Raw genomic sequence first — 56420 nt, 5'->3', positions numbered from 1 at the left:
CCTCGACATCGATCCGCGAATCCCGGTCTCCCAGCTCAGCGTCGCCAAGATGCAGCTGGTGGAGATCGCCAAGGCGCTGTCGCTGAAGTCCCGCGTGCTGCTGCTGGACGAGCCGACGGCGGCCCTGACCCCGCACGAGACCGACATCCTGTTCGGCCTGCTGCGCCGGCTGCGCGACGAGGGCGTCAGCATGCTCTTCGTCAGCCACAAGCTGGAGGAGGTGCAGGCGATCTGCGACCGGGTGACGGTGCTGCGCGACGGCCGCAACGCCTGCGAGAGCCGGTCGATGGAAGGCCTCGGCCGGCAGGACCTGGTGCGGCTGATGATCGGCCGGGGCGAGCTGATCGCCGACTGGCCGGCGCGCGACCATTCCCAGGCCACAGCGGCGCTGCGGCTGCAGGGCGTGTCGACCGGCCTGGGCCACCGCGACGTCGACCTGACCCTGCGCCGCGGCGAGATCGTCGGCCTGTACGGGCTGGTCGGGGCCGGGCGGACCGAGCTGGCGAAATGCATCCTCGGCCAGTTCCCGGTGACCGCCGGCACGGTCGAGGTCGAGGGCCGTCCCGCGAAGATCCGCGACGTCGCCGACGCCATCCACCGCTTCGGCATCGGCTATGTCAGCGAGGACCGCAAGCAGGAAGGCCTGGTGCTGATGCATTCGGTGCTGGAGAATGCCGGCATCACCGTGTGGCGCCGGCTGGCCGGCCGCCTCGGCTTCCTGACCGACGGCATGGTGCGGGCGAAGACCGAGCCCTTCATCAAGCGGCTGGCGGTGCGCACCCCGTCGCTGGGCCAGCTGGTCGGCAACCTGTCGGGCGGCAACCAGCAGAAGATCAGCGTCGCCAAATGGCTGGCCGCCGGGGTCAAGGTGCTGATCGTCGACGAACCGTCGGTCGGCATCGACATCAAGACCAAGGCCGAGCTGCACCAGCTGCTGCGCGAGCTGTCGGAGACCGGCACGGCGATCCTGCTGATCACCAGCGATATGCCGGAGATGATCACGCTCGCCGACCGCATCGTGGTGATGAACGCCTATCGGATCGAAGGCGAGATCACCAACACCCGCGACTACCGGGCGATGAGCGAAGGGATCATGAACCTGATCCACCGGGTCGAGGCGGCTTGATGACGGGCGCAACCGTTGCGAGACGGCACGCCGCTTGACGGTCGGCGAGCGCCCGCGTCAGGCTGGCCCCTGCCCTTCTCACGACTCCGTTTGACAAACCCGGGTTGCATCGTCGATGAACCGCGACACCGCAGAGCTGCCCGGCAGCGCCGGTCTCGAGCCGGGGCAAGGCGCCGGGCTGGGCTGGGGATGGATCAGCTCCAACCGGCGCCGATGGCATCGTCTCCTGGCGCTCCTCCTGGGTTCGGCCGTCTTCGTCGTTGACACCTTCACCGACGTCACCGGGGCCATCGCCGTCCTCTATGTGCTGGTGATGCTGATCGCCTCGGACACCGTCTCGCGGCGTGGCCTTATCCTGCTGGCGCTGACCTGCGCCGGTCTCGCCCTGGTCGCCTTCGCGACCTCGCACGGGCTGGAGGCCGATGTCTCGGCCGCGGTGCGCTTCGGCATCTCGCTGGCCGCGATCCTGGTCACCACGGCCCTGCTGCTGCGCGACCAGGCGTCGAAGCAGTCCCTGGTAAAGGCCAACGCCGCCCTGGCCCGCAGCGAGGCGCGCTACCGCTCGATCTTCGAGCAGGCCCCGGTCGCGCTGTGGGAGCAGGACTACTCCGAGGTCCGGGCCATGCTCACGGCACTGCGGCAGCAGGGCGTGAGGGATCTCGCCGCCCATGCCCGCGCGCACCCGGCTTTCGCCCGCGACTGCATCCGCCGGATCCGTACCGTGCGCGTCAACGACGCGACGGCGGAGCTGCTGCGGCTGTCTTCGCCGGCCGAGGCGCTGGGCCCGCTCGAGCGCTTCCTGCCGGCCGACGATCCTGCCCTGCTGGCGGTCCTGATGGCGGTGACCGAGGGCAGCAGCCAGTTCGAGGGGAAGGGAAAGCTGGTCGCCGCGGACGGGCAGGTGCTGACCGTCCTTCTCGGCGTCGCCTTCCCGGACGAGGCGGACGAGTTCGACCGCGTGGTCGTCGCCACGGTGGATGTAACCCAGCGCGAGCAGATCCAGCAGACGCAGCTGGCCGTGCAGGCCGAGCTGGCGCGGGCCTCGCGTGCGGCGACGGTCGGTGCGCTGTCGGCCTCGATCGCGCATGAGCTCAACCAGCCGCTGGGCGCCGTGGTGATGAACGCCCAGACCTGTCTGCGCTGGCTCGGCAAGGATCCGCCCGATATCGAGGCGGCGGCACGGGCGGCGGAGCGGACGGTGCGCGACGGCCGGCGGGCCGCCGAGATCGTGCAGCGCACCCGCGGTCAGCTGGTCCGCGACCAGCGCAGGGACGAGGCGATCGACCTGCGCGAGCTGATCGAGGAGACGGTCGCGCTGCTGGAGACCGAGCTGACCGCCCACGCCGCGACCGTCGTCACCCGGTTCGCGCCGGCGGTGCCGCCGATCCGGGCCGACCGCGTGGCGCTGCAGCAGGTGCTGATCAACCTGGTGACCAACGGCGCCCACGCCATGGCCGAAACCCAGATCGCGGCGCGCGAGCTGACGATCAGCGTCGACGGTCCCGCCGACGCTGACGCGCCGGAGGTGCGCGTCGGCATCCGCGATCGCGGCAAGGGCATTCCCGATGAGGTCCAGGCCAAGCTGTTCGAGCCCTTCTTCACGACCAAGCGGGGCGGCATGGGAATGGGGCTTGCGATCTGCCGCTCGACGATCGAGACATATGGTGGACGGTTGACGGCCAGGACTCACGAGCAAGGGGGAGCGGTGTTCGAATTCGCGCTGCCGGCGGACACCGCGGAAGCGTCATGAAAGCACCAGCCGCGACGACATCCGCCGCCACGCCTCTCGTCCTCATCGTCGACGACGACGAGGCGATCCGCGAGGCGCTGTCCGATCTGCTGCGCTCGGTCGGCATCGAGGCGAAGAGCTTCGGCTCGACCCGGGAGCTGCTCGACGCCGCCCCGACCGACCGGCCCGGCTGCCTGATCCTCGATGTCCGCCTGCCGGGGCTCAGCGGGCTGGACCTGCAGGCCCAGCTGGCGCGCAGCGGCAACACCCGGCCGATCATCTTCATGACCGGCCACGGCGATATCCCGATGAGCGTCAGGGCGATGAAGGCCGGGGCCCTGGACTTCCTGACCAAGCCCTTCCGCGACCAGGACATGCTGGACGCGGTGACCGCCGCCATCGAGAAGGATCTGGCGCAGCGCCGGGAGGCCGCGGCGGCGAAGGAGGTTGCGGCTCTGGCCGCCACCCTGACCCCGCGCGAGGCCGAGGTCATGGCGGCGGTGGTGAAAGGCCTGATGAACAAGCAGATCGCCGGCCTGCTCGGCATCAGCGAGATCACGGTCAAGCTGCACCGCGGCAACGTCATGCGGAAGATGGAGGTCCGGTCGGTCGCCGACCTGGTGCGGAAGGCCGAGCTGCTGGGGCTGTGATGCCGGCCGGGCCGGCCAGCCGCTTCGTCCTGCACCTATGTATGGTATCCGGCCGGCGGCACCTCGCCTATCTAGGATAGGCGGGCCACAGTCCCGTTTTGCCGTCCGTAGAGGTATCGTGTCCCATTCCCCCGTCATCGCCATCGTCGACGACGACCAGGCCATCCGCGAGGCGCTGGAGGATCTCCTGTCCTCACTGGGCTACCGCGCCCTGCCTTTCGCGTCGGCGGAGGATTTCCTGGCGTTTCCGGGCCGGTCCGACGTGGCCTGCATGGTCGTCGACGTCCGGATGGGGGGCATGACCGGCCTCGATCTGCAGGCGCGGCTGAACGTGGAAGGCAGCCCGTCCCCGGTGATCTTCATGACCTCCTACACCGACGCGGCGACGCGGTCGAAGGCTCTGGCCGGCGGCGCCCACGGCTTCCTGGAGAAGCCGGTCGATGCCGAGGTGCTGATCGGATGCCTGGCGTCGGCGCTGCGGCGCGAGATCCGGCCGGACTGATCCCCGGCCCGTCGGCACCCTATACTTGGGTCCATCCCGCGCCACCGAAACGCCAGCCGGCGCAAACCACAGTGGAATGGGTCCGTCCCCGGCCGTCCGCCATCCTGTGACCGTCCTTCGACGATCACGGAATAGGAGGAGGCGATGTTCTGGAGCGGATCGGGCGCCTTCATTCGGCGCCATGTCGGTACCGGCGATGCCCAGTATTTCAGCTGGACCATCTCGTTCATGTCCCGCCTCGACCCGGCAGGCGCGCGCCGGCTGGACGTCCTGCATCTGTCCTGCTCGCGGCAGCCGCTCGGCCCGTCGGAGGAGAGGCGGACAGGTGGGTTCGAGATCCGGCTCGCGGCCCGCGATGGCGCCGGCGAAGACGGCGCGCAGCGGCTGCTCTGCCTCCGCCTCTCGGCGCAGGCCATCGACCTCTGGATTGCGGCCGCCGGGCCGGCCGCCCGGTCCGGGCGGAGGCTCCGGCGCCGGGCGCTTCAGCCGGCGATCGATGCCGGCGTCCCGGATGGCATGCCACTTCGCGACGGCGGCGTGATCGTCCTGGACGGCCATGGCGGCGCCGGCGGCGAGTGATCGTCGGGGACGCCGGTCGGCCCCGGCCGGAAAGCAGAACCGCGGAGCGAGGGATCGCTCCGCGGTTCGTCTGTCTGTCCGGCTGCCGTGACCGGGAGCGACGAAGTGCCGGTCGCTCAGCGACGCGCCGCAACGGTGGTGGTGCAGCTCGCCACGTCGAAGGGGATCGCGCCGATGGCGGCCACCTCCGCGGCGGGCGGGCGGATGATGAGGGTGACGGGCTCTCCGCCCGGCGCATCCCCGGCGCCGGAGGCGAGCGAGAAGCCGAGCACCGCGACCACGGCCAACGCCGCGAAGCCGCAGATGGCCATGGTGGAGCCCGTTGCCTTCGGGAAGTCGATCTTCCGCGCGTATCCCATGAGGTGCCTCCTCTCCTGGACCGGCGTCGGCATCGGACGGCGATGCGCGATCAAGCCCGTTGGTCCATCACAGGCTAGAGGCGAAGCGGCACGCCGCTCCATCGCACCAAGGGCGAGCGGGACCCTGCGTTCGTTGGGCGGACCTATACCTTGGTTTGGGACCGTCGGGCGGCGTCCCCGGGCCAACCTGCCCGGTCGCTGCCGGCCGGCCCGGCCCCTTCCCCTACCAAAGTCTCTGTCCGGCGACCGGAAGGCAGGATCCCGTCAGCCCCTCCGTCCGATGGAGGGCGGGCCGGGGCGGCCGTATCGTCGTTGCCGTGGTCCCGACGACGCCGCTTCCGGATCGCTCGGAGACCTCTCCCGCTACTCAACGATCGAGGTGGCTTCATGTCTCCGTTCCACAGCAAGCGCGTCCTCCTGCTGGCAACCCTGCTGGCCTCTGCCGCTCCGGCCATCGCTTCGGCCGCGCCCGCCGCGCCGATCAGGAACATCGTGCTGGTCCACGGCGCCTGGGTCGACGCCTCCGGCTGGAAGCCGGTCTACGACATCCTGACCCGGGACGGCTTCCACGTGACCATGGTGCAGCAGCCGCTGACCAGCCTGGCGGACGACGTCGCCGCCACCAGGCGCGTCCTCGACCAGCAGGACGGGCCCACCGTGCTGGTGGCCCACAGCTATGGCGGGTCGATCATCACCGAGGCCGGCGAGGACCCGCATGTCGCGGCCCTGGTCTATGTCGCGGCCCATGCGCCGGATGTCGGCGAGGACGAGGCCGCCCTCGGCAAGAACATGCCGAGCTTCACCTCGCAGCAGCCAGGCGCGATCGTGAAGACGGCGGACGGCTACACCCATCTGCGGCCCGACCTGTTCCCCGCCGATTTCGCGGCCGATCTGCCGCTCGACCAAGCGAGGTTCGAGGCGCAGTCCCAGGTCCCGACTGCAGCGGCAGTGTTCTCCGCGCCGATGACCGCAGCCGCCTGGAAGACCAAGCCGAGCTGGGGCATCGTCGCCGCCGCCGACAAGATCATCAATCCGGACCTCGAGCGCTTCTACTACGAGCGCGCCCACAGCCAGGTCACCGTGCTCGAGGGCGCCAGCCATTCGGTCTACGAGTCCCGCCCCAAGGAAGTCGCCGCCGTCATCGAGCAGGCCGCCCGGTCGGCCGCGACGGTTGCCGCCCGGTAAGCCACAGGCCCTCCGCCGGTTCCGGACCGCAAGACGCCGCCGCCAGCCCAAGGGCTGACGGCGGCATCGACCCGCCCCGGAAAGGCTACGGCCGCTCGCGCAGCCGGCGGACGGCGTTGAGCAGGCGCAGCGCGGCGCAGGCGGCGCCGTAGCCGTTGTCGATGTTGCAGACCGAGAGACCGGGGGCGCAGCTGGCCAGCATGGCGTCCAGCGCGGCGCGGCCGCCGGCGGCGACGCCGTAGCCGACCGAGGTCGGGACGCAGATCACCGGCCCCGCCACCAGCCCGCCGACCACGCTGGCCAGCGCCGCATCCATCCCGGCGACGACGATCACCACCGGATGGGCGCGGATCTCGTCCAGCCGGTCGGTCAGCCGCCACAGCCCGGCCACGCCGATATCGGTGAACAGGCTGGCCTGCTGGCCCGCATGGCGCAGGGTGCGCTCCGCCTCGCGCGCCACCGGCACGTCGGAGGTGCCGGCCGACAGGATCGCCACCTGGCCCGCGGCCTCGACCGGCCGCAGCGGGCCGAAGAAGCCGGTGCGCGACACCGGGCAGTAATCGATGCGGCCGCGCCGGCCCGCCGGCAGGGCGTCCAGCTTCGCCGCATCGAGGCGGGTCAGCAGCAGGCCGGCCCCGGCGCCCTCGGCCAGGTCCAGGATCGTCGCGATCTGGGCGGCGGATTTCTCTCCGCAGTAGATCGCCTCGTCCTGGCCGATCCGGCCGCCGCGGCCGAAGTCGAGCGTAACCTCTCCGTCCCGGCTCATCCCGGCACCCCGACGAAGGCGCTGCCGACCCGGTACGGGGCGAAGGCCAGCGGCCGCGACGCGGCGGCGTCCGGCAGCACGGCGCGGATCGACGCCTCCAGCTCCGCCGCCCCGCTCTCGCCCAGCCCGGCCAGGCTGCCGGGATCGAGCTCGATCACCAGCCCGGCGGCGCGGACCCGGCAGCGCACGGTGCGCGGCCGCAGGCGGCTGGCCACCAACTGCTCCACCACGTTGATGGTGCGCAGCATCTCCGGCTCGATCGGGATCAGGGTCTCGACCCGGCTCGACAGGCAGGGCGAGGCCGGCAGCTCGGCCAGGTCGCCGAGCCCGAGGGCGCGCGCCAGGGCCCGCAACCCGGCCTTGCCGATCCCGGCCTCGACATAGGGGTGGCGCACGCCGTGCTCGCGCGCCGCGTCGAGCCCCGGCCGGTACTCGCCCAGATCGTCGCGATTGGTGCCGGAGACGATGGTGCCGGCGACCCGCCCGGCGATCGCGCCGTACAAGTTGGTCTTGCAGAAGTAGCAGCGGTTCACCGGGTTCTCGCGGTAGCGCGGATCGGCGAACTCGCCGGCGTCGAGCACGGTCAGGGCCCAGCCCTCGCGTCCGGCCCAGTCGCGCACCCGCGCCGTCGCCAGCGGCGGCACCGCCGGCGACACGGCATGGACCATGGTCACGCCCGCGCCGCCGCTGTGGCGGTGCGCCAGCACGGCCAGGGTCATGCTGTCGACGCCGCCGCTGACCGCCACCGCGATGGGGCCGAGCCCGTCCAGCACGTCCTCGAGCCGGGTTCGATCCGCGCTCATCCCTCGTCCCGCTCCACTGCTTCCTCCGCCGCCCGTCGCCGGGCCTTGCGCGCCTTGTGCCCGTCGAGATCGGCCACGTCGTCGGCCTCGGCCTTGGCCGTGCGGCCACCGGGCCGGTCGACCGCCTTCACCCGCATCGTCCGGTCCCCGGCCGCGACCTCGACCATGCGCCGCGGCAGCACCGCCCGGGCCTGGACCGAATGGCGCAGGCCGATGGTCGTGGTCTCGGCGAAGCACAGGCGCAAGACGTCTTCGCATGCCTCCGGCCGTGCCAGCAGGCGGAGATGCGCCATCATCCGCCCCTTCTTGCCGAAGACCGGGGCCTGGACCGCGTCCAGCACCGCCGGATGGCTCCGCAGCCGGTCCAGCGCCAGCGCCAGCTCCTCGCCCGATTGGTCGTCGATCTCGCACTCCACCACCAGCACCTGGTCGGCCTCGAAGCCCGGAGCATCCTCCGTCGGGTCGAAGCGCAGCACCCGCACGCAGTTGCTGAGGCCGGGCAGGATGCGCGTGCCGAAGCCGATGCCGGTGCCGCCCAGGATCCGCGGCTGCGGCGCCGGCCGGGCGGCGTCGCCGCAGAGATGGCGCAGGATCGCGGCACCGGTCGGGGTGACGCGCTCGCCGCCGACGCCGTCGTCGACCACGGCGAAGCCCTGCAGCAGCAGCGCGGTGGCCGGGGCCGGCACCGGCAGCGGCCCATGCGCCGTGCGCACCCGGCCGGAGCCGAGCGGCACGGCGCCGACGGTCCAGCGGGTCGCCCCGACGGCGGCGATCAGATGCGCGGCGCCGACGATGTCGGCAATCGAATCCCAGGCCCCGACCTCGTGGAAGCTGACCGCCTCGACCGGCACGCCGTGCACCCGCGCCTCGGCCTGCGCCAGGTGCCGAAAGATGGCGAGGGCGTGCCCGCGGACCGCCGGGTCGAGACCCGAGCCCTCCAGCTCCTCGCGGATCCGGCGCCAGGCGACATGGTCGTGGCCGCCCCCCGCCCCGCCCGGTCGCTCGACCAGGAAGCGACGGCCCGCCAGCACGCCGTCATTGTGCGGCGCCAGCCGGGCGGCGACGCCGGCCAGCAGCCCGGTCCGGGCCAGCCTGTCGTGCAGCCCGGCCTCGTGCTCCGGGAACAGGTCGAGCATCGCGGCGATGAACATGTCGCCTGCCAGGCCGCCGACCAGATCGAGATGCAGCTCCATGCCCGGACTGTTCCAGATTGCCGGCGCGATCACAATGCGCCGACGATGCGGAGACCGGTGTCCTTGCGCCGCATCGCCGGCGCTGCGATCCTGCCCGCCGCAAGACGGACGACGCGAAGGGCGATATGAGCGGGGCTTCCTCGGTTTTCGACGCGATCAGGAGGGTCCCCAACCTCACGGCCGGCCTGGTCCAGGCGCTGGAGGCCCGGATCACGTCCGGCGACCTCGCGCCAGGCCAGCGCCTGCCGACCGAACAGGCCATCGTCAACGCCACTGGCGTCAGCCGCACCGTGGTACGCGAGGCTCTCGCCTCGCTGCGCGCCCGCGGCCTGATCACCACCCGCCAGGGTCTCGGCGCCTTCGTGGCCGAGACCGCGCCGGCCCGGTCCTTCGCCATCGACGCGGAGAAGCTGCAATCGATCGGCGACGTGCTGCAGGTGCTGGAGCTGCGGCTGAGCATCGAGGTCGAGGCCGCCGGGCTGGCCGCCGAGCGGCGCGGCCCGGAGGAGCTGGCGCGCATCGAGACTGCCCAGGCGGCGTTCCTGGCGGCGATCTCGGCGCCGGGGGCCGATGCCGAGACGGTCGGGTTGGGCGAGGATCTGGCCGTCCACCACGCCATCCTGGCCGCCACCGGCAACGCCTATTTCGCCCGGGTGTTCGACGTCTTCAACGTGGTCATGCCGCGCCAGCGCATCCCGGTCGCGACCCTGTCGCAGGCGGAGCGCGAGCGCCATCTGCGCCGGGTCGGGCAGGAGCACCAGGCGATCCTGGCCGCGATCCGCGCCGGCGACGCCGCCGCGGCCCGCCGGGCGATGCGCGCGCACCTGACCCGCGCCCGGGACCGCTACGCGGCCCTGCGGTCGGAGGCGAAGGCGGCGCCCTGACGGCCCCTCACCCTGCCGCATGATACGGGATGACGTACGGCCCTTCCGGGATGATCGCCACCGCCGGGTCGTTCGACCGCGCCACGCTGGCGGCGATGGCGGCGTCGATGTCGTCGACGAGAGCCGTGCCGGTGATGCCCCGCTCCGCCGCGCCGAGGCCGGTGGTGTAGAGCTCCACCCGGCCGAGGCGCAGCGACTTCAGCTGCATCTCGGTTTGCCACTCGTCGATCTCGGCCAGGGACTTCGCCGTCAGCGTCGCCAGGAACCGCTCCGGCCCCAGCTCGACCAGCCGGGTCTGGGCCGCGCGGAACTCCGGGGAGCCGAAGCCCTCGGAGCATTCCGAGGCGATGATCAGCGTGCCGCCCGGTTCAAGGATGTCGAGCGGCGTCACCATGCCCTTGATCGTCTGGTAGTAGGTCTTGTCCAGCGGATAGCCGGCCGAGGAGGTCACCACCGTCCTGAACTTGCGCGGCACCGGCACTCGCGTCGCGCCGCTGACGAAGTCCACCGCGGCGGCGTGGCTGGCGATGATCTCGCCGAAGGTGACGCAGACCAGGTCGCGATCCTCGTCGATCACCGTGTTCAGGGCGTAGACCTCGCCCAACATGCGGACGATCTCGAGTTGCTCCTCATGCAGCGGGTTGCCGACCAGGTTGCACTGGACCGCGAGCGGATCCTCCATGAACCGGGCTGAATGGAAGGTGCGGATGGTCTCGTGATGGGCGACGCCGGGGGCGATCACCTTGCGGCCGCCGGACCAGCCGGCCATGAAATGCGGCTCGACCAGCCCGGTGGCGATGCGCAGATCGGCCTCGACGAACTGGCGGTCGATCCGGACCGGCGTGCCGCGCGTCGCGGTGCGGCCGAAATCGACATGGGCGGCGGCGTCGCGGGCGTCGTGGTTGTCGACCCGCACATGCTCCAGCACCCAGGGGTCGCCCACCAGCTCCGCCAGCTCCTCGCCCAGGTTCGGCCGGTGCAGGCCGGTGGCGACCAGGATGCTGATGCGGTCCAGCGGGATGCCGGAGGACACCATGGTCTCGACCATCGGCCGCAGGAACAGCCGGTTCGGCACCGGCCTAGTGATGTCGCAGATCAGGATGCAGGCGCTGCGCCGGCCGCGCGCCAGCTCGGCCAGGCCGGGCGCACCGATCGGCTGCGCCAGCGCCTGGCGGATGGCGCCCCGCGGGTCGGGCAGCTTCGGCAGCGCCCGCTTGCGCACCACGGTCGCCTGCGCCCCCGTCGGCAGGCGGATCGGCAGGTGGCCGCGGCCATAGGAAAGGCTGAGTGTGCTCACGACGCTGCTCCGCTTCGCTGATTGCCGCGGATGATGGCCCCGATCTCCGTCGCCATCAATGGCGACGGGTCGTAGCGGCAGACGCCGTGTGATCAGTCCGCCCGGCCGGACGCGGCCCAGGTCTCCGCGATCGCGATCCCCTGCTCGAACCGCCCGCCGTCAACGCTGCGGCCGGCTTCGCGCCATGAGTCCGGCGGCCGCTTCGTCAGCCGCCAGATCGGCCGGGGTCACCGAGGTCAGCCGGCCGAGCCGCGGCGCCAGCCAGGCCCGCAGATCGTCCATGACGCTGAAGACCACCGGGACGAAGACGAGGCTGAGCAGGGTCGAGGTGACCAGGCCGCCGATCACCGCGACCGCCATCGGCGCCCGGAAGCCGGCATCGGCGCCGATGCCGAGCGCGGCCGGCGCCATGCCGGCGACCATGGCGAGCGTGGTCATGACGATCGGGCGCGCCCGCATCGCCCCGGCCTCCAGGAGCGCGGCCCGGCGCGGCAGGCCCCGGCGCCGGGCCTCGATGGCGAAGTCGACCAGCAGGATCGAGTTCTTGCCGACGATGCCCATCAGCATCAGGAGGCCGATGGTCGAGGACAGGTCGAGCGCCGCCCCGTACAGCAGCAAGGCCAGCAGCGCCCCGCCGACCGACAGCGGCAGGGCGACGAGGATCGTCACCGGCTGCAGGAAGTCCCGGAACAGCAGGATCAGCACCGCCAGCATCAGCAGCACGCCGGTGCCCATGGCCAGGGCGAAGTTGGCGAACATCTCTGCCATGTATTCGGCGTCGCCATAAGGCACCTCCTGCACGCCCGGCGGCAGCGCCGCCATGGCCGGGAGTGCGGCCACGGCCGCCAACGCCGTGCCGAGGGGGACGCCGTTCAGGTCCGCCTCGACCGCGACGCGCCGCTTGCGGTCGAGGCGCTCGATCTCGGCCTCGCCGCTGCCGAAGCCGAGATCGGCGACCGAGGTCAGGGGCACCGCCGTCCCGCCGTCGCCGAGAATCCGCAACTGTCGCAGCACCTCGGGATCGGCCCGGGCGCCGCTGGCGATCAGGACGCGGATCGGGATCTGCCGGTCGGCCAGGTTGAACTTGGCCGAGTTGGCGTTGGTGTCGCCCACCGTCGCGATCCGCGCCATGGTGCCGATCGCCTCGACCGAGACGCCCAGCCGGGCCGCCTCGTCGAAGCGCGGCCGGATCAGCAATTCGGGCTGGGGCAGCGGTTCGCTCGACTGCACATTGGCGAGCTGCGGGAGGCCGCGCATCTGGGCCTCCAGCGCGCGGGCGGTCTCGGCCAGCAGCCCCGGATCATCGCCCGCCAGGATGACCGACACGTCCTTGGCCCCGCCATCGTTGAGGAAGGCGAAGCGGATGTCGGGGACCGCCGCGACCAGCGGGCGCACCGCCCGTTCGAACTGCTTGCGCGTCATCCCGCGCTCGGCACGCGGCCTCAGGCGGATGATGACCGTGGCGTCGTTGACGGCCGAGGTCATCACCAGGACGTGGGCGACCTCCGGCCGCTCGCGCAGCGCCGCCGCGATCCGGCCGGTGACGCGGTCGGTCTCGGCCAGCGCCGTTCCCGGCGGCAGCTCGACTTTGAGCTGCGAGACGTTGCTGTCGCTCTCCGGCAGGAAGCCCGACGGCAGCAGCGGCGCCAGCATCAGCGAGGCGACGAAGATCGCCGCGGCGATGCCGAGCGTCATGCGCCGGTGGTCGAGCGTCCAGCCCAGCAACCGGACATAGCGGTCGCCCAGCCACGACCGCCGGCCAGGGGCCGCCTCGGCCGCCGCCGGCTTGGGCTGCAGCAGATAGGCGGCCATCAGCGGCGTCACCAGCCGCGCCACCAGGAGCGACGCCAGGACGGCGATGGCGACGGTCAGCCCGAATTGCCGGAAATACTGCCCAACCACGCCGCCGATGAAGCTGACCGGCGTGAACACGGCCACGATGGTCAGCGTCGTCGCCACCACGGCGAGGCCGATCGCGTCCGCCGCGTCGATCGCGGCGCGGTAGGGCCGCTTGCCCTGATGGATATGCCGGTCGATGTTCTCGACCTCGACGATGGCGTCGTCGACCAGGATGCCGATCACGAGGGTCAGCGCCAGCAGGCTGATGCTGTTGAGGGTGAAGCCGAACACTAGCATGGCGACGAAGGTCGGCAGGATCGACAGCGGCATGGCCAGGGCCGCGATCAGCGTCGCCCGCCAGTCGCGCAGGAAGACGAAGACGACCAGCACGGTCAGCAGCGCGCCTTCCAGCAGCGTGTGCATGGCCGCGTCGTAGCTTTCATAGGTGTATTCGACGGTGGAGATCACCTCCTCGATCGCCACCCCGGGCATGCGGGCGCCGATCTCGGCCAGCCTGCCGGCCACGGCCGCGGCCACCTCCGTGTCGCTCGATCCCTTGGCGCGGGAGACGGAGAAGCCGACCACGGGATCGCCGTCATAGCGTGAGAAGCTGCGGGCTTCGGCCGCGCCGTCGCTGACCCGGGCGAGGTCGGACAGCGCCGCCCAGCGTCCGCCCGGCAAAGCGATCGGCCTCTCCGCGAGGGCTTCCACGCTGCCGGCGGCGCCGAGGGTGCGGATCGACTGCTCGCGGCCGGCGACGTCGCTGCGCCCGCCCGGGACGTCGGCGTTGCGGGCGCGGAGCTGGGCATTGACCTCGGTGGCCGAGATGCCGAGCGCGGCGAGGCGGTCCGGATCGAGCTCGACCCGGATCTCGCGGTCGACCCCGCCCAGCCGCTGCACGCGCTGGACGCCGGGGACCGTCAGCAGCTCGCGCCCGATCGTGTCCTCGACGAACCAGGACAGCGCCAGCGGCGTCATCCCCGGAGCGCGTACCACATAGTAGAGGATCGCGCCGCCTTCGACGTCGAGGCGGGCCACGACCGGCTCCTCGATCGCCTGCGGCAGGTCCGACCGGATCTGGGCCACGGCGTCGCGCACATCGTTGGTGGCCCGGTCCGGGTCGACACCGAGCCGGAACTCCACCGTCGTCTGGGACGAGCCGCGCGATACGGTCGACTGGATATGGCGGACGCCGGCCAGGCCGGCGATGGCGCCCTCCACCCGCCGGGGGACCTGGGTCTCCAGCTCGGCCGGCGCCGCATCGGCCTGGGGGACCGTCACGGGCACGACCGGGAAGGAGATCGGCGGGTTGGCGTTCACCGGCAGGCGCAGGAACGCGGTCCACCCCGCCGCGACCAGCGCGAGAAAGAGGACGATGGTCGGCACCGGCCGGCGGATCGCCCAGGAGGAGATGCCGCCGGTCATCGCCGAGCCTCCGCGGCGCCGGGCGAAAGCGGAGCGACCCGCTCCCCGTCGCGGATGAAGGCGCCGGCGGCCGCGACCACCCGGTCGCCGGCGGCCAGCCCGGACCGGATCTCGACCCGGCCGTCCTGCCGCGCCCCGGTCTGCACCGCACGCCGGACAACTCGGTCATCGGCACCGACGACGAACCCCGCGGCGCCGCCGTCATGGGGGCCGTGAGTCACCGCCCCCTCGCCCACCGTCAGCACCTCGCGCTCGCCGACCCGCACGAGGCGGCGGGCGAAGATGCCGGGGCGCAGGTCGGGGCCGGGCGGCAGGGCGATGCGGGCGACGCCGAGCCGCGTCTGCCGGTCGACCTTGGGCGCGACGAGGCGGACACGGCCGTCCACCGCGCGGTCCAGCCCGGTGGCGCGGACCTGCGCCGCCTGGCCGGCGGCGATCCGGGGCAGGTCGGCCTCCGGCACCTCGGCCTCCAGCTCGACCTCGCCGCCGCGGATCAGCCGGACCAGCGGCTCGCTTCCGGCCATCGCCCCGATCCGCGCCAGGCGTTCGGAGACGATGCCGTCGGCCGGCGCCCGGATCACCGCCCGCTCCAGCCGCGACTGCGCCTCGACCAGCTGGGCGTCCGCCTGGGCCAGTTCGGCCTCGGCGGCGCTCAGCGCGTGCCGGGCGGCCAGGAAGGCCGTCCGGCGCGCGCCATGTTCCTCCCGGCTCAGCGCATTGGCGGCGACGAGCTGCTCCGCCCGGCGGGCCTTCGCCTCGGCATCCGACAGCATCGCCCCCTGCTGCGCCGCCGCCGACCGGGCACGGGCGACGCGGCCTTCGGCGTCGCGCCGCTGGGCCTCGAGGATGTCGGTCTCCAGCCGCAGCAGCACCTGGCCCGCGGCGACGTGGTCGCCCTCCTCCACCAGCACCTCGGCGACGCGCTGGCCGTCGACCGCGGTGCCGATCGCGATCTCGTCGCGCGCCACCAGCGTCCCCGTGACCGGCACGACCACATCCAGCCGCCGCAGCGCCGCGATCTCGGTGGTGACGGTGCGCGGCGCGGCCTCGGCCGCCGGCACGGGGGCCGGCCCCTCATCGGAGGCGTCGAGCAGCGCCGCCCCGGCGGCCACGGCAACGACGGCGACACCGAGGAACAGCAGGATGCGGCGCGCGCGCGGACGCCGCGCGCCGGGCTGCGAGGGACTGTCGTTCGTCATCGTGTCACCGCAGGCGATGGATGATGGGAGGGGCGTCCGGCATCGAGCTGCCGCAGCCCGGGCAGGCCGGCGGCCAGTAGAGTGATGGCGCCGAGCGCGACGGCGAGCGCGAGCAGGACCGGCGCGGCGCCGAGGAGCTCGACCACGGCGCCGGCCGCAACGATGGCGGCCGGGATCGCCGCCAGCTCGATCGCATCGGCGATGCCGAGGGCGCGGCCGCGCAGCCGGACCGGCACGCGCTTCAGGGTCGCGGTCGCGACGATCGGGCCGATCGGCCCGGTGGCGAAGCCGGCCAGCGCGCCGGCCGCGACCAGGACCGGAATGGGCGGCGCGAAGGTCAGCACCAGCATGGCCAGTGTCTCGACCGCGCAGCCGGCCAGCAGCACCAGGCGGCCGCGGACGCGATGCGACCAGGCGGCATAGGCCAGCGTGCCGGCGATGGCGCCGCCGCCGGCCGCGGACAGGAACAGGCCGAGGCTGGCCGCGCCCTGCCCGGTCTCGCGGAAGAAGGCCGGCATCACCACCGCCTCGAGCGCGCCGAAGGCGACGCCGAACAGCGTGCCGAGCAGGATCAGGCTGCGCATCAGCGGATCGCGCAGCAGGAAGCGCGCGCCTTCGAGCGCACCGGCAATGCCGGTTGGGGCCGGTCCCGACCGGCTCGTCTTGCGGCGCGCCGGCAGGGAGACGACGTCGAGGATCGCCGCGGCCAGCGAGCAGGCGGCGGTCAGCCACAGCGTGTCGCCGATGCCGACCAGCGCGATCATGGCGCCGGCCAGGGCCGGCCCGACCAGCACGCTGGCATTCTCCACCAACTCGTCGACCGCCTTGATCCGCTCCAGCCGGAAGCCGGCGAGGCGCGCGAGCTCCGGATGCCGGCTCTCGGCGGCGATGCCGGCCGGCCCGTCCATGAGCGAGCCGACCGCGATCAGCGCGATGAGCCCGCCGATGCCGAGCGCGTCCAGGTGGTGCAGCAGGGGGACGGCCGCGACCGAGAGCGCACTGGCTAGGTCCCCGCCGACGGCGATCCAGCGTGGGCTGAAGCGGTCGACCAGGCCGCCGCCGACCAGCATGCCGGCGATCAGCGGCACCATGCCGGCCGCGGCGGCGATGCCGGTCCACAGCGGGCTGCCGGTCAGGGTCAGGACGAACCAGGGCAGCGCCACCATGGCGACCGAATTGCCGATCGCAGACAGCCCGCCCGCGGCGATGCTGCCGAGCACCGGCAGGCGGCGCCGGTACGCGATTGGAGAGCGGACGGGCCGCATCAGGAACACCATTGCTTCGAAAACCGGATTGCCGCTGTTGCGGCCTAGGCGGCGGTCTCGCTGCCCGTCATGCTTGCCCCCCGGGCCGAAGGAAGCGCTCGACGATCAGGCGCAGCATCGGCGCCTGCTCCAGCGGCTTGAAGCCGGGGTCGATCGAGAGGCGGGAGAAAACGCCGTCGACCAGAGCCATGATCCAGGTGGCCGTCGCGTCGGGGTCGAGGCCGGCATCGACCTGGCCGCGCGCAATCGCCCGGCGCACGACCTGCGCCAGGCCGGCCCGGGCCTCGGCGTCCGACGCCGTCACCACCGCACCGATCGCGGGGTTGCGGATGGACTCGGCCGCGATCTCCAGGATCAGGCGCACGGTGGTCTCGTCCACCGCGTATTCCAGCGAGCTGTCGAGGAAGCCGAGGATCGCGCCGAACTGGTCCTCCACCGCATCGAGACCGGCGAAATAGGCGGCAGTCTCGCGCCGGTCTTCCGCCACGATCGCCTCGATGATCGCTTCCTTGTTGGCGAAGTAGTGGAAGATGTTGCCCGAGCTCATCCCCGCCTCGGCGCAGATCTGCGCCGTGGTGGTCTGGTGGAAGCCGTTGCGGGCGAAGCAGACGATCGCCGCCTCCAGGATCTCCCGCCGCCGGGCCTCATATCTCTCGGGGTCGAGCTTGCGCCCCATCTCTGCGACTCGAATTAATTAAGCACTCAATCTATTAATTTGAACGCAGGCGGCCGTCAAGTGCGATGGCTCTTGACCGCGGCGCCGGAGGACCGTCATCCTATCCATGGCCCGCCCCCAGCCGGTACCAGCCCGGCCCCACCACGCCAGAGCGACCGGGCTCGAGGCGGGGAAGGCAGGCCCGAGAGGTCACGACCCCAAATGCATGCATTGTGGTTCCGGACGACGGCCGCCGCCGTCGCCGCGGCGAGCGTCCTTGCGGTCTGGTCCGCGAGCGCCCTGGCCTTCACCCGGCCGCCCGCGAACGGGCAATTCGACTACCAGATCGGCGGCGCCTATGCCGCCGCGGCCGGCGTCGCCATCGTCGACCGCGACCGGCTGGCGGCGCCCGCCCCGGGCAAATACAGCATCTGCTACGTCAATGCGTTCCAGACCCAGCCCGGCGACGCGGTGTGGTGGACGCAGAACCACTCCAACCTGCTGGTCAAGAAGGACGGCAAATACGTGATCGATCCGGATTGGCCGGACGAGTACATCCTCGACACCTCCACGGCGGCCAAGCGCACCGCGCTGATGGCCATCGTCGGGCCCTGGATCGACAAATGCGCGGCCGACGGCTTCAAGGCGGTCGAGCCCGACAATCTCGATTCCTGGACCCGTTCCAAGGGCGTGCTGAGCAAGGCCGGCAACACCGCCTTCGCCAAGCTGTTGGTCCAGCGCGCCCATGCCGCCAACATCGCGATCGCGCAGAAGAACACCAGCGAGCTGGCGCCGATCGGGATCTCGCAGATCGGCTTCGACTTCGCGATCGTCGAGGAATGCCAGGTGTGGTCGGAGTGCGAGGCCTTCACCGACGTCTACGGCAACCAGGTCTACGAGATCGAGTACAACGACAACGATCGGGACGCGGACGGCAACCCGGTCGACCCGATCAGCTTCTTCAACGCCGCCTGCGCCGCGCGCGGCAGCAAGATCTCGATCATCTACCGCGACCGGGACGTGGTCCCGGCCGGCGATTCCGATTACGAGTACAAATGGTGCTGAGCGGCTGAGCCGCGCTCGCCGGATCCGAACGAGTCCCCTTCCCTCCCGGGAAGGACATCGGCCGGATAACGCCATTGCGCACGGTACCCAGGGTGAGGGCGGCGTCGATCTCCGGCTGATCGAGCATCCGCTCCAGACTCTCGACCGACATCATCTCAACAACGTGACTTCTCTCGAGTACTTTCGAGGCAATGAGCCGCGCCCACGCCCCGCAAGGTGATCCAGTGCGGCTTCTTTAGGGTTGATCGTATTGCAGACGCCATCTTCAATCGGCGTGATTTTCCTGGGCCGGTCACCTGCAAAGCGCCGGACTGAAACAGGCAACAACGGTGACGTCAATTACCGCTTCTGGAGTAGATTTATGGGTATTCTACTGATCGACCTAAAAGCACAGAATGCATCCCTGCGCGATTCACTCGAAGATGCAGCCATTCGTGTCCTCAGATCTGGCAGATATGGCCTTGGCGATGAGGTTGATGTATTCCAAAATCAGTTCGCGAATTATTGCAACAGCTCACATGCTATAGCAGTAAACTCCGGAACCTCCGCGCTGCATCTCGCATTGCTGGCTTGCGGCATCGGACAAGGCGATGAAGTCATTACGGTGGCATTCACATTTGTGGCGACCATCGCCGCAATCCAATATACCGGTGCGCGCCCGGTTCTCGTGGACATCGAGCCTCATGCATGGACAATCGATGCCGAGGCTGTCCGGGCCGCGGTCACACCACGCACGAAGGCGATCATTCCCGTGCACCTGCATGGGCGCCCGGCCGATATGACAGCCCTTGCGGCTTTGGCGAAAGCGCACGGCCTCTGGCTGATCGAGGACGCATCGCAAGCCCACGGCGCCCTCCACAACGGACGCCGCGTCGGAGGGATCGGCGACATCGGCACCTTCAGCTTTTACCCGTCAAAGCCGCTTGGCGCACTCGGGGAAGGCGGCGCCGTCATCACCAACAATCCCGAATTGGCCGAACGCATCCGCCTGCTGCGCCATTGGGGGCAGGATCGACCAAACGAACATGCCCTCGCCGGCTTCAATATGAGAATGGACGCCATACAGGCGGCCATGCTGCGGGTGAAGCTCGACCATGTGGACCGCTGGTCGGCCGCGCGGGCCTGCCATGCCCGACGATATCGCGAAGGGCTGGGAGACAGCATCGCCTATCATCCGACGGCGTTTGCGGGGTGCAGCGACGTCCATCATGTGTTTGCGATCGAAGTCTCCGACCGCGACCGAGTGCGGGCCGCACTCACGGCTGCGGGGATCGAGACCGGGATTCACTATCCGCGGCCGGTGCACCTGCAGCCCGCCTACGCCAATCTCGGCTACCGGCGAGGTGATTTTCCGATCGCCGAGCGCGTATCCGAAAGAACCCTGTCTCTGCCGATGTTCGCCGAGATGACGGAGCAGCAGGTCGACGAGGTCTGTCGTGCGACGCGGCAAGCCATTCGGCAATCCGAGTCCATACCCGACCCGGGCATCGGCATCGAGGACACCAAGCTTGGAGATGCGGCAGAGACGCGCGCCCTTTCCCGCTCTGCGCCGCTACCGCAGCATGCCAAACCGGTTTAGCGCGATATGGATCATATGGCCGAGAGCGAATTTGTTGGCGTCGTAAGGCAGATCGCAATTTTTACATGCATCGATGCTTTCCGGCTTCCGGGCGAGCAAGACTGCACGCATTTGCTGATATCTCGGCCCATTCCAGATCGAAGGAAGGCTGTCGGTGATGAGATTGCCCAGCACCGTTTTGTGTCGCAGGTCCCGACAGCAGGCGACCACATCGCCGTTCGACGCCACGTACAGCGACATCCAGGGATAAGGGCACAGATTGTAGGTGCGGTTGGCGGCCTTCTTCCGCGCAGCCAGCTCCGGAACGTGTCCACAGGCGTTGTGGAACGTCCGCGTCTTGAAGGTTATGCCCCGACATCCGGAAAATATGCGTTTCAGGTCGGAGAACCGCCTTTCCAACACATCGGCATCATCGATCGCAAAGGACGAGATGTCGGTCAGTTGGACGCTGATATGCGCGAGAGCCCTGTCGTTCGCCACGCCCAGAATGTTGCGTCTGATCCGTTCCCAGGACCCCGCCTGGCCGCGATGCTTTTCAAAGAGCGCTTCGTCTGAACAGAAATCGACATGAAGGACATAGCGCGCTCCGTTCTGTCGCGGCAGCGTGGATAGCCTTGCCGGCGTACAGTAAAAGCCGTTCGTTGCGAAGATGAAGTGGCGCCAGCCAAGCTTGACAGCTAGAGCGCAGATATCATCGAAATTGCGATTCAGGAACGGCTCACCGTCGAGCGTCCAGTGCATCACATCCGTCTTGACGCCGCCTTCGCGAAGCCGAGTCAGCATCAGTTCCGCCGCGTCCGGGTCCAACATGGTGCGCGCGACATGATCGAAGTGCTTGGGATCCGATTGCGGGCAGAATGCGCATTTGAAGTTGCAGCTGTTGGTCAGCTCCAAGGAGATTTCCTCGGGCGCATACCCCAGCACGGTGTCGCCGCGGATTTTCCAGGACAGTCCGGCCCTGGCATAGCGCATGGTGCGAGCCAGGGCTTTCCTGGCGCGGCCGAGAGGCTCAGTAGACACCGCGGCCGCCCATCACCGCCCTGAAGGTCCGGCGAATAATCAAGAACTCCAAGCCCGGCGTCCATTCCATGACGTATCGCAGGTCGAGAGCAATGAGATCGGCAAAGCTGGTGTCGTTGCGCCCCGATACCTGCCAGAGACCGGTTATTCCAGGCCGTGCCCAATGGCGTTTCCGAGCCCATTCGCCATAACCGTCATACGGAAAGGGGCCTTGCTCGAAATCGCGGACATCGAACGGCCTTGGTCCGATCAGGCTCATGTTGCCCAGAAGGACATTCAAGAGCTGCGGGGTCTCGTCGATGCTGTAGCGGCGCAGAAACCTGCCGAGGCGAGTAATGCGAGGATCATGCCGCGGCACGTAAAGGAACGGAACCTCCGCATTGTCGCCGGGATTGGCGGGCGGGCTGCCCTTTTTCATGCTGCGGAACTTGTAGATCGTAAAAGGCTTGCCGTTCCAGCCGATCCGGCGCTGGCAAAAGAACGGCATTCCCCGCAAGTCCAGCGCGACGAGAATGGCGACGAGGGCGAATGGCAGCGCCAGCGCCACCAGCAGGACCGCCGAGACGGCGACGTCAAAAACGCGCTTGCCCGAAGTCGGAACGCGGGATGCGGTGGTCGGTGGAGTCGTCATCTTCGCGGCTGTGCTTCCCGCGTCAGAAGAAACGCTGTCTTCCGACGCATATCCCGGATGAAATCCCGCGGCCCCATCATCCGAAGAAGCTTGATGGCGTACAGAGACAGCGCCAGAGGATTCTTCAGCAGCTTGCGGATCTTCAGCCGGCGCGCCTGGGTCATGGCCCAGACCAGGTCGGTCTCGCTCAGATCCCGGTATCTCAGGACGGACGAGCCCTGCCCTTCGTATTCGTTCCAATTGGTCGTTCGCAGCCAGCCGTTTCTCTGCGCCTGCTCAAACAGCTCCGTTCCGGGGATCGGGACGGCGATGGAGCTTGAAAGGATGTCGTCTTGAGCGAAGCCGCTGCCTGCAAGGTCCTTTCCAGGGTCTGCCGCGTTTCGCCCGGAAGTCCGAAGACGTAGCTGGCATGGGTCAGCAGGCCGGCCCGGCGGCAGCGCCGGACCAGCGCTTCCACGGCCTCGCGACGAACCTTCTTCCGTGCCGCGAGCCCGATCTCCGGATCGAAAGTCTCGACCCCGAACTTAACCCCCGAACACCCGGCCCGCTTCATTCGTCTCAAGGTCTCTTCGGAAATGCCTCGATCGATCCAGCACGACCAATGCAGCCGGACAGGGAGAGAACCCATCAACTCCGATATCTCGATGGCGCGCTTTTCCGTAAAGAATGAGTCATCAAAGAAAATCTCCTTGATCCCATGGTCGGCGGCCAGCGTCAGGATTTCCTCGCGCACATTCTCCAGCGGACGGTAGCGGAACCGCGAGGGCCAGCCATAGTTGAGGGAAGCCTCAACGCAGAATGTGCACTGGAACGAACAGCCGCGCGATGTCATCACGGCAGCGTTGGGAAAGAAGCGAGCAGATGGCTCACTGTATTTCTGGACCGTCAAGGGGTCTCTGTAGGGCGGCGGCAAATCGCCGAGATCCAGAGCTTCCCGTCGACCTCCATTGATGAACTGCCCCTCCCGCAGATAGGCTAGGCCCTTCATCTGGGTCTCAGGCGCCTGGCCGGCATTCAGGCGCCGGCAGAGGTCGAGGAGGGTTTTTTCGTATTCGCCGATCAAAACGAAATCGGCGCGGCTAGAGCGCAATACGTCCTCCGGCATCGCGGTGGCGTGCTGCCCGGAAAGACAGACGGTCACCTCGGGACGAAGCTCCTTGATCGCGTCGCAGAAGCCGAGATCGTATTCGACGGAGGCTGTCGAGGTCTCCAGAACGACAACGTCGTAATCGCGGTCCGCGATGTGCCGCAGCGTCTGCTCCTTCCGCTCCCCCAAGGCGATGCTGTCGCGCAGAACGGCCTTAACATCGTTGGCATTGAGGTAGCTGGTGGCGCATGCAAGTGCGTAGGGAAAGGAATAAAACGGCATCGAGCGGTCACGCTTGCGGATCTGCGCCCAGCGGACCCCCGCACGAAGGCCGTACTCGTCCTCGCTTTCGATCCAGGGCTGATTCAGCAACAACACGCTCATGTCGAGGCGACCTTTCCAGTCAGCAACGCCATGCGATGTTTCCAGAAGAATATTGCGATATTGCAAAAATGAACGATGGAAAGGCGACCGAAGCGTTTGCTGCTGCTTTGGCGATAGACGTGAGTGATCGTAACGTTCGGAAGGTAATAGTTCTTGTAACCGCTAAGACGGGCGCGATAGCACCATTCAAGATCTTCACAATAGAACGGCTGCAGCAGCGTTCTGTCGAGCGCGCCGATCCGGTCAATGACCTGTCTGCGCATGAAGAAAAAGGCGGTGATGAACCAGTCCACTTCGACCGGCCGATCGTGCCGCAGGTCGTTCATCAGATACCGTTCGACAGATCGCAGACGCGGAAACAGCCTGTCCAGATGGGTAATGCGCCAAAAATAGCTTCGAAGCGTCGGAAAGCGCCGGACATGTGTCTGGTGTGCGCCGTCGGGATAGAGCAGACGGCAGGTTGCAACCGCAGCATCCGCATGAGCGTCCATGAAGCTCACCATGGCAGCCAGCGTGTCAGGCTTCAGAATCGTATCGGGATTGAGCAGGAGGACGTAGCGACCTCTCGCCATCGCTATTCCCCTGTTATTGTTTTCGATAAATCCCAGTTTCGTGGGATTGGTCACGACAGAAATCCGACTGTCGCGATATTTGCGTGCCAGCAGGTCGCCGGTCTGATCCGTGGACGCGTTGTCGAACACGATCAGCTCGAAATCCGCAGAGCTGGCCAGCACCGATGCCAGGCAAGGGTCCAGTTCCTCGCCCTCGTTGGTCGAGATAATCACAATCGATATATCGGGCATACGAATCATCCCCCCACCCCGGATCACTTTAACAGAGGCAGTCGGCGACGCAACGCCATGCCGTTATTTCATCGAAACATGGAAATTCGGCGATGCTGCTGGATAGAATCGGAAGATTGAGGGTGGTAATTTGAGGAGCGGCAGATCAGGGCGGGAGGGGCGCTGCATGCGGATCGGCATCATCGGGTTCGGCTACTGGGGAAAGATACTTTCCCGATGCTTCTCGGAAGTGCCGGCACTCGACGTGTCCTTCATCGCCGATATCGCCCCTCTCAAGCGCGAGGAGGCCCGCCGCCATTTTCCGAATGCTTTGCTCGCGGCGAGCCCGGACGAGCTGTTGGGCAGAGGCAATATGGATGCCGTGGTCATAGCCACGCCGGCCAACACCCATTACGGCATCGCCAAAGCCGCTCTTGAGGCTGGAAGGCATGTCTGGATCGAGAAGCCGATTGCAGAGACGGCGGCCCAGGCACGAGCACTGGTCATGCTGGCGCAGGAGCGCAGACGGGTTCTATTCGTTGATCATACTTTTCTCTACAGTGACAGCATCAGGCTGATCAAGGAAATGCTCGTCCTAAAAGATCTCGAAAACGTCCGGTGCTACGAATCGATTCGAACCAATAAAGGGCAGTGTCGAGAGGATACCTCCATCTTTCACGATCTTGCGATCCATGACCTTGCCATTCTGGACTTCCTCGTCGGTGAGAGCCCTCTCGCCGTCTCCGCAAAAAAACTGCCGACTCAAGGCGCCGCCACGCCTGGCCAGAGGATAGCGCTGACTTATGCGTCAGGCATGAGAGCTGGAATCAACGTGAACTGGTCCGCATCGACCAAAGCCCGGCGCATTGTCATCAGCTCAAATCGGCAGGCCGTCGAGTTCGATGACATGGAGCTCCATCACAAGGTCAGATTCCATGAGCGTCCGCGCCCCGTGGCGGACGAACATGGACTTTGCGGCGTCGACGCAGATCGTCTCAACGGCAGGGTTCTGCCGCTGCACAGCCGAAGGGAAACCTTGGCGAATGCGGTCGAATGTTTTCTGCGTTGCGTGCGAACAGGAGAAAGACCCGTGTCTGACGGTTGGCAAGGCGTGCGGCTCGCCGCCATCGTCGACGCGTGCATGTCCTCTGCCGAAGCGGGTGGGACGTGGATCGAGGCGGCTCCACCCTACGAGATGGCTTGCCGGCAGGACGCCTAGGACGCCCGGATCAGCCCGATCTTCGACGCGGGCACCAGATACACGTTTTGCTCGGAAATCTCCCCTGCCCGAAACGCGCCGTCGAAGCGCCAGACCTGATAGCTCCAGTCCGACAGCAGCCCGAGCACCTTTTCTATATCCAGGACCTGGCTTTCCGCGAAAATGATGGGCTGCGATGACGCGATCGTGGCCAAGCCACCGGCGATCACATCGTATTCGTGCCCCTGCACGTCGATCTTGATGAAGAAGGGATCGAGGCCAAGACTGTCCAAGGTCGTGACGCGAACCGCGATCTCACGGATTGCCATGCGTCTGGGATCGAATCCGAACAGGGTGTCCCGGCTGAGCCAGCGGCGCGCCTCCGTCTCGCTCAGGGACGCTAGGCCGTCGAAGGCCAGCCCCCGATAGCTCGGCACGTAGAGCGGAAACTCCCCCGTACGGTCCGCCAGGGCCAGCATGTGGAAGGCGTCCGGCGGGCGGTAGAGATGGGCGATGCGGCGGGCCATTTCGGGATTCGGCTCGAAGCCGTCGATGCGAACGTTTGGACAGATGGCTTTGATGGAGCGGGTGGCCCAGCCGCGATTGGCGCCGACGTCCAGGAACAACGCATTGCCAGGCACATCAATCAGCCGCAATCCGTCCAACTCCCGGTCGTGGGGTGCGCGTATCAGCAGGCGCCATCGGTGCTCGACGGATTTGCCCAGTTCCCGAAGAAACGGGATATGGACCTGGGCCGTGCGGCCGATCTTGCGGAACAGCTGCGCCGGGTCCATGTCGTCATCTCCGACAGCGACTATTCTTCCGGTTAGATGATCGACTCCGCCCATGTTCGGGGGGTCCGCTCGTTGCGGATCTCGATCTCGTAATCGTAGCGGAATTCCTTGGGGCCCTTGGCGCGGATCCAGGCGATGATTTTGGCCAGGCCGTCCCGCAACCTATAGGTGGTCCGATAGCCCAGGAGGCGGCGTGCCTTGTCGGAGGAGCAAAACGCATGCTGCACCTCGAGCGGCCGGGAGGGCACGAAAATCGGTGCCAGCTCGAAGTCGAGCAGGTCGGCAATCTCGCGCGCCAGATCCAGTATGCTCACGACCTGCTCGTCGGGACCAAGATTGAAGACCTCCGACCGAATATCGGGGTCGACGCCAAGACGGACCAGCGAGGGCACGACATCGTCGACAAAGCTGAAGCATCGCCGTTGAGCGCCGTCGCCATAGATGACCGGCTGAAGGCCGCGGAGCATCCTGTTGATCATGATGCTCGCGACATTGCGGTAGGGATCGTCGTAGCGCTGCCGCGGGCCGATAATATTGTGCGGAACTGCGATATTGAACTCCACGCCATGAGCGTCGCAGAGCGTGCGCAGCATCAGCTCGCCAGCACATTTCGACACTGCATAGGGATCGACCGGTCGAGGATCCTGGTCTTCCGTAAAGGGCGGCGGGTTACGGCCATATCGCGCCATGGAGGAGCAATACACGATGCGCTTGACGCCGGCAGCGATGGCCGCGCTGATGAAGCCCGTCGTCGCATTGACGCCGTGCGTGCTGATCAGATGCGGCGAGAATACGCTGAGGCCCTCATGGGCCAATGCGGCGCAATGGTAGGCGACCCGTGTGCCATGGAGCATGTCGGCATAGGCATGCCGGTCGTTGCAGTCGACCATCCGGAAGTTGACCCCGGGCGGCACGTTCTCAACGGCGCCGCCCAGAAGATTGTCGATACCGGCTACCTGCTCACCACGACTCAAGAATGCGTCGGCCAGGTGGCTTCCCAGGAAACCTGCAACGCCGGTGATGAAAATCTTGTCGGTAATTTGACAATCCCCCCAGATGCACCGTCCCCGACGCCCCTCACAGCCATATCAGCCGCGGCGATATTGAATTTCTCAAGATTAGTGCGGCACAAAACCGTTTGCAAACCAAGCTTCGTTATCTTTCATGCCGACTGCAAGGCGCTACGATCGCGGTGACGGATAACAGAGCTTCATCAGAGTCCGTGATCGCGCAAGGGGATTTCCAGTGCGTGCGCGGGGTCCGGTTCAGTTGGGCCCGGCCGCTGGTCGTCCGCTTCAGCGGGGCCCGGAGGCTCCTCGATGCCTCGCCGGCTTCTCCTCCGCGCAAGGACGGCGAGGGGGCGGTCTTCAAAACGGTCGCGCCCGGAGAAGCGGCCGGGCGCAGCCCCTCGCCTGCCCTCTCCCTATTGCGGCCGCAGCCGGAAGTCGTGCCCTTCCGGCAGGGTCTGGCCGCCGTCTACGACGATGGTGGTGCCGGTGATGTAGGCGGCGTCGTCCGAGGCCAGGAAGGCCACCGCAGCCGCGACGTCCTGCGGCGTGCCGAGCCGGCCAAGCGGCACCGCCCGCTCCATCATGGCGATGAACTCGGCGCTGCGGTGCTGCTGCATCCCCTCGGTCAGGATGTTTCCGGGCTCGACCCCGTTGACAGTGATGCCGTAGCCCGAGAACTCCAGCGCCGCGGATTTCAGGAAGCCGTTGATGCCGGCCTTGGTGGCGGCGTAGTGGCCGTGGCCCGGGCTGGTGACGCGCGGGCCCGTGATCGAGGAGGTGAAGATCATCCGCCCCCCTCCCCCCGCCCGCACCGCCGGCAGCGCCGCCCGGGCGGCGAGATAGGTGCCGCGCAGGTTCACCGCCATCACCCGGTCCCACTCCTCGGGCTCGATGTCCTCGATCAGGGTCCAGGGATAGATCGCGGCGTTCTGCACCAGGATGTCGAGCCGGCCGAAGCTATCGACCGCGGCGCGCACGATAGCCTCGGCATGGTCCTTGCGGCTGATGTCGGTGGCGACGAAGCGGCCGCCCAGCCGTTCCGCCGTCGCCATCCCCGCCGCGGCCTCGGTGTCGCCGATCACCACCCGCGCGCCGTCGGCCGCCAGCCGCTCGGCGATGGCGGCGCCGATGCCCCGCGCCGCGCCGATCACGACGGCGACGCGGCCCTCCAGTTTTCCCGGCATGTCCGGTGTCCCTCTTCCTCAGTGATAGCGCGGCAGCAGGTCGCCATGCGCCTCAATCAGATCGTCCACCAGTCGCCAGATCTCGTCGAGGGACAGCTCCGCCGCGGTGTGCGGGTCCAGCATCGCGGCGTGGCGGATGGCGTCCTTGCGCCGGGTCAGCGCCGCCTCGACCACCAGCTGCTGGACGTTGATCGACAGGCGCATGATGCCGGCCAGATGCGCCGGGATGCGGCCGATCCGGATCGGCTGCACGCCGTTGCGATCGACATGGCACGGCACCTCGACCACCGCGGCGTCCGGCAGGTCGGCGATCAAACCGTCGTTGCGGACATTGCCGTAGATCAGGTTGTGCCGGCCGGTGACCATCGCATGCACGATGCCGGCCGCGTATTCGTTGCTGCGGCGGACCGGGATCGGGCTGTCGTCGGCCTCGAGCCCGGCGCGCAGCGCCTGCCATTCGGCGATCAGCGCCTCGCAGCGCCGCGGATATTCGTCGAGCGGCACCTCGTACCGGTCTAAGAGGTCGTCGCGGCCGGCCTTGATGAACCACGGGTTGTACTCGGCGAAATGGATGCTGGATTCGGTGACGAAATGCCCGGTCCGGCGCAGCATGTCGAAGCGCACCGCCTCACCCTCGGGCACGGCCCCACTCTCGGCCAGCGCCTTCAGCCGCGGGTACAGGTCCTCGCGCCCGCCATCGGGCAGCCGCTTCTCGAACTTCAGGAAATAGGCGACGTGGTTGATGCCGGCGCAGAGGTAGTCGAGGTTTTCCGGCGCCTCGCCCAGCCAGCGCGCCATGTCGGCCGAGGTCTCCTGCACGCTGTGGCACAGGCCGACCGAGCGGATGTCCGGCGCCGCCTCGGCGATCGCCCAGCAGTTCATCGCCATCGGGTTGACGTAGTTCATCAGCAGGGCGTTGGGGCAGACCGCACGCATGTCCTCGCAGATCTCCAGCAGCACCGGGATGGTGCGCAGGCCGCGGAAGATGCCGCCGATGCCCAGCGTGTCGCCGATGGTCTGGCGCAGGCCGTAGCGCTTCGGGATCTCGAAATCCGTCACCGTCGCCGGGCGGTAGCCGCCGACCTGCATCATCAGGATGACGAAATCGGCCCCGGCCATGGCCTGGCGCCGGTCCAGCGAGGCCTCGACCTTGAGGTTCTGGAGCCCCAGCGCCTGGCCGATGCGGCGGGCGACGATGGCGGAGGTGTTCAGCCGCTCGCCGTCGATGTCGTGCAGGGACACGACGCTGTCGGCCAGGTCCGGCTGGCTGAGGATGTCGCCGATGATCGACTGGGCGAACACGGTGCTGCCCGCACCGATGAGACAGATCTTGGCCATGGGAGGTCTTTCTTGGAGGGAGCTATTTCAGGCCGGACAGCGCCATGCCTTCGATGAAGTGCCGCTGGGCCAGGGTGAAGGCGATCAGGATCGGGGCGATGCTGACCAGGACGGCGGCCATCATCACGGTCCATTGCGCGGCGTATTGCTGCTGCATCAGCGCCAGCCCGACCGGCAGCGTCGTCTTCTCCAGGTCGCTCGGCAGGTAGATCAGGGCGCTGAACAGGTCGTTCCAGGAGCCGAGGAAGGCGAAGATCGCCAGCGCCGCCAGGGCCGGCCGGGCCAGCGGCAGGTAGATCCGCCACCAGATCGTCAGCAGCGACGCGCCGTCCATGCGCGCGGCCTCGGCCAGCTCGATCGGGATGGTCAGGAAGTACTGGCGCAGCAGGAAGCAGCCGAAGGCGCCGCCCAGGAACCCCGGCAGGTACAAGGGCGCCTGGGTGCCGTAGAGGCCGAGGAACTTGAAGATCACGAATTGCGGGATCGAGGCCATCTGCGCCGGGATCATCAGCGTCACCAGCAGAGCCACGAACAGCGCCTGCCGGCCGGGGAAGCGGACCACGGCGAAGACGAAGGCGCCCATCGAGCAGGTCAGCAGCTGTCCGACGGTGGAGATCGCGGCGACCTTCAGGCTGTTCCACAAGAGGCCGTCGAAGGGGATGATCCGCCACAGCGACAGGTAGTTCTCGACCGTCGGGTGCGGCGGGATCAGGGCGTGGCCGAACTGGTCGGCCGGCAGCTTCAGCGAGGTCGAGACCATCCAGGCGAAGGGCCCGACCATCAGCACCGCGCCGGCGATCAGCACGGCATAGGCCAGGGCGTCGACGCCGAGGCGCAGGGTGCGGGGCCGGGCGGTGCGGCCGCGCGGAACGATGGCGGAAGCGGCGGTCATCACTGCGCCCCCCAGCGCTTCTGCAGCCGGAAGTAGACCAGCGTCAGGACCAGGATCATGGCGGCGAGCGTCAGGCTCTGGGCCGCGGCGTCGCCCATGCGGAAGAAGCCGAAGCCGGTGCGGGAGATCGAATAGACGACGGTCGGCAGGGTCGATCCGCCGGTCGGGGGGCGGGTCAGGATGTAGATGTAGTCGAAGGCCTGGAACGCGTGGATGGTCGACAGCACGGTCTGGAAGAACAGGCTGGGCACCATCAGCGGCAGGGTGATGAACAGCAGCTGGTGCCGCGGCCGGGCGCCGTCGATCCGCGCGGCCTCGTAATAGTCGCGCGGCACCGCCTGCAGCCCGGCCAGGAACACGATCATGCCCTCGCCGATCGCGCCCCAGACGTTCACGATCACCACCGAGACCAGCACCATGCGGGGCCCGAGCCAGCGCACCGGGTCTCCGCCCAGGGCGGTGACGATGCCGTTCAGCAGCCCCTGGTCCTGGGCGAAGATCCAGCTCCAGATCAGCCCGACCGCCGTCGGCGAGGTGATCACCGGCAGGAAGTAGAGGGCGCGGAACAGCCCGACCCAGGTCACCCGCCGGTTCAGCAGCAGGGCGACACCGAGCGAGATCGCCACCGTCAGCGGCACGTAGAGCGCCGAGAAGGCCAGCGTGTTGCCGAGAGCCTTGAGGAAGCCCCGGTCGCCTGCGAGATGAGCGTAGTTCTCCAGCCCCGCCCAGCCGGGCGGGGTCAGCAGGTCCCAGCGCAGCAGGCTGAGGCCCGCGGTCGCCACCACCGAGCCGAGGGCGCCGAGCAGGAGGCCCAGCAGCGTCGGCGCCAGCAGCAGCAGGAGCCAGGCCCGGTCGCGGCCCTGGACGCGAAGGCCGTTCGGCGGCATCGCGAATCCTCAGCGCTGGCCTTGCAGGACGTCGTCGGCCGCGGAGCCGATCTCGTCCAGCGCGTCGTCGATCGCGGCGTCGCCGTTCCAGACCGGCAGCAGCGCGTCGCCGACCACGGTCGACCATTCCTCATAGCCGCGGAACGACGGCTTGATCCGGGCATAGGACAGGGCATCCAGGAACACGCGCTGGTCGATCTTCGGGCCGGGCTGGTCGAGATAGGCCGGCCCCTCCGCTACCGATTTCAGGATCGGCACGGCGAAGCCGAGCCTGGCCAGGGCCGCCTGCCCGTCCGGGCCGGCCGCGAAGGTCACGAACTGCCACGCCTCCTTGGGATGCGCGGTGGTCTTGGAGATGACGAAGCCGGCGCTGTTGACGCTGGTCACCCGCCCCTTCGGCCCGGACGGCAGCGGCGCCACGCCCCAGGCGAAGCCGCGCTCGGCATACTCCGGCACCACCCAATGGCCGGAGACGGTCATCGCCGCGATGCCGGCGGAGAAGCCGTCGGTGCCGTACTGCTTCAGCTGCTCGGGCGTCGGCATCGCCTTGTCGTCCAGCGCCATGCCCGCGATGAAGTGCCAGGCGTCGCGCGCCGCACCTTCGGCCAGCAAGGTGTGGCCGCGATCGGCGCTGACGATGTCGCCGCCATAGCTCCACACCACCGGCCCCCAGAACGGCTCGGGGTCTCCGATCTCGGACCAGAAGCCCCACTGGTCGGTGGTGCCGTCGCCGTTCTTGTCGAGCGTCAGGGCCTTGGCCGTGCGCCGCAGGTCGTCCCAGTTCCAATCCGCCGTCGGATAGGGCAGCTTGGCCGCGTCGAACATATCCTTGTTGTAGTAGAGGACGATGGTCTGGAAGTCCCGCGGCAGGCCGTAGAGGCCGTCCGGCATGCGGTAGGCCTCGAGCGTGATCGGGTAGATGCCATCGAGCGCCTTCGGGTCGGCGTCGAGATAGGGCTGCAGGTTCAGGAGCGCGCCGCGCGACTGCCAATCCGGATACAGGGGCGCGTCCATGGCGAAGATGTCGGGCGGGTTGCCGCCGGCGACCAGCACCCGCAGCTTCTGCCAGTAGGACGACCAGTCGTTGACCTCCACCTTGATCTTGATGTCGGGGTGCTTGGTCTCGAAGGCGTCGGCAACGCTGCGCCAGACCTCGCCCTCCGCCGGCGACCCCCAGATCATGTAGGTCAGCTCGGTCGCCGCCCGGGCCGGGGTCGCGGCCGCCAGCGCCGCGCAGACCAGCGCGGCGGATGCCTGGAATCTCATCTTTCGCCTCCCTCCAGGCCCGTCACCAGGCCCCTGATCGGGTTGTCCCCATGTCGCCACTGTGACACTGCGGATTCCGGATTTCTTCAGCGGATCCGCATTCATCTTCCGGAAAACCAGCACCCTAGAACCCCAGAACCAGCCCGGTGCCCAGCACGGTGTTGTCGAAATCGGGCCCCTGGCGGAAGGACGCGGTCTCCCAGCTGAGCTCGCCATAGGCGTTGAGGCCGGGCGCGATGGTGTAGACCAGGGTCGCGGCCGCGATGTGGTTGGTCCGGAGATCGGACCGGCCGGCATCGCCGTGGTCCTCGTCGCCCGCAAGGCCGTTGCCCTTTTTGGCCGTGGTCCAGGCATAGCCCAGCCCGGCCTCGAAATCGCCGAACCGCCAGGCCAGGCTGGCCGCGATCGTGTCGATCGCCTTGCCGCTGTCGGCGATGCTGTCGTAGTGGACCCAGTTGAGGCTGCCGGTGACGTCGCCGGCCGCGACCTGGGTGCCCAGGCTGTAGGCCGCGAGATCGCGATGGCCACCGACGCCGTTGCCGGTGGAGGCGGTGCCGGACACCAGGACCGACGCGCCGTCGAATTCGGCGGTGTAGTTCGCCCCGGCGGTGACGACGTTCTCGTAGAGCGTGTCGCCGTCATCGATCAGGTCGTTGCGGCCGCCGTTGCCGGCATGGCCGTCGCCGCCGACCACGGGCGTGAAGTCGACGGCGAAGGAGAAGCCGCCGAGGTCGGGCGAGGTGTATTTGATCCGGGTATCGGGGTCGCCGATGCCGGAGATGTAGGTCGGGTCCAGCGAGAAGAAGTGGCCGCCGCCATAGGGGTAGTCGTGGTCCAGGTTGTCGCCCCAGTTGGCGCCCATTCCCATCTCCGACACCACGGCGTCATGGGCGAAGATGTAGCCGTAATCGCCGGCCACCGCGTCGACGTCGCCCAGGGTGATGATGCCGAAGCCGCCCGCCAGATAGATATAGACGTGGTCGACCGTGACGTCGTCGCGGCGGTTGACGTTGTTGAACCGGATGCGGGCACCGTATTCCAGACCGCTATCGGTGACGTTCTTGGCGTCGAATTGCAGCCGGCCGCCGGAGCGGACGTCGTAGTCCCGGTTGAAATCATTGTCGCCGGACTGGCCTAGCACCGCCGCCGCCTCGAAGCCGAGGAAGCCGGAGATCTTCAGCTGCAGCCCGGCGGTGGCCGGCGCTTCCGCCGCCGTCGCCCCCATGGTCATCATGCCCGTCGCCGCGCAGATCGCCGCGGCGGCGCATGCCTGCGCCTTTGCCATCCGATGCCCCTGTTGCCTAGGCCGGTCCTCCGGACCGTCGATGGGTTCGTCCCATGCAGAGGCAAGATGAAGGGTCGGATTCCGGATTTCTTCCGTGTCTTCGCTTGTATTTTCCGGAAAGTCAGCCTCTCTTGATCGGATGAACGAGATCCCGACGCCGCCCGCCGCCCCGGTCGACATCGACGCCTATCTCGACCGCGGCGCCTTCTACGCCGAGCGGCATGTGCCGGAGCCGATGGGCCACGCGCATTGGCACGACCATGTCGAGTTGAACCTGCTGCTGGCCGGCGGCATGACCTATCTGTTCAACGGCGCGCGGATCTCGATCGGCGAGAACCGCGTGCATCTGTTCTGGGCCGCGGTGCCGCATCAGGTGATCGCGGTCGAGCCTACGGCGGACCTGATCTGCGTCTACCTGCCCTTTGCCGATTTCCTCGCCCTGCCGGTGGCGGATTCGTTCAAGTCCAGCGTCATGGACGGGCGCTTCGCGACGGTGGCGTCGCCGGACCCGATCGATCCGCTGCTGTTCCAGCGCTGGGCCGCGGAATGGCCGGACGGGTCGGAGCTGCGGCAGCAGATCCTGCGCGAGGAGGTGGGCTTGAGGGTCAAACGCCTGTCGCTCGACGCCGTGGCGCCCGGGACTTCGGCCGACGACGCGGCGACCCGTGAGGCGGAGGAGCTGGAGGAGCCCCGGCTTCGCAGCGCCGCTCCCCGGGCCATCGCACGCGTCCAGGCCATGACCGACCACATCAACGCGCATTTCGGCGAGGCCGTGACAGTCGAGGCGGTGGCCGCCGCCGGCGGGCTGCACCCGACCAACGCCATGGCGGTGTTCAAGCGGGTGCTGGGCGTCACCATCGCCCAGTACATCCGGCGCCAGCGCCTGAGCCGGGCGATGATGATGCTGGTCGACACCGACCAGTCGATCGCCGAGATCGCCTTCGGCTGCGGCTACGGCTCCCTGAGCCAGTTCTATGTGGAATTCCAGCGGCACTGCCACAGCACGCCGCGTCAGTACCGGCTCAAATTCCGCCGATAGGGACAGGGCCGCCTCAAGACTCGACCGATCGAATGACGCGGGATGATTCGAAGACTGTCTCCGGCGGCAGCGACAGCCCACCAGGAATACATTCGCTTCCCCGGTCCGGACGAACATCTCGTCCAAGCACCGTCGCCGGTGCGGCGTCGGCCGCCGCTCCCCAAGCTGCCGACGATCGTCGGGTCGAAGCCGATCACCCATCGTCGGATTTCATCTGTAACGATTTCGGCCGGTTCTGAAATCCGCAATTAACGCGGCTGACGACACTTGGCTCCTGCAGCCGGTGGTTCACACCGGCCCGGATCGGGCCCCACCCGTTCCGGCGACGTCAGCAAGAGCCGAACCGGCAGCCACGCCGGACAGGCATCACCACGACCCGTCTGTTCCGTCACAGGAGCGCCCCGCCCCCGCGGGCCTCTCCTGCGAGAGGGGAGAACCATGTCTGACCTCGCTTTCACCCGGAAGTCCTCGATGGAGCGGCCGCACCCGGCCCTGATCGTCGGCGGCCGCCAGGCCGCGCCGCAACGGAGCACGCCGAACCTGGCCTCGGTCGACCTGAACCTGCTGGTGGCGCTGGAGGCGCTGCTGCAGTTCCGCAACGTCACCCACGCCGCCCAACATGTCGGCCAGAGCCAGCCGGCGATGAGCCGGGCCCTGGCCAGGCTGCGCGGCATGTTCAACGACGAGATCCTGGTCCGCACCTCGACCGGCCTGGCCCCGACGCCGCGGGGCGAGCGGCTGGCAGAGCTGCTGCCCTCGGTGCTCGACGCCATCCGGGAGATGGTCACCAGCCGCAGCTTCGCTCCCGGCGAATGGCGGTCGAAGGTGACGATGGCGATGCCCGACCACCAGTCCCTGGTCCTGCTGCCGCGCCTGCTGCCGCGGCTGCGCGAGCGGGCGCCGCATCTCGACGTCGTCACCGATCCGCTGCTGGCCGGCGCCCTGCGGCGGCTCGAACAGGGCGAGATCGACCTCGCCGTCGGGCAGATCGGCGACACCCCGCCCGGCTATTTCCGGCGCAGCCTCTACGCCGACCGCTTCGCCTGCCTGCTGCGCCGGGACCATCCGGCCCTGGCGCAGGACTGGACGATCGAACGCTTCTCGACCCTGCGCCACGCCGTGATCGCCTCCGGCGCCGAGGACGGCTTCGGCCAGGTCTATGACGGGCTGGCCAAGCTGGACCTGCCGGACCGCGACCCGATCCTGGTCCCCAACATGCTGACGGCGCCGGCGATGATCGCCGAGACCGACCTGGTGCTGACCGTGCCGCACCGCGTCGCCACTCGCGTCGCCGCGATGCTGCCGCTGGCGGTGGTCGACCCGCCGCTGGAGCTGCCGGCCTACGAGGTCGCGCTGATCTGGCATGAGCGCCGCCATCGCGACCCGGACCACAGCTGGCTGCGCGGCGAGATCGCGGCCGCGGCGCTGGCGACGGTGCAGGGCAGCCACCAGCCCGCCGCGGCGATGGGGTCATGCGACGCGGCAGCGTCGTGATCCTCCCCGCGGATCATGGCCCGGCCGGCTCGAGGCGGCCGGGCCGGCCGCCTCAGACGACCCGCTCGCCATCCGCGGGCGCCAGGCACGCAGCCAGGCGTTCCGCCAGCGGCCGCGATCGCAGCGGCTTCCGGAGCACCTCGAGGACACCGGCCGCCTCGATCTCCGCGGAATCGAGGCCGCCGAAATGGCCGGTCATCATCAGGATCGGCAGGCCGGGGCGGATGCGATGCAGCTCGGCCGCCAGCTCGATCCCCGTCACGTCGGGCATCAGCGCGTCGGTCAGGACCAGGTCGAAGCGGTCGGGGTCGGCGCGAAAGGCGGCCAGGGCGGCCGCGCTGCTGTCGAAGCCGACGGGCTCGTACTGCAGCGCGGCCAGCATCTCCTCCAGCAGCAGCACCAGCGGCGTCTCGTCATCGACCACGAGGATGGTCTCGCCGCGCCCCCACAGCGACGACGCCTCGGCGATCTCCTCCTCATCCGCCACCGGCTCCTCGGTCAGGGGCAGATAGGCCTCGAAGGTGCTGCCGCTTCCGGGCTGGCTCTCGACGTTCATGGCGCCGCCCTGCCCGGTCACGATGCCGTACACCGTCGGCAGGCCGAGGCCGGTGCCGCTGCCCACCGCCTTGGTGGTGAAGAAAGGCTCGAAGATCCGCTTCATCACGGCAGGGTCGATGCCGTGGCCGGAATCCGCCACGCTGAGGCGCAGATAGTCGCCGGCCTTCAGGGGCCCATGCGACAGCACCGTGTCCGACGGGATCCGGGCCAGGTCGAGGCCGATCTCGATCCGGCCCTGCCCGCCCATGGCATGCGATGCGTTGGTGCACAGATTCATCACGATCTGCTGCAGCTCGGTGACGTCGCCCAGGATCGCCGCATCCCCGGCCGCGAACCTGCGATGGAGGGTGATCGACGGAGGCAGGGAGGCGCGCAATAGCTCCAGCGCCTCGGCGACCACGGGCTCGGGGCGGATCGCGTGATAGCGGCGTTCCCGCCGGCGGCTGAAGGCCAGGATCTGGTCGATCACCGACTGCGCCCGCGTGCCCGCGGTCATGATCTGCTTCACATACTGCTGGGTCGAGCCGCTGCGGGTCAGCGTCGACAGCGCCAGTTCGCCGTATCCAAGAATGGCGCCCAGGATATTGTTGAACTCATGGGCGATGCCGCCGGCCAGGGCACCGAGCGATTCCAGCCGCTGCGACTGGGCCAGCTGGGTCTCCAGCGCCTCGCGCTGGACCTCGCTGCGCTCGCGCTCGATCGCGTTGGCGAAGCTTTCAGCCGCGGTGCGTAGCAGGGCGACGTCGCCGGTGGACCAGCGCTTCTCCGCCGTCACCCCCTCGAACATCAGCACGCCCGAGCGGCTGCCGGCCTTGCCCAGGGGAATCGACAGCCAGGAGCGGAGGCCGAGCAGCGCCAAGCGGTCCTTGACCGGCCCGTCGGGCAGCGCGACGACGGACGGCACGTGGATCGTCCCGTCATCACCCCCGGCCGAGATCGGCCAGTCATTGGCCAGATCGAGCAACATCCGGCCGGTGTCGGCCGTGTTCGGCACCTCGGGCTGAGACCATGAGTACTCGCGGTCGCCCGGCGCCGTGTCCAAGCCCCAGACGAAGATATGGGCCCGGTCGAACAGCATATGTCCGGCCAGCCGCGCCAGACCCTGCTCGATGCCGTCGTCGAGGCGGGCCCGGGGCAGGTTGATGAAGTCGGTCGAGATCGTGGCGATCAGGTTTTCCAGCGCAAGGCGCTTCTCCAGCGCCCGAGCATTGGCCCGCAGCCGCAGGAACAGGTAGCAGACATAGGCCGCGAGGCCGACTGCGACAGCGTAGAGCAGGAGGCGGAAATACAGGGCCCGCGTCGCGGCCCGGCCATAGGCGGAGAAATAGGCCTGCTTGATCTCCTGCGCCTGGATCGCGATCGGCGCTGCCTGCAGGCGGGTGACGAGGCTGTCCACGGTCGGGAGGGTGGCGAGAATCAAGTGTCCGTGCATGACCAGGGCGTCGACGCCCTCGGCCGCGGCGCCAGGAACATCCAGGCTGCGCAGCCGATCGAGCGCGGCCGACAGCTCGGCAGCCATCTCGCTTCTGGGATCCGCGGCGAACAGCAGCATGGCGCTGGCCAGGCTGCCGATCTCCGACGCAAGGGCGGTCTGCCGCACGCCCTCCGCCTGATCGAGCCGCCGGGCCGTGTGGTTGAAGAAGCTGAGCGAGTTCTGCAGCAGCGCGTTGCTGGACTTGAAATCGTCGACCAGCCCCTCCTGTTCGTCGACCGATGTGATCAGCCGCGCCACGTCGTGGTCGAGGGCGGTGCGGGTGTCGCCTTCGGCGATGTCGCCGGCGGTCTTCAGGCTGGCCGCAGCCCGCCGCAGCGCCGCCATGGACTGCACCAGCGGGTCGTAGGTGCGCAGCAGCCCGGTGCGGGAGCGCAGCACATCGCGCTGCAGCGCCGCATTGTTGAGGTCGAGCGAGCGCAGGGCGTCCAGCGTGCGTTCATGCTGCGCGGCGTCGGGCGTGGCGCCGTGGACAAGCAGATAGGTCAGCGCCAGCAGCAGGGCCAGGAGGGCGACACCGAGCGTTCTCATCGGGCCTCGGCGGCGGTGATCTGCGCCAGCGGCCTGCCATCGTATTCGCCGGTCAGCGTACCCAGGAACTGGATGATCAGGTCACGGTCTTCCTGCGGCATGGTGCGGCCGAGCTGGGCCTGGGCCATGATCACGACGGCCGCGTCGAGCGTGTCAGCGGAGCCGTCGTGGAAATAGGGCGCCGTCAGCGCGACGTTGCGGAGGCTGGGCACGCGGAACACCCGCCGGTCCGCCTCGCGGCCGGTGATGGCGAAGCGGCCTTGATCCGCGACGTCGTCATCCGACCGGCCCGCGAAGGGGTCGGAGAAGACGCCGAACTTCTGGAACAGGTTGCCGCCGACGTTGCGGCCCTGATGGCAGGCGATGCAGCCATAGGCCTTGAACAGCTCGTAGCCGCGCTTCTCGTCCGCGGTGATGGCCGTGGCGTCGCCGCGCAAGTAGCGGTCGAACCGGGCGTTCGGTGTCGACAGCGACCGTTGGAAGGTAGCCAGCGCGTCCAGCACCGAGTCGCGGGTCGCCTCGCCGCCATAAGCCGATTCGAAAGCGCTGCGATAACCGGAATCCCGATTCAGCTTCGCCAGCACGTCGGGCCAGCGCGCGTTCATCAGCCGGGGCTCGAGCAGCACCATCTCGTTATGGGCCTCCAACGCCCTGTGGTTGCCGCGCCAGTTCAAGCGGAAATTGCCGGCGACGTTGAACACGGTCGGCGTGTTGAAGGGCTCCAGCTGCCCGTTCGCGCCTCTCGAATGGGCGAGGCCGTCGGCGCCGCCGCGATTGAACTCGTGGCAGGAGGCGCAGGAGCGGACATCGCCCCCCGACAGCCGGACATCCGAGAACAGCGCCTTGCCGAGCGCGATCTTGGCCGGGTCCAGGGTCCGGTCCGGCTCGATCGGCGCGATCGGCTCCTCCCGGACGGGGTCGACGCCCTGCCCCAGCGCCGCGCCGAACACCAGGACCGCGAGGCCGGCGGCCACGCTCCAGGCCAGACTGCGCGAGACGATGCTCATCACAACGACTCCACGGCGGGGGCGAAGACGTAGCCGACGCCGCGCTCGGTCTTGATCAGGGCCGGGTCGCTGGGATTGGCCTCCAGCTTGCGGCGCAGGCGCAGGACCAGCACGTCGACGCTGCGGTCGAAGACCTCCGAGTCGTGAACCCGGCTGGTGACCAGCAGTTGCTCCCGGGTCATCACCCGCTGCGGCGACCGGACAAAGGCCGTCAGCAGGTTGAACTCGCCGGAGGTCAGGCTGACCTCGGCGCCCTCGGGGGAGGTCAGGCGCCGCCTGGCGATGTCCAGCTCCCACCCGTCGAAGCGGTAGCGGGCCCGGCTCTCCCGCCGGCGCGCCCGTTCCCCGGCCGAGTCCAGGCGCCGGAGGACGGTCCGGACCCGGGCCACCAGCTCGCGCAGGGCCAGCGGCTTGGTCAGATAGTCGTCGGCGCCCAGCTCGAGCCCGATGACGCGGTCCATCTCCTCCAGGCGATGGCCGGTGATCAGGATCACGGGCGCGTCGGAGCTGGTGCGCAGGCCACGCATCAGATCCATCCCGTCCTCCTGCCCCAGCTTCAGGTCGAGGATGACCAGGTCGATCTCCTCCGTGGCCAGGATTCGCGTCATCGCCGCGCCGGATGAAGCCGGTCGGACCTCGAAATCATGGCGCTCAAGATATTCACAGATCACGTCGCGCATCGCCGGATCGTCGTCGACCACGAGAATACGTTTCACCGCGTAACCTCGCCCGCGAGTTCGGTCAGACCTGATTCCACGCGACTGACCATGGCGACGAGCGGCCAAAGCATTGGAAATACTGCTTCATCCACCGCAGGCGCCACGCCGCCGCGAGACATACCACCATACCACTTTCGTATGAAGCAATTCCGCCCCGGGCCATCCTACGATGAAATCCATGACGCGCGCACAGGCGAAGCGGGAGGAACGGTTGCGGAGAGACCGAGCGGGCCAGACCAGTGGCAGCGCCTCCTCCCCGAATCCGAAGGTCGACCGGGCCTTCCCGGGCCGATAGCCTCATGGTCGGCCAGCGATTCGCATGGGCGGCGAAGACTGACGCCGGCGCCGTCCGCCAGCACAATGAGGACGCGTTCCTCCTGCGGCCCGAGCACGGGCTTTGGGCCGTTGCCGACGGAATGGGCGGCCATCTGCGGGGTGACCATGCCAGCCGGATGGTCATGGATGCCCTGGCGCAGGGCGATGCCGCCGCCGCCATCGACGAGATTCGCGCGAGGATCGCCGTGGCCCATCGGGCGCTGCTGAGGGAGGCCGCCAGCCTCGGCGACGGCGCCGTCATCGGCGCGACTGCCGTCATCCTGGTCGTTCGCGACGGCCGCTACACCTGCCTGTGGGCCGGGGACAGCCGGCTCTACCGGCTGCGCGACGGGGTGCTGCGGCAACTCACCCGCGATCATTCCTATGTCCAACGCCTGATCGACAGCGGCAGTCTGACGCCCGAGGAGGGACGCCGCCACCCCGGCGCCAATGTGATCACACGCGCCGTCGGCGCCTCCGGGCCGCTCGAGCTCGACCTGGTGGAGGGCGACAGCCGGCCCGGCGACGTCTATCTGCTGTGCAGCGACGGCCTGACCAATGTCGTCACCGACGCTGAAATCGCGGACCGGCTGGGCGCCCTATCCTGCGAGCAGGCATCGGTCGCCCTGCTGGAGCTGGCGCTCGCGCGCGGGGCTCCCGACAACGTCACCATCGTCGTCATCGCCCATCTCGCGGACGCCTGAGGCGTCCCGTCCGCCGTTCGCCCGATCGATCCGGGCCGGCCTCCGGTTGTGGAGACCGGCCCGGCGCCCCCTCATGCCGCGGCCGCGACGCTCGAGGATTCGATCCGCTTCAGCCCGGCGCTGACGCCGGCGAGCCCCGATCGCAACGTCTCTCCGACGGCGCCCTGGCCGATGTCGAACGGCGGGTTGTCGAGCAGATCGACGATGTTGTTGCCGTCGAGATAGCCGAGATTCGTCTGGATCGTCTCCGCCACGGCCTGGATCGCCTTCGCCCTGCCCTCGCCCGCCTGCCCGATGATGGCGGCGAGCTGGTCGGAGATCTCGCCGTCGATCTGCAGGAAGATGTCGTCGACATGCCGCCAGGTGCCGCCGAGAGCCTCCACCTTGACGATCTGATTGACCCGGCGCTTGACCTCGTCCTTCTGCTTGATGGCGGCGTTGCGGTGCGCTTCCCACACCTCCTTGATGCTTTCGACCAGGCTGGTGACGAGGTCGTCGCCCTTGGCCGTCTCCGTCTTCTTGAAGCCGAGCAGGCCGATGAGCGACTCGTCCTTCAGGAACATCTGCTGGATGACGGCTACCAGGCGCTGCACGGCCTTGCGCTTGTCGGCCGCGACATCCTCCGCCCTGCGCTTGCCGCCCGTGTCATCCTCTTCCTCGGGCCAACCCGACGCCACCATGCCCGCGATCCGGTCGGGGCTCGCCTGGTTCATCGGATAGGGCAGCTGGCGCTGCTTGGCCTGGACCTTGGCCAGGTTGAACAGGCTCTGCGTCACCTCCTCCTGGGTGAGATCCTCGGTCGAGACGCTGTCGAGATCGATCCCGTTCACCATGACCGTCTCGCGGCCGGGCTTGTCCTCGTCGGTCTCCGGCTTGTCGTCATCGACATATTGGAGGTTCCGAAGATTCTCCGGATAGGCCAGCATCAGCAGCAGCCGGCTGGTGAAGTTGTGCAGCCGCATCTCCCGCTCTTCCGGCGGCAGGGCGGCCAGCATCTCCTCGAGCCAGGCCGAGATCTTCTCGGTCAACGGGCCCAGTTCGGCCTTCTGCCCCACACCACCGATCTGCCGGCTCAGGCTGATGGCGTGGCCGGCGATCGTCGACGACGCGGTGGCGATGCCCGACTGCAGCTCCGCCGAGAGGGGCTCGTCGCCCTCTTCCTCGTCCTCGCTGTCAGACTGGACGACGTTCTCCATCAGATCCTCTTCAGGGACATCGTCGTCCCCGGCCTCGCTGGCCGTGGGCGTGAGAATCGGTGAGCCTTCAGTGTCCGAATCCCCGTCGATCGATGCCGGCTGCTCGGCCGCACCGGCCTGCTGATCGGACCCGGCCTCATCGCCGTCGACGTCGTCATCGGCCATATTGAAATAGTTGCGGTTCTCTTCCTGGATCGCCGCAAGGCCGCTCTTCTGCTCCTCGGTCAGCGCATCGTCGATCCTGACCTTCGGATGCCCGATCCCGAAATCGTCGAAATATTCCGAGATCCGCTTCTTCGCCTTGCTGTCGCTACCCTCCTTCAGATCCACCCGGATGTTGGATCCGTCATATCTCAGCCAGCCGACGACCTCGCATCGGACCGGGTCGCTCGATTTGAACTTCTTGCCGCTCTTCTTATTGTCATAGGCCATCTTCTTGAGAGTCATCTCCAGACTCTCGAGGCCGACCGGCCGGACGATGATGACCGAGGTCTCGTCCGGCTTTCCGGCCTTGTAGGCGCCGCCGGCGAAGCAGCAGCGGATATCCGTTCCCGCCTCGTTTGTCTTGCCGTGGGTCGCTTTGATCAGCGCCAGGAACTTCCTGGCCTGCGCTTCCTTGTGTGGCTTCGGCATTGTCTCTCTCCAGTCAGCTTGAGCAAAAATTGAAGGACATCGGCGCGGGACGTGCGGACCTGGTGATCACCCCTCCCGGTCCCATTCGCTGTCTTCGGCCTCGCCGCGGGCCGGCGGCAGGACGGACCAGCCGTGCCGCGCCCAGCGGCCGTCGATCAGGGCCGCGAAGCCGTCGGGCCCCACCAGGCCGGCGCTGACCGCCACGCCCGGCGGCACATGCCGGGCGCCGGTGGTCCACCACAGGGCCCTGCCCCCGGCCAGCGCCGCGACGGCGGCAGGGGCGGCCGAGGCGATCGGAAGCTCGATCCAGGTGCCGACCCCGCCCCCGCGAACCGGAGCCGGAGGGGCCGACACACCGCGGACGACCGACCAGTGCGGCAGGTCGCGGCCGAACTCCGCCGGGTCGAAGCCATCGCCCAGGGCGTCGAGCGCCAGGGCCTCGGCGGCGGCGAACCAAGGGCCGCTGCCCGCCATCAGGCCGACCGGGTCGACCGGCCGCTCGATCTCCTGCCCCAGCATCAGCGGGAAGCAACGACCGACCGCGTCGACGCTCGGCATCAGCACGCCGATCAGCGTGAGCCGGCCGCAGGCGCCGGCGGGCAGGATGAAGCGCCACAGCGGCGCGACGAAGAACAGCTCGGCCCAGTCGGGGCCGACCGCGGCCTCGCCGGCCGCGAGCGCCTGCTGCAGCCAGGCATCCCAGCGGCCGACGGTCTCCGGCCGCAGCCCGGCGCCGACGAAATCGGCACGGGCCGGCACCTTGCCGTAGAAGCCGCAAGGCCGCCCGGCTGCGATCGCGGCCGCGATCCGGGCGTTTACAGATCCTGCGGGCATCGGAACTGCGACAGCAGCTTGCCGGACAGCGGGTTCATCACGCTGTCGGCCTGGAGAAGGAAGGTCGCCCAATGCGTGCCGGCCGTCAGCCGCAGTTGCAGCCGGTCGGAGCCGCCGAGACGTCGCGTGTCCGCCTGGTCCAGCAGGCGGAACAGGCCCCAGGCGCCGGTGCGGGACAGGGTGGCGTCCTGACCACCGGTGAAGGTGACCGAGGCACCGCCGACGCCACCGGCCGCCGGCCAGCGGAAATGCATCGCCGCGGACTGGCCCCGCCGGCTTTCCAGCCGCTGGCCGTCGATGTCGACCACCACCGTCTCGGTCGACGGATCGGTCTCGGCGACGGTCAGCACGAAGCCGACCGAAGGCTGCGCCCCGGCGTCCTGGAACATGCTGTCGCGGATCGCCGCCGCCCGCTCGAACTGCGCCAGGGTGCCGCGGTCGAGCCGGAAGTCGACATTCCCGGTCGGCCGCACCTTCCACGACCCTTCGGACATGTCGACGAAGGGGGCCAGGTTCTCGGCGAAGAAGCTGTCGATCGCGCCGTTGCGGCCGAACAGCCGGGCGAAGTCGCTGAGCGGGACGTCCTGGGCGGAGCCGGGGGTGAAGGGGTAACGCCCTTCGGTCGCCCGCTGGCACAGCGCGCCGGGGCCGCTGCTCCAGACGCTGGTCAGCTGGCGCTTGGCACCGGTGATCGACAGGTCCGAGCTGGTGCGGCTGACGCCAAGGATCCATTGCCGGATCGGCTCGGGCAGGTTGGATGCGCCGGCCTCGATCTGGCGGATCGCCACCGCCGCCTGGTCCCCCTTCTGCAGCGAGCCCGCGCCGCCCAGCCCCTGCATCTCGCTGAGCGAGCGGTACAGGCCGCCGAGATCGCGGATGGCGCTGTCGATCGGCGCCTGTGCGTCGGCCTGGCTGTTCGCCGGCACATCGACCAGCTGGTGCAGCGACTGGAAGTGGTCGTTCAGGTAGCGCCGGGCGATGGCCTCGGGCGTGTCCGCCGCCACCTGCGACCGGAACAGCGCCTCCAACTTGCTCGGCGGCGTCTTGCCCTGCTGGGCGGCGCCGTCGCCGGCCGACGCCGCGTCCTCGGGCGCCGGCGGCCGCTCCAGCTTCGTCTCCTGCGCCGCCGCGACCAGCAGCAGGCGGATCGGCGAGGTCGGCGCGGCCAGCGTGTTCAGGGTCCGCAGCGAATCGTCGACCGTCCGCATCGGCCGGATGGCGATGTCGCCGATCAGCTGGTCCCAGCGCAGCGCGAATTCCTGGGCGTAGAGCGCCGACGCCTCGCGCTGCAGCTTCAGGCTCGCCTCGCCCCCGGCCGGGGCTGCGGCGGCCTGTGGATCGAGCACCCAGCCATCGGCGGCGACAGCATCGGCCACCTGCGGCAGTTGCGGCAGGAAGACGTCGTAGAAGCCGGCGCTGGTGTAGATGCCGGGGATGCCGGCGCTGAGCGGCTGCCCCGACCGGCGGGTCAGCACGCCCTCGGCCACCGGCCCGGCATGATCCGCCAGGCGCCAGCTCGGCTCCCGCCCCGCCTCGGCGCTGGCCACCACGGTGTCGAGAACCCGGCGGGCGAGCGAGACGCCCTGCAGCCTGGCGCGGCTTTTCCCGATCAGCTCGCCGTTCAGCCCGATATTGGAGAGCGGGCCTTCCAGCAGGGCGTCGAGATGGCCGGCCAGCGCGCGGCGCAGCCCGGCATCGGCATCGCCGGGGAACTGCACGCCCCAGTCGAGCACCATCCAGTTGCGGACCACATCGCGCTGCAGCGGTCCCTGCTGTCCCAGCATCAGATAGACCTTCAGCGCCTCGTAGAGGAATGCGGGATCGTCCTGCCGTTCCGCCAGCACGGCCTCGAGCCGGAGGATCAGGCGCGGCAGCAGCAGGGTGTTGAGTGCATGGCGGTACGCCGCCCGCGTCTGCACACTAAGCTTGTCGCTCTGGTCGAGGCCGAAGCCGACGAGGCGGCCGGGCGCCGCATCGCCTTCGGCATAGCCCGTCGGGATCTCGCGCAGCTTCTGCAGCAGCGGCGCGACCGGCCGCAGGTCGGCGCTGTCGACCCGGTCGAGCTTCAGCGAGTTGGCCTCGGCGGCATAGCTGCTGGCGGTCAGCTGCACGGTTTCGATCAGGTCGACATTCCGGCTGTAGCTGATCGTCCACAGGATGCCGACGGCGGCCACCACCGCCACGATCCCGGCGTAGAGGCCGTATTGCAGCCGCCGCCGGCGCCGTTCGGCACGGGGGTCGGCGTTGACCAGCCCGGCTTCGGCGAAGACCACCTCGCGCAGCAGCCGGCTGATGAAGTAGCTGCGCTTTTGCCCGCCGAGCGTCGGGCGCGGCGGCCGGGCGACGTCGAAGGTCCGCGACATTGCCTCGACCACACGGTCGAGCGGCGTGCCGACCTGGGTTCCGCTGACGAAATAGACGCCCCGGAGCATGATCGGCTCCTCGAAGGAGTTCGGGGCGAAGGCCTCCTGCATGAACTGGTGGGTCAGGTGCTTCAGGCTGGCGACCTGCTGCGGGAAGCCGAACACCAGGGCGCGACGCTGGATGTCGCTCTCCTGCTGCATCCGCTCCAGCAGCCTCTCCCCGAGGCGGCCGACCAGCGCGTCGTATTCGGCCTCGTAGGCCTCCATCGGGCCGCCTTCGCGCTCGGGCTCATGCGCGAAGGTGAAACCCCAGACGGCCTCCCGTCCCTCGCGGCCGAGATCGTCGAAGAATTCGACGAAGCCGGCGAGCAGGTCGCTCTTGGTCAGCATCACGTAGACCGGCAGCCGCAGGCCGAGCTCGCGGTACAGCTCGAGCACACGCTGGCGGATGCGTGCGGCATGGTCGAGCCGCGCCTCCTCGGAGGTCGAGGTCAGCTCGCTGATGCCGATCGCCACCAGCACGCCGTTCAGGGGCTGGCGCCGCCGGTGGCGCCGCAACAGCCGCAGGAAGCCGAGCCATGCCGCCTTGTCCTGTTCGGCATCGCTGTCCTGGGTCATGTAGCGGCCGGCGGTGTCGATCAGCACCGCGTCGTCGGTGAACCACCAGTCGCAGTTGCGCGTGCCGCCGACCCCGCCGACCGCCTTGCGGCCGAACTTCTCCGCCAGCGGGAAGCTGAGGCCGGAGTTGACGATCGCGGTGGTCTTGCCCGACCCCGGCGGGCCGATCATCACGTACCACGGCAGCTGGTACAGCCAGCGCCGGCCGCTGGCCCCGGCGAAGCGGCGCCCCTTCAGCGTGGCCAGGGCCTCACGGAAGCGGCCGGAGATCGTCTCCAGCTCCCGGCCCGCGGCGGCGGCACCGTCCCGCCCACCGCCGCGCCGGGACTCTCCGGCGCCGGCCTCATCCGCCTGTCCGGTCCCGATCCCGGAGAGCGCGTTCGTGACCCGCGAGTGGATGAGGCTCTGGAAATGCGACTGGATGAGATAGGTGACGGTGTACCCGACCGGGATCAGCATCGACGCCAGAAGCTGGCTGCCGAAATTGTCGAGCGGCGCGAAGCCCGCGATCGAGATCATCGGTCCCAGCGTGAAGATCAGGGCACAGACGATCCCAGTGCCGAGGCCGACATACAGCCATTTCGACCCGAGCGCGTTCTTGATTGCCTGCATGGCCGTCCGTCCCCTCAACTGTTCGTCGTCTTGCTGATGATGATTTCGGTCCGGCGGTTCTGCTGGCGGCCCTCCGGCGTGTCGTTCGACGCCACCGGCTCGGTGCTGCCCCGGCCTTCTTCGCGCACCCGCCCGGGCTCGTTCATCTTCGACCTGATGATCTCGCCGACCGATTTGGCGCGGGCGACCGACAGGTGATAGTTCGACGGAAAGGCCAGCGACCGGATCGGCGTGGAGTCCGTGTGCCCGGTCAGCAGCACCGCCCCCGGCTGGTCGTTCAGCGCCTCGCCGATCCGCAGCAGCAGCGGCTCGAACTGGCTCTTCACCGTCGGGCTGGCGGAGTCGAACATGCCGGCGCCGCGGATGGTGACGACGATCTGCTGCGCGTCCTCGGCCACCGTGACCAGACCTTCGCGGATCTCGGGCTCGAGGAAGCGCCGCAGCCGGTCGCCGCGCATCACGATCACCGGCGGCGGCGCCACCCGAGCCAGGCTGACCGCGCCGGTCGGCGGCAGCGCGGCGAGGTCGTCGAAAGCCAGGTCGGACCGCGCGTTCAGCGCGAACAGCAGCCCGGCATAGAGCAGCAGCAGCAGCGCCGCGCCGGCCGCTCCGACCACCCAGGCCGGGACGATGCTGCGCAGCAGCTTGCGGGCGGCAGCCACCCCCCGCCAGTGGGGGGAGATGTCGCGCTCGAACTCGCCGCGGGCTGCCCGGATCAGGCGGTAGACATCCTCGCGCAGGACGCTGAGCTCGGAGGCGCCGCGGGCCGCGACCCGGAACCGGCCCTCGAAGCCCAGGCTCATGCAGTAGTAGAGCAGTTCCAGCAGGTCGACATTGACGCCCGGGTCCTTCTTCAGCTGCGTCAGCAGGTCGAAGAACCGGTCGCCGCCCCAGGTCTCGCTGAACAGCGATCCGACCATGCTGCGTGTGGTCCAGACGCTGCGGCTGCCCCAGGGCGTGTTCAGGACGATGTCGTCGATCGTGGCGCAGAGCGCGTATTTGCTGGCCTTGATCGCCCGCGGCGCCAGGCCGAGCGGGGTGACCCGGCGCTCGAAGGCGTCGATCTCACGCAACACCCGGAGGCGCAGTCCCTCGACATCGGCGTGGCTGGTGCTGTTCTTGAGCTGGGCGCAGAGACCGAGCAGCGCCGCCGCGGCCGCAACCAGCGGGCTGAGCCGGTCGAGCGCCAGCGCCTCCCAGAACCGCTCGGCGGGCGAGGCCGGCGACGGTGGTGGCGGCACCAGGGTCAGCCGCCCGCCCGGATTGGGACGGGCGGGGCCGCGCGGGATCAGGACGGTTTCCTCACTCGTCATCGCCATCCAGCCCTTTTCCTTGCGAGCGGACGCCGCCGGGCGTGTCCCTCTGCTCCGGTCGCCGCCGGCCGCTGTCCGTGCCGGCGCGATAGGCGCGCGCGAAGTCGTCGCCGAAGATGCGCAGCGCGTCGTTCTCGAGGCCGGAGACCACGTCGTCGAAGATCCGCCTGTACTCGTCCCAGCCCCGCGCCTTCCGGGTGCCGGGCCAGTGCCACCCGGCCTGCCCGACCGCCCGCTCGACCGAGGCCGGCGACAGGCGGTTGCAGACGCTGCGCAGCGCCTCCTGCAGCGCCGCCAGCATCGCGACCTCATGGGCCTTGATGTCGGAGAAGGCCTGCTCGACCGCCGCGTCGCCGCGGATGAAGCCCGGGATCTCGACGCAGAGGAGCGTGTGCATCGCCTCCTTCGCGCCCAGCGTGAACTTCAGCGGGTTGTTGCCGGAACGCTCGATCATCGTGCGCTCGAGGCCGAACTCCTGCTTCGCCAGCTGGCGGGCCGAAAGGATGCCGTGCAGACCGGCCACGGAATGCAGGAGCATTCGTCCCGCCCGATCCATCACCGCCGTGAGGTCGGCTGACGCGACATCCGCCGGCGATAGGCCGCAGGCGGCCAGGAAGGCCGTGACGGCGGCGCGGTGAGGATCGTCCCCCGGGCCGGTGGGCGGTTCCGCCACCGGCCGGGGCGGCGGATCCTGCCGCGCCTCCGGCTGCGGCGGCGGGGCCTCGGGAGGCTCGTCCGGCGGGCTGATGATGTCGACCCTGGTGAAGGCCGGCGCTGCCGCCGCAGACGGAGCCACGCCGAGCTCCGCCAGCAGGTCCCAGTCGTCGGGAATCGCCTCGACCCCGGATTTCGGCTGCACGAAGACGACGGCGTGCTCCGGCACGTGATCCGCATAGGCCGTCGGCTTGCGGATCGCAGCCCAGTCGTCCTCCGGCGGGTCCAGCGGCGCGCCGATGCCCGCCCCCGGCGCCGGCAGCAGGTCGCCGTCGATTCCGCCGAGCAGCGGCTCCTCGCGCCGGCCGGTCGTGCCACCCGGAATGCGGCCGTAAACGCCGCCGAGAGAGGGAGCCATCTGGACCGTGCCGAGGAAACTCAGTTCCTCCGCCGGAGGCGCGGTGCGCTCCGGCTCGTCGGCCTCGACCACGGCCGGCGCCGCGCCCGGCGCCGCGATGACGTCGATCCGATAGCTGCCGATCTGGATGACGTCGCCGGTCTTGAGCGTCACCGGCACCTCCCGCGGCAGCGCCTCCGCCTCGTCGTTCAGGAAGGTGCCGTTGCGGCTGCGGTCGATCAGGACGAAGCGGCCCTCCGCCGGCTCGATCGAGCAGTGATGCTTCGAGATGATCTGCTGCGCATCGCGCAGGACCAGGCCGTTATCGTCGGCCCGGCCGATGGTCAGCGCCGCCTCGGCCTCGACCAGGCCGTCGGATCCGACGGTCTCGGGCAAGCTGGAGTCTGGGCTGTCTACGCGGAGGACGAGGGCCATGGGGGACACCTGGTCGGTTGCGGGTTGCTACTGGCCACGGATGGCCCAGAGCGCCATTTCGAGGTTCGGGAAGTCGCCGGCGACGTGCAGCGCCAGGCCGCCGGAATGGCGCATGTCCTTCCAGAAGGGGCTCTGCTGATCGACCTCGAAATAGGTGACCCCGACATGGAAGGGGATCTGCCGCGGCGCTACCGGCAGCGGGTTGATGATGATCCCCGGCAGCGCGACGTTGACGAGCTCCTTGATCTTCTCGGCCGGGCCGATCTTGATCTGGCTCGGGAACTCGCGGCGCAGCCGGTCGACCTCGACATCGGCGCGGGCCGCCAGGACGAAGGTCGCGGTCGTGAACAGCGAGCGGTCGGCGACCTCGGCGATGTGGACGCCGTATTTGTGCTGCCGCAGCGGCACCGGCACCGCCGTCTGCTCCAGCACGGCGCTGAGGGAGGCCCGGATCGACTGGATCACCGGCCGGAAACTGAGTGCGAGATCCTCGTGCCTGTAGCCGCCGAAGGCCGGCGGCCGCTTCTCGGTCCGGGCATAGGTCGCCAGCTCGCCGGCGAGTTGGACCATCAGGCCGTACAGCGATTCCGGATGCACCACCGCGGCGCCGGAGAGATGGGAGAAATAGGGCTCGTAGCGGTTGACCGCCTGCAGCAGCAGGAAATCGGCGATCTCGGCCACGCCGCGCGTGCCCGACTGCGACACCCGGGCGGCCAAGGCCTCACCGCGATGATGCAGCAGGCCGGCGATCTCGGTGATGAAGTTGGCGAGGGTGCGGGAGCCGGCGCAGTCCATGGTCGGCGGGATATGGGTCTCGTCGAGCACGACCTGCCGGTCGGCCCGAACCTCGACCAGGCGCGCGATCGGCAGGCAGGAGAAGCCGGCCCGGTCCGCCCCGTCCGGCAGCAGCTGAAAACGCAGCCGCGCCACCTCGATCGAGGCGCCGTCGCGCTCGCCGGCATTGGTGTCGACCAGGTCCTGGTCCGCCACCGCGAAGCGGATCGGCACATCGGTCGCGGCGCGCCCGTCGGTCTCGACCGCCCCGGGCTGGTACAGCGGCACCGCCAGGTGGATCAGCGAATCTCGCAGATGTTCCGGCACTTCATAGGGGACCGGCTGATCGGCGTCGTCGGGGATGCTGAACGGCGTGCCGTCCTCCATGACGCCGCGGGCCGTCTCGATCGCGATCTTGCCGAGGCTGAGCAGCTCGCGGTTCAGTCGCAGCTCGGTGACGCCCCAGCCATAGCCGCGCAGGGCCGCCGTCCGGCTGCGGACAAGCTTTTCGACATAGCGGTCGTTCTGCTGGAAATGCTGCGGCCGGAGGAACAGCCCTTCCGACCAGACGACCCTGTTGTCCCAAGACATCCTGCGCTCCGCTTCATCCGAGGCCGCCCGGGCGTGGGCCCGGGCCGGCGATCAGGAATGCGGACACTCTGAAGGGTTCGGGCGCCTCCCTCGCATGCGCAGTTGATATCCGATCATTCGGGATCGGGATGCGGCACACGCGCCGCAACATGCCCGCATATCAATCGCGCATGCAGTACGGCGCCGGGGCTTCGCTAAATTTCCGAAATCGAAGGATCGCCCCTCCCCCGGATCTTCTTGCCTTTACTGCCGGGGACTGAAGGCGGCGAGAGCCGGAAAGCCGTAGTGACGGACATGGTCATGCTCGACGCAGATCAACTGCTGCAACCGGTCAGCGATGGCGACGCGTGCGGAGAAGCCCTCGACTACGATCTGGGCTTCCTCGAGCTCGAGATGGCGTCGCAGGGCAAGCCGGGCCAGCAGATCGGCGACACCACCGCGGCCGACGAGCCCCCGGACTGGCGCGAGGTCTGGCGCCTGGGCCTCGAGCTGGCCGGCCGCAGCAAGGACCTGCGCATCGGCGTGCTGCTGACGCGCTCGGCCCTCAGCCAGTCCGGCTTCGCCGGCCTGCGCCAGGGGCTCGAGTTGCTCGCCGGCTATGTCGAGCAGTTCTGGCCGGACCTGCATCCGCGGCCGGATGCGGAGGATGGCGACGACCAGACCGTGCGCCTCAACACCCTGGCCAATCTCTGCGACCCGGCCGGGCTGATGGCGGAGATCCGCCAGGTCCCCCTTACGGCGTCGCGGCAGTTCGGCAGCTTCACGCTGCGCGACTGCATCGAGGCGCAGCGGTCCCAGCCCGGCGAGATCGACCCTGCCTCTGTCGAGCGCGCCTTCGGCGACACCGATCCCGGCCAGCTCGACCGGGCCGGCGCCGATCTCGACGGTGCCCTGGCCGCCGCGATCCGCCTGGATGCCGGCATCAAGCAGCGGGTCGACATCACCGAGGCCGTCCGCTTCGATCCGCTGATCGCTCTGCTGCGCCAAGGCAAGGAGCTGGTCGACGCCCACCGGCCCAGCGCCGCGCCGGCGGCCGAGATCCCCGAAGGCACAGCGCCCCCCACGGTCGTCCTGTCAGGCGAGATCCGCGACCGCAACGACGTCATCGGCATGCTCGACCGAATCTGCCGCTGGTACCGGACGAATGAGCCGGCCAGCCCGGTGCCGGCTCTGCTGGAACGAGCGAAGCGGCTGGTCTCCAAGGACTTCATGGCTCTGCTCCTGGAGCTCGCCCCCGAGGGCGCTGCCCACTACCGCTCGATCGCCGGCCTGGCGGCCGACGAGAGCCCCTGACGACCGGAGCCGCCCCAGACAAGGAGAATGAGAGATGGCAAAGGCGAGCAGTCAAAAATTCATCGCGCGCAACCGGGCGCCCCGGGTCCAGATCGAATACGACGTCGAGACCTACGGCTCCAACAAGAAGGTCCAGTTGCCCTTCGTCGTCGGCGTCATGTCCGACCTCGCCGGCAACCCGACCGAGCCGCTGCCCCCGGTGGCAGATCGCAAGATGATGGAGATCGACATCGACAATTTCGATGACCGGCTCCGGTCCCTGAAGCCGCGGGTGGCGCTGCGGGTGCCGAATCGGCTCACCGGCGAGGGCCAGTTGGCAGTCGATCTGACCTTCGAGAGCATGGAGGATTTCTCGCCGGCGGCGGTGGCCCGCAAGGTCGAGAGCCTGAACCGGCTGCTCGAGGCGCGGACACAACTGTCCAACCTCTTGACCTACATGGACGGCAAGAACGGCGCCGAGGAGCTGGTCGCCCGGTTGCTGGCCGACCCGGCGCTGCTCAGCGCCCTCGGCCGCGCGCCCAAACCCGAAGCCCCCGAGGAGAAGACGGACGCGCTTCCGTCCCCGGCCCCCGAGACGGAGGAGAACTGACCATGTCGTCCGCAGTCACCAGGACCGCCGAGGCGCAGGCCGCCCCGGCCACCACGGTCGATCCCGGCGATTTCGCCAGCCTGCTGCAGCGAGAGTTTCGGACTCGGTCGGACCAGGCCCAGGAGGCGGTGGAGACCGCCGTCCGCACCCTGGCCGAGCAGGCCCTGCGCAACACCTCGGTGATCAGCGACGATGTCGTCGACACCATCCAGTCGATCATCGCGTCGATCGACGAGAAGCTGTCGGCGCAGATCAACGAGGTCCTGCATCACGAGGACTTCCAGGCGCTGGAATCGGCCTGGCGCGGCCTGCATCATCTGGTCTTCAACACCGAGACCGACGAGACGCTGAAGATCCGCGTCTTCCCGATCTCGAAGAAGGAGCTGTCGCGCACGCTGCGCAAGTACAAGGGCATCGCCTGGGACCAGAGCCCGCTGTTCAAGAAGATCTACGAGGAAGAATACGGCCAGATCGGCGGCGAGCCCTATGGCTGCCTGATCGGCGACTATTACTTCGACCACACCCCGCCGGATGTCGAGCTGCTGTCGGCTGTGTCGCAGATCGCGGCGGCCAGCCATGCGCCGTTCATCTCCGCCGCGTCGCCGCATCTGCTGCAGATGGACTCCTGGCGCGAGCTGGCCAATCCACGCGACATCACCAAGATCTTTCTGACGCCGGAGCATGCGGCCTGGCGGTCCTTCCGCGACAGCGAGAATTCCCGCTACGTGGCGCTGACCATGCCGCGCACCCTGGGGCGCCTGCCGTATGGCGCCAAGACCAATCCGGTCGACGAGTTCGCCTTCGAGGAGGAATCGGACGGCGGCGACAGCGCCAAGTATCTCTGGACCAACGCCGCCTACGCCATGGGCGTGAACATCACACGCTCGTTCAAGCTGTATGGCTGGCTGTCGCGGATCCGCGGCGTCGAATCCGGCGGCCTGGTCGAGGACCTGCCGGTCCACACCTTCCCCAGCGACGACGGCGGCGTCGACCTGAAATGCCCGACCGAGATCGCCATCAGCGACCGGCGCGAGGCCGAGCTGTCCAAGAACGGCCTGCTGCCGCTGCTGCACCGGAAGAACACCGATCTCGGCGTCTTCATCGGTGCCCAGACCGTCAACAAGCCGGTCAAATACGAGGATCCGGACGCCTCGGCCAATGCCGAGCTGAGCGCCCGGCTGCCCTATATCTTCGCGACCTGCCGCTTCGCCCATTACCTGAAGTGCATGGTCCGCGACAAGATCGGCACCTTCAAGGAACGCCACGAGGTCGAGGAATGGCTCAACCAGTGGATCCAGGGCTACGTCCACCCGTCGCCCGAGCTGGGCAGCGAGGAGAGCAAGGCGCAGCAGCCGCTGTCCTCGGCCGAGGTCAAGGTCGAGGAGGTCGCGGACAACCCCGGCTACTACACCGCCCGCTTCTACCTGCGGCCGCATTACCAGCTTGAGGGCCTGACCATCTCGCTGCGGCTGGTGTCGCGCCTGCCGTCGGCCCGCAAGGACTGACAATCCGCCGATCCGCGGAAGGAGGTCGCATGCGGCACAGCTGATCGCCCCCGACAGACTCCAACCCCATTGCAAACCACCAGATGAAGGAAGACGAACATGGCGTTCGACGCGGTCATGGTGTTCACCCAGGCGTCCAAGGACGGCATCCAGCCCAAGGGCGAATCCCTCATTCTGAAGGACGGCATCACGCTGGCCGATGAATGGAGCTTCTCGCTCGAGAACAAGCTCAACATCGGCCCCCACACCAGCGGCGCCGGGTCCGGGAAGGCCGAGTTCGAGGTATTCACCGTCAAGAAGCAGGTGGATACGGCCTCTCCCCACCTCTACGTGGCGTGCGGCCGCGGCGCCCATTTCAGCAATGTCGACCTGAAGCTGTTCAAGGCGACGGGCTCCGGCACCGGCACGTCCGGCACCAACCTGTTCCTGCACTGGACCTTCAACATGCTGGCGGTCGAGAAGGTCGAGTGGTCCTACGCCGAGGAAGCGCCGGAGGAGACGGTCACCTTCCGGTTCGGCGCCTGCAAAGTCATCTACTACAAGCAGAACGACAAGGGTGCCCTGACCAAGCAGGGAGAGGGCATCTGGAACCAGATCGCCAACAGTACCGACTTCACCAAGCTCGTCGCCTGACGGCATCGCGACCGGCCGGCACCGGCCGGTCGCCCTTCCCCGACCATCCCCAGGTGAATCATGGCCCGAGCCGCCAAGCGGGACCTGGTCCAGCCGTCGCTTCTCGACCGGCTGACCGACGACCATCCACGCAGCACGACCGAAGCGCAGGACCGGCGCAGCTTCTCGGTGCGCCAGCTGCGGGAGGTGATCCTGCGCGACATCTCCTGGCTCTTGAACACCAACCAGCTGGCCGCGACCGTGGACCTTCAGCCCTATCCCCA

The 56420-nt window shown here is 68.7% G+C and carries 49 protein-coding genes (2 of these 49 cut by a window edge); 18 read left to right on the top strand and 31 right to left on the bottom strand.

All coding sequences use genetic code 11. The features are described 5' to 3' along the window. The 5 genes from LG391_RS19875 to LG391_RS19855 form a co-directional block, all read left to right on the top strand. A protein-coding gene (locus LG391_RS19875; protein ID WP_225769773.1) for a sugar ABC transporter ATP-binding protein crosses the window boundary here: on the top strand, positions 1-1126 show its 3' portion. 386 nt of this gene lie to the left of the window's left edge; only the last 1126 of its 1512 coding nucleotides appear in the window; the start codon falls outside the window, past its left edge; its stop codon occupies positions 1124-1126. A gap of 115 nt (positions 1127-1241) precedes the next feature. Further along, positions 1242-2876 carry an ATP-binding protein gene (locus LG391_RS19870; RefSeq protein WP_225769772.1) on the top strand — a complete coding sequence of 545 codons (1635 nt, stop codon included), beginning with the start codon at positions 1242-1244 and terminating at the stop codon, positions 2874-2876. Continuing rightward, entirely contained in the window at positions 2873-3505 is a 633-nt protein-coding gene (locus tag LG391_RS19865) for a response regulator transcription factor (RefSeq protein ID WP_225769771.1), read from the top strand. Before LG391_RS19870 ends, LG391_RS19865 begins: the two co-directional genes overlap by 4 nt. 118 nt (positions 3506-3623) lie before the next feature. Next, the gene (locus tag LG391_RS19860; RefSeq protein ID WP_225769770.1) at positions 3624-4007 is read left to right on the top strand and encodes a response regulator transcription factor; all 384 of its coding nucleotides are present in this window, start codon (positions 3624-3626) and stop codon (positions 4005-4007) included. A gap of 144 nt (positions 4008-4151) precedes the next feature. Beyond that, a complete protein-coding gene (locus LG391_RS19855) occupies positions 4152-4586 on the top strand; it encodes a hypothetical protein (RefSeq protein WP_225769769.1) in 435 nt (144 codons plus the stop codon). A gap of 116 nt (positions 4587-4702) precedes the next feature. Here the strand turns inward: LG391_RS19855 and LG391_RS19850 are convergent, their stop codons facing one another. Next, complete coding sequence (locus LG391_RS19850) at positions 4703-4945, bottom strand: hypothetical protein (protein WP_225769768.1); 243 nt, start codon at positions 4943-4945, stop codon at positions 4703-4705. 387 nt (positions 4946-5332) lie between these two features. Between LG391_RS19850 and LG391_RS19845 the strand changes: the two genes are divergently transcribed. Beyond that, entirely contained in the window at positions 5333-6130 is a 798-nt protein-coding gene (locus LG391_RS19845; protein ID WP_225769767.1) for an alpha/beta hydrolase, read from the top strand. A gap of 85 nt (positions 6131-6215) precedes the next feature. Here LG391_RS19845 and larB read toward each other — a convergent pair whose 3' ends face one another. Genes larB through LG391_RS19830 form a run of 3 tightly spaced genes read right to left on the bottom strand, consistent with a single transcriptional unit; the run spans position 6216 to position 8892 of the window. Then, complete coding sequence (gene larB, locus LG391_RS19840) at positions 6216-6896, bottom strand: nickel pincer cofactor biosynthesis protein LarB (protein ID WP_225769766.1); 681 nt, start codon at positions 6894-6896, stop codon at positions 6216-6218. Further along, the gene (locus LG391_RS19835; RefSeq protein WP_225769765.1) at positions 6893-7699 is read right to left on the bottom strand and encodes a hypothetical protein; all 807 of its coding nucleotides are present in this window, start codon (positions 7697-7699) and stop codon (positions 6893-6895) included. The genes larB and LG391_RS19835 overlap by 4 nt, the downstream gene beginning before the upstream one ends. Further along, positions 7696-8892, bottom strand: coding sequence for a LarC family nickel insertion protein (locus LG391_RS19830; RefSeq protein WP_225769764.1), 1197 nt, complete (start codon positions 8890-8892; stop codon positions 7696-7698). Before LG391_RS19830 ends, LG391_RS19835 begins: the two co-directional genes overlap by 4 nt. Positions 8893-9017: 125 nt before the next feature. Here LG391_RS19830 and LG391_RS19825 point away from each other — a divergent pair, with 125 nt between their 5' ends. Next, positions 9018-9776 (top strand): FadR/GntR family transcriptional regulator, encoded by a 759-nt coding sequence (locus tag LG391_RS19825; RefSeq protein ID WP_225769763.1) that lies wholly within the window; start codon positions 9018-9020, stop codon positions 9774-9776. Between the two features lie 7 nt (positions 9777-9783). On the opposite strand, the gene larA is transcribed toward LG391_RS19825, so the two are convergent. The 5 genes from larA to LG391_RS19800 all read right to left on the bottom strand — a co-directional run bounded on the left by larA (position 9784) and on the right by LG391_RS19800 (position 17477). Continuing rightward, positions 9784-11073: a nickel-dependent lactate racemase gene (gene larA, locus LG391_RS19820; RefSeq protein WP_225769762.1), complete on the bottom strand. Its 1290-nt coding sequence runs from the start codon at positions 11071-11073 to the stop codon at positions 9784-9786. A 159-nt stretch (positions 11074-11232) separates the two neighbouring features. Further along, on the bottom strand, positions 11233-14337 hold the full coding sequence (locus LG391_RS19815; protein ID WP_225769761.1) for an efflux RND transporter permease subunit: 3105 nt from the start codon (positions 14335-14337) through the stop codon (positions 11233-11235). Next, the gene (locus LG391_RS19810; protein WP_225769760.1) at positions 14334-15536 is read right to left on the bottom strand and encodes an efflux RND transporter periplasmic adaptor subunit; all 1203 of its coding nucleotides are present in this window, start codon (positions 15534-15536) and stop codon (positions 14334-14336) included. Before LG391_RS19810 ends, LG391_RS19815 begins: the two co-directional genes overlap by 4 nt. Beyond that, complete coding sequence (locus LG391_RS19805) at positions 15533-16801, bottom strand: MFS transporter (RefSeq protein WP_225769759.1); 1269 nt, start codon at positions 16799-16801, stop codon at positions 15533-15535. The genes LG391_RS19810 and LG391_RS19805 overlap by 4 nt, the downstream gene beginning before the upstream one ends. Before the next feature lie 67 nt (positions 16802-16868). Further along, positions 16869-17477, bottom strand: a complete 609-nt coding sequence (locus tag LG391_RS19800; protein ID WP_225769758.1) for a TetR/AcrR family transcriptional regulator — start codon at positions 17475-17477, stop codon at positions 16869-16871. 201 nt (positions 17478-17678) lie between these two features. Between LG391_RS19800 and LG391_RS19795 the strand changes: the two genes are divergently transcribed. Beyond that, entirely contained in the window at positions 17679-18521 is an 843-nt protein-coding gene (locus tag LG391_RS19795) for an endo alpha-1,4 polygalactosaminidase (protein WP_225769757.1), read from the top strand. A gap of 361 nt (positions 18522-18882) precedes the next feature. Continuing rightward, complete coding sequence (locus tag LG391_RS19790) at positions 18883-20100, top strand: DegT/DnrJ/EryC1/StrS aminotransferase family protein (protein ID WP_225769756.1); 1218 nt, start codon at positions 18883-18885, stop codon at positions 20098-20100. Here the strand turns inward: LG391_RS19790 and LG391_RS19785 are convergent. The 5 genes from LG391_RS19785 to LG391_RS19765 are packed head-to-tail and all read right to left on the bottom strand — an operon-like array spanning position 20074 to position 24025. Further along, positions 20074-21072 carry a radical SAM/SPASM domain-containing protein gene (locus tag LG391_RS19785; RefSeq protein WP_225769755.1) on the bottom strand — a complete coding sequence of 333 codons (999 nt, stop codon included), beginning with the start codon at positions 21070-21072 and terminating at the stop codon, positions 20074-20076. The two genes, LG391_RS19790 and LG391_RS19785, sit on opposite strands and share 27 nt — an antisense overlap. Before the next feature lie 37 nt (positions 21073-21109). After that, positions 21110-21751, bottom strand: a complete 642-nt coding sequence (locus LG391_RS19780) for a sugar transferase (RefSeq protein ID WP_225769754.1) — start codon at positions 21749-21751, stop codon at positions 21110-21112. Further along, the gene (locus LG391_RS19775; RefSeq protein ID WP_225769753.1) at positions 21748-21915 is read right to left on the bottom strand and encodes a hypothetical protein; all 168 of its coding nucleotides are present in this window, start codon (positions 21913-21915) and stop codon (positions 21748-21750) included. The genes LG391_RS19780 and LG391_RS19775 overlap by 4 nt, the downstream gene beginning before the upstream one ends. 38 nt (positions 21916-21953) lie before the next feature. Continuing rightward, positions 21954-23222, bottom strand: coding sequence for a B12-binding domain-containing radical SAM protein (locus LG391_RS19770; RefSeq protein WP_225769752.1), 1269 nt, complete (start codon positions 23220-23222; stop codon positions 21954-21956). Further along, a complete protein-coding gene (locus LG391_RS19765; protein WP_225769751.1) occupies positions 23219-24025 on the bottom strand; it encodes a glycosyltransferase family 2 protein in 807 nt (268 codons plus the stop codon). Before LG391_RS19765 ends, LG391_RS19770 begins: the two co-directional genes overlap by 4 nt. 166 nt (positions 24026-24191) lie before the next feature. On the opposite strand from LG391_RS19765, the gene LG391_RS19760 reads away from it, so the two are divergent. Further along, on the top strand, positions 24192-25223 hold the full coding sequence (locus LG391_RS19760; RefSeq protein WP_225769750.1) for a Gfo/Idh/MocA family protein: 1032 nt from the start codon (positions 24192-24194) through the stop codon (positions 25221-25223). On the opposite strand, the gene LG391_RS19755 is transcribed toward LG391_RS19760, so the two are convergent. The 8 genes from LG391_RS19755 to LG391_RS19720 form a co-directional block, all read right to left on the bottom strand. Next, complete coding sequence (locus LG391_RS19755; RefSeq protein ID WP_225769749.1) at positions 25220-25996, bottom strand: FkbM family methyltransferase; 777 nt, start codon at positions 25994-25996, stop codon at positions 25220-25222. The genes LG391_RS19760 and LG391_RS19755 overlap by 4 nt on opposite strands. A 32-nt stretch (positions 25997-26028) precedes the next feature. Continuing rightward, positions 26029-27018, bottom strand: coding sequence for an NAD(P)-dependent oxidoreductase (locus LG391_RS19750; protein ID WP_225769819.1), 990 nt, complete (start codon positions 27016-27018; stop codon positions 26029-26031). Between the two features lie 401 nt (positions 27019-27419). Continuing rightward, entirely contained in the window at positions 27420-28190 is a 771-nt protein-coding gene (locus LG391_RS19745) for an SDR family oxidoreductase (RefSeq protein WP_225769748.1), read from the bottom strand. Between the two features lie 18 nt (positions 28191-28208). Beyond that, entirely contained in the window at positions 28209-29528 is a 1320-nt protein-coding gene (locus LG391_RS19740; RefSeq protein ID WP_225769747.1) for an alpha-glucosidase/alpha-galactosidase, read from the bottom strand. Positions 29529-29550: 22 nt separating this feature from the next. After that, entirely contained in the window at positions 29551-30420 is an 870-nt protein-coding gene (locus LG391_RS19735; protein WP_225769746.1) for a carbohydrate ABC transporter permease, read from the bottom strand. Next, positions 30420-31307 carry a carbohydrate ABC transporter permease gene (locus LG391_RS19730; RefSeq protein WP_225769745.1) on the bottom strand — a complete coding sequence of 296 codons (888 nt, stop codon included), beginning with the start codon at positions 31305-31307 and terminating at the stop codon, positions 30420-30422. The genes LG391_RS19735 and LG391_RS19730 overlap by 1 nt, the downstream gene beginning before the upstream one ends. Positions 31308-31316: 9 nt before the next feature. Then, a complete protein-coding gene (locus LG391_RS19725) occupies positions 31317-32573 on the bottom strand; it encodes a sugar ABC transporter substrate-binding protein (protein WP_225769744.1) in 1257 nt (418 codons plus the stop codon). Positions 32574-32697: 124 nt separating this feature from the next. Next, a complete protein-coding gene (locus LG391_RS19720) occupies positions 32698-33858 on the bottom strand; it encodes a porin (protein WP_225769743.1) in 1161 nt (386 codons plus the stop codon). 139 nt (positions 33859-33997) lie between these two features. Between LG391_RS19720 and LG391_RS19715 the strand changes: the two genes are divergently transcribed. Together LG391_RS19715 and LG391_RS19710 are read left to right on the top strand one after the other, a co-directional pair. Beyond that, a complete protein-coding gene (locus LG391_RS19715; RefSeq protein ID WP_225769742.1) occupies positions 33998-34897 on the top strand; it encodes a helix-turn-helix domain-containing protein in 900 nt (299 codons plus the stop codon). A 438-nt stretch (positions 34898-35335) separates the two neighbouring features. Then, complete coding sequence (locus tag LG391_RS19710) at positions 35336-36391, top strand: LysR family transcriptional regulator (protein WP_304608520.1); 1056 nt, start codon at positions 35336-35338, stop codon at positions 36389-36391. A 52-nt stretch (positions 36392-36443) separates the two neighbouring features. On the opposite strand, the gene LG391_RS19705 is transcribed toward LG391_RS19710, so the two are convergent. Genes LG391_RS19705 through LG391_RS19695 form a run of 3 tightly spaced genes read right to left on the bottom strand, consistent with a single transcriptional unit; the run spans position 36444 to position 40695 of the window. Further along, positions 36444-38972: a two-component system VirA-like sensor kinase gene (locus LG391_RS19705; protein ID WP_225769741.1), complete on the bottom strand. Its 2529-nt coding sequence runs from the start codon at positions 38970-38972 to the stop codon at positions 36444-36446. Beyond that, complete coding sequence (locus LG391_RS19700) at positions 38969-39979, bottom strand: cytochrome-c peroxidase (RefSeq protein ID WP_225769740.1); 1011 nt, start codon at positions 39977-39979, stop codon at positions 38969-38971. The genes LG391_RS19705 and LG391_RS19700 overlap by 4 nt, the downstream gene beginning before the upstream one ends. Next, complete coding sequence (locus LG391_RS19695; protein ID WP_225769739.1) at positions 39979-40695, bottom strand: response regulator; 717 nt, start codon at positions 40693-40695, stop codon at positions 39979-39981. The genes LG391_RS19700 and LG391_RS19695 overlap by 1 nt, the downstream gene beginning before the upstream one ends. Before the next feature lie 302 nt (positions 40696-40997). Between LG391_RS19695 and LG391_RS19690 the strand changes: the two genes are divergently transcribed. Beyond that, positions 40998-41717 (top strand): PP2C family serine/threonine-protein phosphatase, encoded by a 720-nt coding sequence (locus tag LG391_RS19690; RefSeq protein ID WP_225769738.1) that lies wholly within the window; start codon positions 40998-41000, stop codon positions 41715-41717. Positions 41718-41788: 71 nt separating this feature from the next. On the opposite strand, the gene LG391_RS19685 is transcribed toward LG391_RS19690, so the two are convergent. From LG391_RS19685 to tssK, 6 genes are all read right to left on the bottom strand, one after another. After that, positions 41789-43546 (bottom strand): hypothetical protein, encoded by a 1758-nt coding sequence (locus tag LG391_RS19685; protein WP_225769737.1) that lies wholly within the window; start codon positions 43544-43546, stop codon positions 41789-41791. Between the two features lie 66 nt (positions 43547-43612). Beyond that, the gene (tagF, locus tag LG391_RS19680) at positions 43613-44380 is read right to left on the bottom strand and encodes a type VI secretion system-associated protein TagF (protein WP_225769736.1); all 768 of its coding nucleotides are present in this window, start codon (positions 44378-44380) and stop codon (positions 43613-43615) included. Beyond that, positions 44362-47973 carry a type VI secretion system membrane subunit TssM gene (tssM, locus tag LG391_RS19675; RefSeq protein ID WP_225769735.1) on the bottom strand — a complete coding sequence of 1204 codons (3612 nt, stop codon included), beginning with the start codon at positions 47971-47973 and terminating at the stop codon, positions 44362-44364. The genes tagF and tssM overlap by 19 nt, the downstream gene beginning before the upstream one ends. 14 nt (positions 47974-47987) lie before the next feature. Next, complete coding sequence (gene icmH / locus LG391_RS19670) at positions 47988-49292, bottom strand: type IVB secretion system protein IcmH/DotU (RefSeq protein ID WP_225769734.1); 1305 nt, start codon at positions 49290-49292, stop codon at positions 47988-47990. Beyond that, positions 49276-50733, bottom strand: a complete 1458-nt coding sequence (gene tagH / locus LG391_RS19665) for a type VI secretion system-associated FHA domain protein TagH (RefSeq protein WP_225769733.1) — start codon at positions 50731-50733, stop codon at positions 49276-49278. The genes icmH and tagH overlap by 17 nt, the downstream gene beginning before the upstream one ends. 66 nt (positions 50734-50799) lie before the next feature. Then, complete coding sequence (gene tssK / locus LG391_RS19660) at positions 50800-52137, bottom strand: type VI secretion system baseplate subunit TssK (RefSeq protein WP_225769732.1); 1338 nt, start codon at positions 52135-52137, stop codon at positions 50800-50802. 300 nt (positions 52138-52437) lie between these two features. Between tssK and tssA the strand changes: the two genes are divergently transcribed. From tssA to tssE, 5 genes are all read left to right on the top strand, one after another. Next, on the top strand, positions 52438-53430 hold the full coding sequence (tssA, locus tag LG391_RS19655) for a type VI secretion system protein TssA (protein WP_225769731.1): 993 nt from the start codon (positions 52438-52440) through the stop codon (positions 53428-53430). Between the two features lie 34 nt (positions 53431-53464). Then, positions 53465-54019: a type VI secretion system contractile sheath small subunit gene (gene tssB / locus LG391_RS19650; protein ID WP_225769730.1), complete on the top strand. Its 555-nt coding sequence runs from the start codon at positions 53465-53467 to the stop codon at positions 54017-54019. Between the two features lie 2 nt (positions 54020-54021). Continuing rightward, positions 54022-55524, top strand: coding sequence for a type VI secretion system contractile sheath large subunit (gene tssC, locus LG391_RS19645; protein WP_225769729.1), 1503 nt, complete (start codon positions 54022-54024; stop codon positions 55522-55524). A gap of 99 nt (positions 55525-55623) precedes the next feature. Further along, positions 55624-56157, top strand: a complete 534-nt coding sequence (locus LG391_RS19640) for a type VI secretion system tube protein Hcp (RefSeq protein WP_225769728.1) — start codon at positions 55624-55626, stop codon at positions 56155-56157. A gap of 60 nt (positions 56158-56217) precedes the next feature. Continuing rightward, positions 56218-56420, top strand: the start of a protein-coding gene (gene tssE, locus LG391_RS19635; protein ID WP_225769727.1) for a type VI secretion system baseplate subunit TssE. 304 nt of this gene lie beyond the right edge of the window; the window shows 203 of its 507 coding nt (coding positions 1-203); the start codon lies at positions 56218-56220; its stop codon lies off the right edge, out of view.

It is taken from the genome of Inquilinus sp. Marseille-Q2685 (assembly GCF_916619195.1).
In the GTDB taxonomy this organism is placed as follows: domain Bacteria; phylum Pseudomonadota; class Alphaproteobacteria; order DSM-16000; family Inquilinaceae; genus Inquilinus.
This window is presented reverse-complemented; position numbering and strand designations above follow the sequence as displayed.

Excerpts from the sequence above, each read along its gene's own strand:
- LG391_RS19870 (WP_225769772.1), top strand. The coding sequence starts at position 1,242 with ATGAACCGCGACACCGCAGAGCTGCCCGGCAGCGCCGGTCTCGAGCCG.
- LG391_RS19865 (WP_225769771.1), top strand. The coding sequence starts at position 2,873 with ATGAAAGCACCAGCCGCGACGACATCCGCCGCCACGCCTCTCGTCCTC.
- LG391_RS19855 (WP_225769769.1), top strand. The coding sequence starts at position 4,152 with ATGTTCTGGAGCGGATCGGGCGCCTTCATTCGGCGCCATGTCGGTACC.
- LG391_RS19850 (WP_225769768.1), bottom strand. The coding sequence starts at position 4,945 with ATGGGATACGCGCGGAAGATCGACTTCCCGAAGGCAACGGGCTCCACC.
- LG391_RS19845 (WP_225769767.1), top strand. The coding sequence starts at position 5,333 with ATGTCTCCGTTCCACAGCAAGCGCGTCCTCCTGCTGGCAACCCTGCTG.
- larB (WP_225769766.1), bottom strand. The coding sequence starts at position 6,896 with ATGAGCCGGGACGGAGAGGTTACGCTCGACTTCGGCCGCGGCGGCCGG.
- LG391_RS19835 (WP_225769765.1), bottom strand. The coding sequence starts at position 7,699 with ATGAGCGCGGATCGAACCCGGCTCGAGGACGTGCTGGACGGGCTCGGC.
- LG391_RS19830 (WP_225769764.1), bottom strand. The coding sequence starts at position 8,892 with ATGGAGCTGCATCTCGATCTGGTCGGCGGCCTGGCAGGCGACATGTTC.
- LG391_RS19825 (WP_225769763.1), top strand. The coding sequence starts at position 9,018 with ATGAGCGGGGCTTCCTCGGTTTTCGACGCGATCAGGAGGGTCCCCAAC.
- LG391_RS19815 (WP_225769761.1), bottom strand. The coding sequence starts at position 14,337 with ATGACCGGCGGCATCTCCTCCTGGGCGATCCGCCGGCCGGTGCCGACC.
- LG391_RS19810 (WP_225769760.1), bottom strand. The coding sequence starts at position 15,536 with ATGACGAACGACAGTCCCTCGCAGCCCGGCGCGCGGCGTCCGCGCGCG.
- LG391_RS19805 (WP_225769759.1), bottom strand. The coding sequence starts at position 16,801 with ATGCGGCCCGTCCGCTCTCCAATCGCGTACCGGCGCCGCCTGCCGGTG.
- LG391_RS19800 (WP_225769758.1), bottom strand. The coding sequence starts at position 17,477 with ATGGGGCGCAAGCTCGACCCCGAGAGATATGAGGCCCGGCGGCGGGAG.
- LG391_RS19795 (WP_225769757.1), top strand. The coding sequence starts at position 17,679 with ATGCATGCATTGTGGTTCCGGACGACGGCCGCCGCCGTCGCCGCGGCG.
- LG391_RS19790 (WP_225769756.1), top strand. The coding sequence starts at position 18,883 with ATGGGTATTCTACTGATCGACCTAAAAGCACAGAATGCATCCCTGCGC.
- LG391_RS19785 (WP_225769755.1), bottom strand. The coding sequence starts at position 21,072 with ATGCGCTATGCCAGGGCCGGACTGTCCTGGAAAATCCGCGGCGACACC.
- LG391_RS19780 (WP_225769754.1), bottom strand. The coding sequence starts at position 21,751 with ATGACGACTCCACCGACCACCGCATCCCGCGTTCCGACTTCGGGCAAG.
- LG391_RS19775 (WP_225769753.1), bottom strand. The coding sequence starts at position 21,915 with ATGACCCAGGCGCGCCGGCTGAAGATCCGCAAGCTGCTGAAGAATCCT.
- LG391_RS19770 (WP_225769752.1), bottom strand. The coding sequence starts at position 23,222 with ATGAGCGTGTTGTTGCTGAATCAGCCCTGGATCGAAAGCGAGGACGAG.
- LG391_RS19765 (WP_225769751.1), bottom strand. The coding sequence starts at position 24,025 with ATGCCCGATATATCGATTGTGATTATCTCGACCAACGAGGGCGAGGAA.
- LG391_RS19760 (WP_225769750.1), top strand. The coding sequence starts at position 24,192 with ATGCGGATCGGCATCATCGGGTTCGGCTACTGGGGAAAGATACTTTCC.
- LG391_RS19755 (WP_225769749.1), bottom strand. The coding sequence starts at position 25,996 with ATGGACCCGGCGCAGCTGTTCCGCAAGATCGGCCGCACGGCCCAGGTC.
- LG391_RS19745 (WP_225769748.1), bottom strand. The coding sequence starts at position 28,190 with ATGCCGGGAAAACTGGAGGGCCGCGTCGCCGTCGTGATCGGCGCGGCG.
- LG391_RS19740 (WP_225769747.1), bottom strand. The coding sequence starts at position 29,528 with ATGGCCAAGATCTGTCTCATCGGTGCGGGCAGCACCGTGTTCGCCCAG.
- LG391_RS19735 (WP_225769746.1), bottom strand. The coding sequence starts at position 30,420 with ATGACCGCCGCTTCCGCCATCGTTCCGCGCGGCCGCACCGCCCGGCCC.
- LG391_RS19730 (WP_225769745.1), bottom strand. The coding sequence starts at position 31,307 with ATGCCGCCGAACGGCCTTCGCGTCCAGGGCCGCGACCGGGCCTGGCTC.
- LG391_RS19725 (WP_225769744.1), bottom strand. The coding sequence starts at position 32,573 with ATGAGATTCCAGGCATCCGCCGCGCTGGTCTGCGCGGCGCTGGCGGCC.
- LG391_RS19720 (WP_225769743.1), bottom strand. The coding sequence starts at position 33,858 with ATGGCAAAGGCGCAGGCATGCGCCGCCGCGGCGATCTGCGCGGCGACG.
- LG391_RS19715 (WP_225769742.1), top strand. The coding sequence starts at position 33,998 with ATGAACGAGATCCCGACGCCGCCCGCCGCCCCGGTCGACATCGACGCC.
- LG391_RS19710 (WP_304608520.1), top strand. The coding sequence starts at position 35,336 with ATGTCTGACCTCGCTTTCACCCGGAAGTCCTCGATGGAGCGGCCGCAC.
- LG391_RS19705 (WP_225769741.1), bottom strand. The coding sequence starts at position 38,972 with ATGAGAACGCTCGGTGTCGCCCTCCTGGCCCTGCTGCTGGCGCTGACC.
- LG391_RS19700 (WP_225769740.1), bottom strand. The coding sequence starts at position 39,979 with ATGAGCATCGTCTCGCGCAGTCTGGCCTGGAGCGTGGCCGCCGGCCTC.
- LG391_RS19690 (WP_225769738.1), top strand. The coding sequence starts at position 40,998 with ATGGTCGGCCAGCGATTCGCATGGGCGGCGAAGACTGACGCCGGCGCC.
- LG391_RS19685 (WP_225769737.1), bottom strand. The coding sequence starts at position 43,546 with ATGCCGAAGCCACACAAGGAAGCGCAGGCCAGGAAGTTCCTGGCGCTG.
- tagF (WP_225769736.1), bottom strand. The coding sequence starts at position 44,380 with ATGCCCGCAGGATCTGTAAACGCCCGGATCGCGGCCGCGATCGCAGCC.
- tssM (WP_225769735.1), bottom strand. The coding sequence starts at position 47,973 with ATGCAGGCAATCAAGAACGCGCTCGGGTCGAAATGGCTGTATGTCGGC.
- icmH (WP_225769734.1), bottom strand. The coding sequence starts at position 49,292 with ATGGCGATGACGAGTGAGGAAACCGTCCTGATCCCGCGCGGCCCCGCC.
- tssK (WP_225769732.1), bottom strand. The coding sequence starts at position 52,137 with ATGTCTTGGGACAACAGGGTCGTCTGGTCGGAAGGGCTGTTCCTCCGG.
- tssA (WP_225769731.1), top strand. The coding sequence starts at position 52,438 with ATGCTCGACGCAGATCAACTGCTGCAACCGGTCAGCGATGGCGACGCG.
- tssB (WP_225769730.1), top strand. The coding sequence starts at position 53,465 with ATGGCAAAGGCGAGCAGTCAAAAATTCATCGCGCGCAACCGGGCGCCC.
- tssC (WP_225769729.1), top strand. The coding sequence starts at position 54,022 with ATGTCGTCCGCAGTCACCAGGACCGCCGAGGCGCAGGCCGCCCCGGCC.
- LG391_RS19640 (WP_225769728.1), top strand. The coding sequence starts at position 55,624 with ATGGCGTTCGACGCGGTCATGGTGTTCACCCAGGCGTCCAAGGACGGC.